Below are 55803 nucleotides of genomic sequence, written 5' to 3'. Positions count from 1 at the left end.
ATTAAGATCGGTTCTGTCGAGTGGTTCAGGACACAGGCCCCCTCACAAAGCTCTTCTGTCGGACAAACACGTGCACATGTCGCCCCAACCGGGTTGGAGGACATGATGGTTGCCGCAGATCCTTTAAGGTTCCCGGAAGCAATCTTTTTAATGAATTTCGGAATATCGATACTTGTCGGGCAGGCCTTAATACAGGGTGCATCATAGCAGTACAGGCAGCGATTGGACTCCTCCATCGCCTCCTGGGCATTCAATCCATCATGGACCTCATTAAAATTCACCTGCAGGTTTTCCAGTGATATCCCCTTGCTTTTCAACTGAGTCACGCTGATCCCCCTCTTTCAGTAAGATACGGATTTATAAAAAAAGCCCTGCATAGATTCTTTTCAGCCCCCGGCCCTATGCAGAACTCTCTGTTCAAATCGTGATGTGTAGTTACGGGAGAAGCTCACCCATTTTTTCATACGTTTCCGGGCGGCGGTCACGGTAGAACTGCCATGTATCCCGGACTTCCCGGATGAATTTTTTGTCCATTTCCCCAAGGATGACCTCATCCTGATCCCGGCTGCCTTCTGCGACAAAGCTGCCACGCGGATCAACCAGGTAGGACTGGCCGTAAAACTCGCCCATATTCCATGGACCTTCATAGCCGACTCGGTTGATTGCCCCCAGGTAGTAACCGTTAGCAACGGCATGGGCCGGCTGCTCCAGCTTCCATAGATATTCTGAAAGCCCGGCTACGGTAGCCGATGGATTGAAGACGACTTCTGCACCGTTCAGGCCAAGGACACGGGCACCCTCAGGAAAATGACGGTCATAGCAGATGTAGACCCCTACTTTGGCATAGGCCGTATCAAAAACCGGATAGCCAAGGTTGCCTGGTTTGAAGTAGTACTTCTCCCAAAATCCATATCCTTTGTCCCCAACGCCCACCTGTGGGATGTGATGTTTCCTGTATTTGCCCAGGTAGGACCCATCAGCATCGATGACAGCGGCCGTGTTGTAATACGTAGCAATTCCTTCCCGCTCATAGATAGGCAGAACGATGACGACCGCCAGTTCTGCAGCCAGGTCCTGAAACAGTTTCGTCGTCGGACCGTTCGGAATTTCCTCTGCAGCGTCGTACCATTTCGGGTTCTGCTCGGAACAGAAATAAGGACCATAGAAAATTTCCTGCAGGCAGATGATCTGCGCTCCTTTTTGTGCCGCTTCACGCACCAGCAGCACATGCTTCTCGATGGACTGCTGCTTGTGGACCTCTACAGGTTCACTTCCATCCACATCATGTGATGCTTGAATTAAACCGATCTGTACTTTATCTGACATAGTGCTCCTCCTCATACCGCTTTAATTTTATAAAATTCATAATATTTAGTTATTTAATCTTACCATACAGGTTTTTGTCGGAAAATCCATTATACAAAGTGTCAAAACCTTGCCGTACCCTGCTGGATACATTGTTAATGGCGGAAACAAAGAAGGAAGAAGCGTCCTATCTGCTTCTTCCTTCCTCCTTCCTTAATACCAGCGTTGTGTCAGCATTTTACGCTTTGTATAAAAGTTCAAGCCGTCTTTCCCATTGGCATGCAGATCCCCATAAAACGACTTTTTATTTCCGGAGAACGGGAAAAAGGCCATCGGTGCAGGTACATTCACGTTCACTCCGAGCATTCCCGCATCCATTTCTTCCCGGAACTGCTGAACCGCTTTTCCGCTGGACGTATAAATGACGGCACCATTGGCAAATTCCGACTCGTTCGCCGTTGCAATCGCTTCATCAAGAGTATTCACCCGGACGATGCTTAAGACAGGAGCAAAAATTTCATCCTTCCATATTTTCATATCCTTGGATACATGATCGAAAATCGTTGCGCCAAGGAAGTATCCGGAATCATGCTCCCGAAGCTCTACCCTGCCGTCTCTGATCAAAGCCGCGTTCTCTTTTTCCCCGGCTTCAATGTAGCTCAGCACCCGCTCACGGTGAGCTTCACGGATTAATGGCCCCAGGGTTGTTTCATCATCGAGACCATTGCCAACATTCAACTGATCCGCTGCATCTTTGATTTTTGCCGCAAGACTGTCCGCTACATCACCCACGGCAACAACGACAGAGCAGGCCATGCACCGCTCGCCCGCACTTCCAAAAGCGGCATTGATGATACCTTCGACCGATTTATCCAGGTTACAGTCCGGCATAACTATGGAATGGTTTTTAGCGCCGGCCAGAGCCTGAACGCGCTTCCCATGTTGTGAAGCCGTTTTATACACATATTCCGCTACAGGCTGGGAACCTACAAAGGAGACAGCATCGACCTCTTCATGCTCAAGCAGGCCATTGACGACATCATGCGCCCCGTTAACAAGGTTAAGCACGCCTTTCGGCAGTCCCGCTTCATGGATGAGCTCTACCAGCATTTTTGCTAAAATCGGCGTCCGTTCCGATGGCTTAAGAACAAAGGTATTCCCACATACGAGCGCAAGCGGAAACATCCAGAGCGGAACCATCATCGGAAAGTTAAATGGTGTGATTCCACCAACGACCCCTACTGGATACCGATACATCCCTGAATCAATCCCTTCGGCGATATCCGGAAGCACGTCCCCCATCATGAGACTAGGTGCCCCTGCCGCAAATTCCACACATTCGATGCCGCGCTGCACTTCCCCTGCTGCATCCTTTTTCGTCTTTCCATTTTCCTGTGTCAACGCTTCAGCCAGCTGATCACGGTTTTCAATCAGAAGCTGCTGATATTTGAACATGATTCTCGCTCGTTTCGGTACTGGAGTCTTCTTCCAGGACTGAAAAGCCTCTCTCGCTGATCGGACCGCTTGATCCACATCTTCTTTAGTTGAAATAGGGACGCGTGCAATGGTTTGTCCAGTGGCCGGGTTTGGAACTTCTTCCACCTGACCTCCTTCAGAAGGAACCCACTCGCCATGGATAAAGTTTTCAATAACCACCTGATTCGACTTCGAGAAAGTTGTCTCCATCATGTCACCTCTGGTTTCATATATTTTTTCACTCAAGATAAGTATAAATTCTGAATTTTTACACATCAATGGACGAAACGTTAAATGAATGGCCGTTGGAATGAACAGAATGACACGTAAATCCTATATCCAACACCCTGAAAGAATGGGGGGATAAGAAGCTGGCCCCGAGGGCAAGCTAGCGGGAGCGGGTCTGCACCAATTTTAACCATTTGTACATAGGGGGTTACGTATCATGAAGAAAAAGAATGCCGTACAGCCGGAACAGCATCAAGAACGACAGCCTGGTTACGAGTATGAAATGAATCCGCTGCCGGAGTATGCAGATGAGACATATAGAGGAAGTGGAAAACTAGCCGGTAAAACCGCCGTCATTACCGGAGGAGACAGTGGGATCGGCAGAGCGGTCAGCCTGCTTTTTGCTAAGGAAGGGGCTGATGTAGCTGTCCTTTATCTGGATGAGCATGAAGATGCAGCAATCACGAAGAGCTTAATCGAGAAAGAAGGCAGACGCTGTGAGCTGTATCACGGGGATATCGGAGGACCGGAGTTCTGCGAAACCATCGCCGAACAGGTTGTAAAGACATTTAAAACCATAGATATTCTTGTCAACAATGCAGCCGTTCAATATCCGCAGACAAGTGTGCTCGACATTTCCAATGAACAGCTTCTGGAAACATTCCGCGTTAATTTCTTTTCCTACATTTATATGACGAAAGCCCTCCTGCCTCATATGAAGAAAGGATCCTGTATCATCAACTCTTCTTCGGTGACAGCTTATAAAGGGAACGATCAGCTCATTGATTATGCATCAACGAAAGGTGCCATCACCTCTTTCACCCGCTCCCTTGCCGGATCACTGATCGATCAAGGCATACGTGTCAACGGGGTGGCCCCCGGGCCGATCTGGACGCCGTTGATTCCAGCTAGTTTTGACAAGAAAAAAGTGTCTGAATTCGGTTCGGACAATCCCATGGGCCGTCCAGGACAGCCGAGGGAAGTGGCCCCTGCCTATGTCTATCTGGCCTCCAGTGATTCCAGCTATGTTACAGGTCAGATGCTGCATGTAAACGGAGGAATACCCGTCAACGGATAAGAAAGCTGCGGAAGCGGCTTTTTTTCGTTCACCGAACGCTGTTTAACCGACTAACGGAATGGTGGACGTGTTATAATTATCCATAATTGTATGGGAAGGATGGTGTCGCTTATGGCCCGAACCAGTTTCTGTCATTGTTTCAGCAATCAAGAAGACCTCGCTCAAGGTACAGCATCCAACCGGACATACCTTGCCTTCTGTGTAGTAACCGGCAGGGAAGGTGCCATTGAGTTCAGCTTTCAGACGACATATATCGATCAAAGCAAAGAACCTCCCTTTGCTACATTCTACGGGGTGTCCAGCGAATGGGAAGAGGATGCCTCACCAAAAAAGCTGCGGATCCACAGCCGTTCCCCGCTTACAGATGACGGTCAAACCCCGTGCGAAAAACCTTTTCTACGATCACAGGATCTCTTTTACTCGTATACCGTCAATTTGGATCTACATAAACTGAAAGCCTACCAAAAAAATCCCGATACTTATCTGACAACGGTTCATTCGAAGGTGTTGTATGAGGAGTTAAAGGCGGTGTATACCAGCATCTTTAAAACAGCGCCTGTCGATACGGAGCATGATCATTTTATGATTCTAGTGGATTGAAACAAAAAAAGGATGGGTCCGGTCACTTTAAACGCTGATTGATCCGGTCCAATCCTTCCACTTTCGCTTTTTCTACGTTCAATTCTCTTTTCAAAAGTACATTCTCTGCCGTCATCCCGGCCAGGATCGATATGCCGATCAAAGTCCGCAGCATGCCCGGCTCCGGTACAAGGTATGTGACAGCAAAAACCGCCGCTGCGGCGCCAATTAAAAAATCTGCTAAAAACCCGAGATAAATGCCTTTTGGACGTCTCCGCCTCCTCGGGAAAACCAAAACCTTTCCGTTTCTCATCAAATGAGCCACAACGCCTGTCATCCCTCCGATACAACCGGCAATCAGGAGCGTGTCCACATTATTGATCCCCCTAAACTTAAAAAGGCGGCCGCTGGAAGATATTTAGAAACATAAGAACTATGCACTAATCATCCACCAAAGCAGGCCGCCTCGATAAGTCTTTTATTGTATAAACGAAAAGTTACTATAATGAACATGCTACCTTCAGTGTACAATATTCCAACAAGAAAATAAATACTTCTTTTCAATTTTGTTCTTCAAATAACAATAAATGTAATCTTAAGTTTTTTTCACATCAAGCAAGTGCTGGATTTCTCCTTCATAGTAATCCACTTCTTTTTTGGAAGTGGCCTCCATCATTCCTTGCAGTAAGGGTTCATAGTCTTTCTTCTCCACTTTGTCTGTAGATTGAAATACGGCTCTGCTCTCCTCATAGTGATCCAGAAACAATTGAAGCTTCATGTAATAGTACCGGGTTTCCTCCAATGAAACGGCTTCTCTGAAAGCATCCAGCAAATCATCGAATTCTTCATCTTTTTTCTTTTTCCCCATATCCTGCCTGCCGCACCTCCTGAAGAGATTTATTAAATGGAGCTGAATTCTATTTATTACCCATTATACAAGAATATGTAACGAACCACGTTAGAGAATCCAAATTTCTTCTAATAAAAAAAGAAATGGTACAGCCTCTCATTGACGAGAAACTGTACCATTTCAGCACGTGGGTTTGTATGATTCCGATTGGGCTCGAACCAACGACCTCCACCCTGTCAAGGTGGCGCTCTCCCAGCTGAGCTACGGAATCAAAATAATAGTGGGTCTTTCCTGGTGACATGTAATAATATACTACGGAAAAATCGAAGTGTCAATATAGTGTGAAGAATTTTTTAACGGTTTGTAAATACGCGAAGGAAATGCCCCCTTCCCTTATTTTACTATGTGATGCGGACAACTGTTGAACGGTCTATGCCCTTTTCTTTTGCATACCTTCTCAAATCCCTGAAGGATTCTTAATACAGACACACGTGCAGGACCACAAACCATTAAAAAAATACCCATGTTGTGCTGACCACCACTCTTGGTTTTCACGAAGAGATATTCCGAAAATAATCAAAAACCTCTATGTTGTAGAACACGATATAGAGGTTTGCTGATGCATGGAACCTTCGTTCTTGTAGGTTTTAAAATTTCGTTCATAATAGAAAGAGAACGATTATACAGAAGGCAGGTTTTTCACATGAATAACAGCAAACGATGGATTGATTTGAGAGACAGTTTTCTTTTTCTTCCCGCCATTTACAGCGTGATTTCCATATTCAGCGTTGTGTTTTCCATACTTCTTGATGAGTGGATTGTATCCAATTGGAAGGACGCCCTTCCCGGTTTTCTCCTTACAGGAAGCTCAGTGGCTCAGACACTGTACGGATCGCTCGTCACTTCCATCTTAACGATGACAACCATCAGTTTTTCCACCATTATGGTTGTCCTTACAACCTATACCACTCAATTCTCTCCCAGGACACTGCAGGACTTTATGAAAAGCCGGATCACCCAGCACGTGTTGGGCGTTTTCTCCTTTGGCTTCATTTTTTCCCTGCTGCAGTTGTTCCTGCTTGGGAAGGATTCCGGATCCGGTTTAATCAGTCCGTTTCTAACTGTTTTCGTGTCTGTCGTCTGCCTTGCTTTCTTTATCATTTTCATCCACCACTCTTCCCGTTTCATTAAAGTGAACAATTTAATCGGAACCATTCGGAAGAGCACATCGGCATTGATCACCCGGACTTTTTCACAGAAAAATTATGACAGTTACACAGATTGGAACAAGGAAGATATTGAAAAACGAAAAAGCACAGACAAAGGAATCATTGCTACAGGGAAATCCGGATACGTACAAAGTGTCCACTACGCTTCCTTGATTCAATGGGCAGAGAACAATGAACTCTTAATGGAAACCGCTTTTTCCATGGGGGAGTATATACAGAAGGGTATGCCTTTGTTTTATTACTGGAGCACCTCGGATCAAGAGGATTCAAACTATGAAGAAGCCAGAAACTTTGTGGCCATCGGTAACGAGCGGGTCGACATACAGGATATCGAATTTTCCCTTCAAAAGCTTGTGGAAATAGCCGTCCGCGCCATTTCTCCGAGCCTTAATGACCCTCACACCGCTACCAACTGCATCAACCGGATCGGCTCCCTGCTGATTGAGCTCGCTGATGTGTATGAGCCGATCCGGTATTACCCGGACGAAGAAGGAAGTCTGCGTCTTATCGCAGAGCCCGTACCCTTCCGTGAATATTTGTATAAATGCTTCTATCAAATTCGGATTTACGGCAATCATGATGTGTCGGTCATGAACTCGGTGATGGAAGTACTGTACAAACTGGCATTTATACAAAAAGAGAAGGTGCAGGACGATGTGTGGCAGTTCGGCTGTTATATCATCAAGGCCGTCGATGTAGAGAATATGGACGAGCTTGATTTTGAGCGGTTTAACCATCAGGCACAGAAGCTGGCCGATGCGTGTGGTACAGCCATTTCCTTAAAAAGCAATGACGCTTCATAACCAGTGTGCCAAATAACAAAGAACCGTCCACATACCGGACGGTTCTTTGTTGTATTAATCGCTGCCGGATATAATCATATCGTCTTCCATCTCGGCAAGAAGGGTTGCAGGTGACACTTTATCACCTTTTTTAATATAAAGCTTTTTCAGGCTGCCGCTGATGCCCACCGCTACCTCTGACTCTGTCCCGTCCCGTTTAATAACAAAAAGGGGTTCCCATTCATACACATACTCCCCGTTCTGGACGAGGATTTCGGTCACTTCTCCATAACACGGGGAAATGATTTTTTCCGGCCGCATGGTTCATTCCTCCTGTTCTTACCACGCCCGGTCCTGCCCAGGGCGTTTGAAACAGCATATGTGGGAGAAGAGGACAAGATGACCGGAAAATAAAAAGAAGTGACGCAGCCTCTCCCTGGATGAGAAACTACGCCACTCCGGCACTTTGTATGATGATTCCGATTGGGCTCGAACCAACGACCTCCACCCTGTCAAGGTGGCGCTCTCCCAGCTGAGCTACGGAATCTTATGTAGAAATTTGTCGTTTTTTGCTGACAAAGATTAATATACTATGAATGACAATCGAAGTCAACATGATTCGACAAACTTTTTCAACAAACCAACTTCCCCTCCATGATTTGGGTTCTTGATCTGTTCCACTTTTTCAACAATTCTATGATAAAATAAGAAGTGCAACGTTTACATCGAATTTTAAGCGGGAATTTTTCATATACTTCCGTGCTGTAAGGAGGTGGTCTATTTATGGGTAGAGACGGATCCATGACCGAGTACACGATAAACAGTCAGTACTTAGACGAAGAAATGACCCTTCGTGTGTATACGCCGAACAACTTCTCTCCTCTATACAAGTACCATTTCTGTATCATGCAGGATGGAAACGATTATTACTCCATGGGGCGTGCCGCCACTCTGAGCGATAAGCTCCACAGGGAGGAACGTATGGAACGGACGATTTTCATTGGTATACATTACAAGGATAAATACGACCGCAGGGAGAAATACCATCCTGACGGCCCGAGACAGGGAGACTACGTCAGCTTCCTCATCCGGGAGGTCGTCCCATTTCTTGATGAACAGCTTCCCGGGTATAATATGGGAAGAGGCCGCACACTGGCCGGAGATTCCCTTGCCGGAACCCTTGCCTTAATGACAGCTGTTAAATTTCCGAATATTTTCGGAAATGTCATCATGCAGAGTCCTTATGTCGATGATCACGTCCTGGAAGTCGTCAACACGGGCCGGCAGCTTTCTTCATTAACCATCGATCACACCATCGGTCTGGAGGAAACGGACGTGGAGACGACAACTGGTGAGCGGATGGACTTTCTTGAACCAAACCGAAAGCTTAGGGATCTTCTACAGGAAAAACCGGTCTCCTATACGTACCATGAGCTGGATGGCGGTCATACTTGGGGATCCTGGCAGAAGGATTTTGAACGGGCTTTATTGAACATATTTAGTGGTGAATAAACGTTTTAAAATGGGACAATCAGGAGGTTAGTTCAATGAAATACGGAATAGCAGTGTTTCCATCAAAAAAAGTACAAGATGTAGCGAATTCTTACCGCAAGCGATATGACCCTCATTACGCGCTGATTCCTCCTCACATTACGATGAAAGAGGCGTTTGAAGCGGAGGAAGATCAGATTGAAAGTGAAATCATCCCGCAGCTGAGGGAAATTGCCAAGAACACAGATCCATTCTCCTACGGGGTGTACAAGGTAAGCTCCTTCTCGCCCGTAACCAACACCATCTATCTGAAGATTGAACCATCCGATGAAATTTTTGATTTGAATGATAAACTTTACACTGGTGTACTGCCGGAAGAAAAAGATTTCGCCTTCGTTCCGCACATCACGATTGCTCAGAAGCTTTCAGACGAGGAATTTTCCGATGTATACGGCAGCCTTACCATGCTTAAATTCGATCTGCAGGATCAGGTCGATCGTTTCCAGCTTCTTTACCAACTTGAAAACGGCGCATGGAGTGTCTACGAGACATTCCGCCTTGGCAGAGGGTGAAGACTGTGGATATCCGTCAGGTCAGAAACAAACAACAGCTGGACGATGCCTACTCGGTGAGAAAAATCGTCTTTGTACAAGAACAGCAGGTACCTGAAGAACTTGAAATCGATGAGCATGATGAAGCGTCCCTTCACTTCACCGGTTATGAGAACGATGAACCGGTAGCCGCAGCCCGTCTCCGGTTTGTCCACGGATACGGGAAGCTCGAGCGCATCTGTGTCCTGAAGGAGAAACGAGGCCACTCCTACGGCAGACAGATGATTGAAAAGCTGGAAGCAGCCGTGCGTGACTATGGGTATGATAAAGCGAAACTCAATGCTCAAACACAAGCCGAAACCTTTTATGAGGCCCTCGGTTATGTCACGATTTCAGACAAATTCATGGATGCCGGCATCCCGCATGTCACGATGATCAAAGAATTGAATAAATAACCGGCTCCCGCCTATGGAAAGGCGGGAGTTTTTTCGTTTATATTCCACCCCTTTTGTCTACAATGAAGCATAGAAGATCGAAAAAAAAGGATCGTGACGCTTCAATGGAATATATACAAATTACGGTGGAAACTCTTTTCGGGTTTGCCGCGCTGTTTGTGATGACTAAGGTACTGGGAAAATCCCAGATTACTCAAATTACAGCTTTTGATTTCATCTCCGCACTTGTACTTGGAGAGCTTGTGGGAAATGCCCTTTACGATCCTGACGTCGGTATTCTCGACATCGGTTTTGCCATTATATTATGGAGCGTCCTCATTTACACAACAGAGATGATCACAGAAAAGTTTAAAGGATCCCGGCAGCTTCTTGAAGGAAGCCCATCCCTCGTGATTTATCAGGGAAAGATTGACCGCGAGCAGCTCAAAAAAAATAAGCTGGATATCAACCAGCTTCAACATCTCCTCCGCTCCAAGGACGTCTTCTCGATCAGGGATGTGCAGTATGCTGTTTTGGAAACGGATGGAACCATTTCTGTGTTGAAAAACTCCCATTCGCAAAATGTCAGCCGAAGCGATTTGAACCTCCCTCCCCTTCCCGTCCCGCTTCCCCGCACCATCATCAGCGACGGGGAAGTCATCTGGGATAACCTGAAGGAAGCCGGGCTTGATGAGAAATGGCTGCATCATCAGCTGAAAGCCCAGGATTACGAGACACCAGAGGAAGTATTGTATGCAGAGTTCCAGGATGGTGACCAAACATTGTTTGTCATCGGCTTATAGCGGAAAATACCCACTTATGATCAACCAGACGATCTTGAATCACTTCTGCTTTTTTCAAAGTTACGGCATAAGCAGTCACAGCCGTCCGATATAAGAGCCACTGCCCGAGCGCAGGCGCATGCACATCCCACTTCGTACACAGAATAGAAATCAACTCTTCGTGCGTCACCTCTCCTCCTGCTTCCACTGCCGACTGGACAGCATCGAGGATACGTTGATGGTAGACGATATTCTGACGGATCGTTTCAGAGGGATCCGTTTCAAATGACCCGTGGCCGGGCACTGTCCCGGCAGACGGTATAGCCAGAAGACGTTCCAGACTGTGGATGGCTTCTCCGGCATCCACCAGAAACGGGATCCGGTGCTTCTGGAGCGTCTCCAGACTGAAATAACTATCCGCGGCATACAGAATATCCCCGGCTTTCAATGCAAGCTGGTGATGACTATGGCCCGGGAGTAGAAAAAGTTCGGCTGTGATATGGCCGAAATCGACTTGTCCTTCATCGACAACCCTGTCAATCCGGACAGGAGGGCCTTCAAGAAACTTATTACGGAGTTCATTAAGCGGAGCCACCCCGTTGAACAGATAGACCGGCTCCAGCGATGGATTGGAAAGGACCGACTCTTCCAAAACGGGGGCAGATGTATGAACGTCATAGGCATTCTGTACATAGGAAGCTCCGCCATAATGATCCGCATGGGCATGAGTGATAAATAGGTGGGTGAGAGGAAGCTGCCGTTTTTCCAGTTCCTTCAGCACTTTTTTAACCGATGACCGGTCGATACCTGAATCAATCAGCAGCCCTGTACTGCCTTTATGAATGTAGCCGATATTTACGGAAGAATGATCATAGAAGCACCAATCATTGATTTGTTTGAACGTCATCGTTACAGCCCCTTCAAGCGTTTCTATACAGTTTCGCTGAAGTAGCTGCCTTTTCCTGTTACAGCAGCATAGGTTTTCCCGTCGATGTTCTGATGCGTGGGAGATGCCTGCCTATGATTTTCAGCCTCTGCCGCATGGAATCCAGGCGTCGTGATAAACGGGCTGTTTTTCTGATAGACAAGGCGGTCCTCTTCTCTCTGCTGCCGACCGGGTCGTTTCGTATCGAGGCTTGCCTTGAAAATTTTATCCACAGCAAAGGACTGCTGGTGCTGATTTACAACTCTTGTCTGGTAATCCTGATACTGGTAATGATTCACAGGCAGAATATATCCCATCTGGAACGCCTCCTTTACCTTCCATTACCCCAAAAACACCGAATTGAACCAGGCCTATCCTTCAAAGAATTTCTCCATCTTCCCTGCATATTTGTTTAGAAATTTTTCTACATCAGTCATCTGTTTGGTGAACCTTTTCTCCCAAGCTCCAAAATCCTTTTCCCACTGCTGGAATTTCTTGTCCGGCTGTTTGATAATGCCTTTATATTTCGACGTTTCCACATCAATTTCCTGCAGGACTTCAAGCAGGGTCTTTTCCTTCTTTTTTTCCTCTTTCCCTGTCACAGGCGGTCTGTCCATGCATACAAAACCGACTGCAGGCCTGCAAGAGCAAAGACAAAGACGAGCCACTCCCCGTATGGAACCGCCAGATAAAATACGACCATAATGATGGAGGACCAGACACCGACACACCACTGACAGCTCAAACCTTCACCGATAAAACCTTTAGGCTCGACCCACTCTTCTTCCACCCCTTGATCGTTCGTAACCAGCTTCACATTGAAAAACGGACGCCTCATCCACTCCATAATGTAATCACGCACAATCAGGCGGGTCAGACGGAAACTCGCCAGGGCAAGCAGCAAAAATTCTGCGATGGATAACATTTGATATCCCATCCTTTCTAAAGAAGAAAAAAGCCACTACATACATCGTAGTGGCTGCTTGCTCAGTTTAGAACCAGCGGAATCCTCCACGACGGTCGGAAGATTCATCATCATGGCGTTTTCTAGAACTTGAACTGCTTTCGTCCGCCCCGGCTTCCCTGCGTTTCCTTCCGAAAAACGGATCCACACGATCACTGCTTTCATCACGGTCATAACGTCCGCGGTGCTGCGGCTCAATAATGACATTATCGGCTTTAATAACCAGGTCTTTCACATGAATGACCTTTTTCTTCTCAGACATTCCCCTCACTCCTTAATCGAATTCATTGTTACTCTATGGTTTTCAGCTTGGCCGGGTATAGTCGTCCGCCCATACCACACGAAAAACTTTGGGAATGCCTGAATACGGACAAATGCCCACACCGACAGCGATGACAGACATATTCTAGTAAAGACAATACGTCAATGCGTATGGAAAGGGGAAAAAACAATGAGCTGTGGTAAAAAATACGATTCAGGCTCCTGTGTTATTGATATCTTAAAAGACATCGTGGATGCTCAGAATGACGTCCTGCACGATTGCACAACGAGCTGTGAACAATCAATCGCAGACCTTCTGGGTGACAGTAACGGAGGATCAGGTTTCGATACAGTACCTGTTATTCTTTACTGTAAAGACGGATGCAAGCCTTTTAAAGGTTACGGTTCAAAACGCAGCGGAGACCGCTGTAATGTCAAAGGGAGCTTTTTCTTCCGCGTCAAGTCCGTAGACGACGATGGATGTGCGATTCTTGAACTTCTATTCTCTGACCGCAACGGAGACGATGAGGATTCAAGAGACGACGATCCGAAATCACCTGCTGATCAAAGCTGCCGCGATCTTCGCGCTTCAGGAATCTGCATCACGGTGGACTTGAACTGCTTCTGCCACGTTACCTGCCTTCCGGCTGCCAGCACGCTGTAAGAAAACAGGAAAAAACCGCGCATACAGGCGCGGTTTTTTCTGTTTCAAAAGCCCAGTAGACGAATATCAATAATCGTATCAAAGTCAATCTCCCTCTGAAATGGCCGCTGAAACACCTTCATATGGACTTTCCCATCCTGATAATCCGTAATGTACCCCCTGAGCTGATCTTCCTTTGTCGTCACTTCACATTTCATCTTCGGAACATGGGGAGATAATTGGAAGAAGTAATCCACTTTCTCCTCAAGGGAGAGCTCGTGGAACCGCTGCCTGCGCTCCCGGCTGGATACTTGCTTTTCTTCGTTATCCTGATCGTTTTCCACCTCTGGCACGTCTGTATTCTCCGGAAGTAATTTCGTTACTTCCTCTGTATGGGCGGCATGGGTTCGGCGCATCCGTGCTTCTTTTTCATATCGTGGTGTTTCTTTTGCAGCGGGCTGTTCGGAACCGCGTGACCTTACTGAGCGTTCCGTATGGAACCTCGTCTGCATAGGAACAACGGCAGGCTTTAGATTTTTCGGCTGAACAATGTAAAGCATCGGCTGCTTGGCAAGACGTTTTTCATCGGCCATGTTAGATCTCTCCTTTTCCAGTCGGTCATCATCTTATGTATATGCCCTGTCTTTCTCCCATGTTCATTTTCGACGATCATCGTGGAAGTTTCCGTATTATTTACACATTCTTTCTCTTGATCATCATCCGGTGAGGAGTGACGCGGTTATGACAATGATTTACATGGATCATTGACGGTCTAACATGGAATCCCTTATTTTTATTGAACAAGAAAAAAGAGTGATGTTCTTTAATAAATCAAAGAACATCACTCTTTTTAGATGGGACACCGTTGATTCCACAATGAGCGTTCGATGGTGATGCCTGCGGGAACAGCGCGAGCCAGATCCACTTGGTCAAGTAATCTTCTTGACCAAGTTAGCTGAGGCCGTGCCCGCGGCAAGCATCCATCGACAAGCGATTCATGAGAATCAAAAACACCCTTTAACCACTTCTCTTGATAGGAAGCAGTATTTCAGCGGCCTCATCAAAATGGACGGATTTTTTCTTTAGTAAGCGACAGTACTGAATCCGGAGTCAACGTGGATGATTTCTCCTGTCACACCACGGGACAGGTCACTCATCAAGTAGTAGCCGGTGTCGCCGACTTCTTCCTGGGTCACAGGTCGACGCAGTGGAGCACGCTCTTCGATTACTTTCATAATTTCGTTGAAATCACCGACACCTTTGGCAGATAATGTCCGGATAGGTCCGGCAGAAATCGCGTTCACTCGGATGTTGTGCTTCCCTAAGTCATTAGCCAGGTATTTCACGCTGGCATCAAGGCTTGCTTTCGCTACACCCATAACGTTGTAGTTTTTCACAACCTGCTCTCCGCCCAGATACGTCAGCGTAACGATGCTTCCCCCGTCGGTCATCAATGGCTGGGCAGCGCGCGCAACAGCCGTCAGTGAGTAGGAGCTGATATTGTGGGCTGTCAAAAATCCATCACGGCTCGTGTTCAAAAACTCATCCTTAAGCTCTTCCCTGTTCGCAAATGCAATACAATGGGCAAGTCCGTGAATCGTTCCGACATCCCGGCTGATTTCTTCAAACGTCTGGATAATCGCTTCGTCGTTGGTCACATCGCACTCATACACCAGAGGTTCTTCCACTCCGTCCAGAGTCGCGGCCAAGTCCTGCACCGACTTTTTAAACCGTTCTGATGCCACGGTGAAAATCAACCGGGCGCCCGCTGCGTGCAGAGAACGTGCAATTCCCCACGCAATACTCCGCTTGTTGGCAACACCCATGACTACATACGTACGTCCTTCTAAAGAAAAGTTCACGCTGATTTCCCTCCTCAATCTTTCTCACAAATTAGTATTTGTTATTAGTACCTGCTCCTATTTTAAACCATCCACGTTTGAAAAACAAATTACGCTTTAGAAAACCTTTCACACCTTTTTTGAACCGTAAAAAAAAGGAAGGGGGATCTTCTACTTTATAGAAGATCCCCCTTCCCAACTCATCCATCAGTCCGGGCTGTGGAGTGTTCGGTGGTGACGCCTGCGGGAACAATACGAGCCGAAGATCCACTTGGTCAAGCGACCTTCTTGACCAAGTTAGCTGAGGCCGTGCCCGCGGGCAAGCATCCGCCAATAAGCGGAACGTGATCATCCACCTTAACCTGAGTCAGCTCCAAAAGTTGAAAAGCATGTTCCCACAATGGGAACTCCCACTCTAACAAAAGCGGTATTCCTTCATCAGCACCATTCGCAGTATTCCAGTTCCATTTTGAGTTCATCCACATACTCGTTGGAACCTGTCACGATTAAGCGGTCCCCGATTTTCAATTCCGTATCGCCGTGAGGAACGATGGAATCTTTGCCACGGAAGATCCGGACCATGATTACGTCTCCGGTAAAAGGGAACTCCCTGATATGGACGCCGTTATACATGGAATTGTTCATATTGATCTGATAAAGCGCACTGTCCTGCTTAGTCAAAATATCAAGCACGTTCGGTGCTTCGATCATCGCTTTCAAAAGAGCCTTCGAAGACAGGAAGACACTGAAGACACTGATGCCAAGCTCCTTCATCTCTGTAGAAAGTTCAGGAGATTCGACACGGACAATGATCCGCTCCACACCTTGTTCTTTTGCATAGCGGGCGATTTCTGCGTTTCTTTCTTCGTCCCCTGTAGAAGCGACGACAAGGTCCACATCAAAGACACCAAGCTCTTTCATATTCTCCACGTTGTAACCGTCCAGCTCTTTGATATCAAAGCAGTTCCGGCTGATCCGCTCATCGATTTTATCGACTTTCGTATGATACAAATGCGTTTCATACGCGTTGATATCCAGTTCGCGCACGACAGGAAGGGTCATCCGGTTGGATCCGATGAAGGAAACCACCGTTTTATGGTCCTCATCCTCAAAGCGTCCATAAACCTTTTTGAAGACGATCGGTGCGACAACGCAGGTCAGGACGGCTACGAGAATAAGCGCCCCTTCCATCTGATCGTCAATCATTCCTTCTCTTTTACCAATCGCAGCAGCGGCAATAACGAGAGATAAGGTGGAGGTCAGAATAAATCCGGATCCGAACACCGTCTTACGGTCATACCACTTCGAAAGGATTAAGGCCGGAACAATTTTGGAAATCAACAGGGCTGCAAACAGCAGCGGAATCAATAACAGGACACGTGTATCCGTAAACAAACTCCAAATATCAATTTCTACACCGACCATGACGAAGAAGATCGGGATTAAGAAGCCATATCCGAAACTGTCGAGCCTTTTGACCATTTCCGGGTTCGGTGAAAGCAGAGAAACAAGGGTACCCGCTAAAAAGGCGCCCAAAATGTTTTCCGCACCCACAGTTTCCGATAAAGCAACGAGAAGAAGGATCAATGTAAAGACGGCACGCGTATCGATCTGGATGGTACCTTTGGCCATCGTCTCCACAAAGGATTGGTGACGAAACTTTTTCCCGATGTAATAGAAAAGCACACCAGCAGCAAACAAAATGAGCAGAAGCCACGTATTGCCGCCGTTCTCTCCATATATGGAGACGAATACGGCCAATAGGATCATGGTAACGAGGTCGGCGATCACAGCGATCAGAAGGATGGTCTGACCGATCGTCGTTTTCATCATCTGCGCATCTTTCAAGGTTGGAACAACAACACCAAGGGAGATCGTTGAAATGATCAACGTCATGAGAAAGGCATTGTCTATGAATCCAGCCAGCACGAATATATAGGACAGCGCCAGGGAAATGATGAATATTCCAACAAATACGATGACCGCCACCCATACTGGATTCGGGGCGCCGGTTCCCTGGTTGACCGGTTTCGCACGTTTTTTCTTACTTGCAAAAATGGAGAAGTCTATTTCCAGACCACTCAGGAACATAAGAAAGATGAACCCCAGGGTCGATAGAATTTCAAGCCAGCTTCCCTGTTCAACAAGGTCAAATCCACTTTGACCTATAATCAAACCTACGATGATTTCTGCTACTACCACCGGAATCATATTCAGTTTAAACCGGTGGAGTAGGATGGGAGTAATAAATGCTGCAATTATGACAATAACCAGTGAAGTTACTGAAGCACCATGTTCCATACTCGCCCTCCTTCCTTCATATCAAAAAATTCATAAAGGCTGTTGCCATACCGAAGTAAATCAGAATGGAAATCAAGTCATTCACAGTTGTGATGAATGGTCCTGAGGCAACAGCGGGGTCAATGTTCAAACGATGCATGATAAGGGGGACGAGAGATCCTGCGAGCGTTGCAACAATCAGCGTTAATAAAATGGACAAACCTACTAATAATCCTAAGAAAAAGTTTCCCTGCCATATATAAACGATAAGGGTAATCAGCACACCACAGGAAACTCCGGTGATCACACCTGTTCCTGCTTCTCTCATCATCATTTTCCATTTTCCTTGTTTCTCAATTTCTCCTGTAGCAATTCCACGGACAGCAACAGCAAGCGCCTGTGTACCCGTGTTTCCACCCATACCGGCAATCAGCGGAATAAAGATGGCCAGAATGGCAACTTTATCCAATGTTTCCTCAAACCGCCCGATCAGGCTGGCTGTTAAACTCCCTAAGAATAACAGGATCACCAGCCAGGGAAGCCTCTTTTTCGCAGAGGCAAAAGCATTATCATCCGGACTGTCCACATCAGAAATCGCAGCAAGTTTCGAGTAATCATCGCTGGCCTCTTCTTCCATGACGTCCATAATATCATCCACGGTAATGATTCCAAGCAGATGATCTTGAAAATCGACAACAGGCAGCGCGAGAAAGTCATAATCCCTGACCATCCGGGCTACCTCTTCCTGATCTTCCCCTACTGATACCGATACCACTCGTTCATTCATGACATCGGAAATCAGCCAGTCTTCTTCAGAAATAATCAAATCCCTCAACGAAATAACACCAACCAGCCTTTTATCTTCATCTATGACATACGTATAGTAAATCGTTTCGGCATCAGGGGCTTCTGTTCTCAAATGGACCATGGCTTCCTTGATCGTCATACCGGCCCTTACAACAACAAACTCCGTCGTCATGATAGACCCTGCGGTTTTCTCCTCATAATGGAGCAGGTCCTTGATTTCGTCCGCAGCTTCATCATCCATGATCGTCAAGAAGCTGGCTACTTTATCTTTATCTAACTCGTTGAATATATCAACGGCATCATCGGCAGACATTTCGGCGAACACCTGGGCGGCAAATCTTGGATCCATTTCTGAAAAGAAGGGTTCAATTTCCTCATAATCGATATGCTCCATCACATCTGCCACTTCTTCCGGTGACAAATAGGTATAGATCTGCATTCTTACATCCGCATCCAGATCCTCAAAAATCCGCGCCTGATCATAGGGATGCATCTCCAAAAATTCAGCACGGAACTGATCGATATGTTCATTGAACAGGGCATCTTTAATATTTGCCCAGACTTCTTTCCGCTCGTGGTCATCTAAGTGTTCCATAAGCAGCCCTCCCCCGTGTCTATTTCGTTTTTGACCGTTTAATCTTAATTGTGATTCATAGGTTTGTCAACGAATGTCACGCAACTTTTAAATTCAGCTTCCGTACCGTCTTTACGCCTATCCGTAGTGTAACAGAAAGGTCCTTCCGGGATGGAATAACAGGCGGCCATGTTTATTATTCATCCCCGTGGGAAAAATATCATTCAGATTCCTTCACGCGGCTGCAATTTCTGCCCTTTTAAAACTCCTGCAGCCCCTCATTCCAATTACAAAAGGAGCGTTATTATGACCTATGATGTGATCGGAGATGTCCACGGCTGTCTCCCAGAGCTTGTTCAACTGTTCGAGGAACTCGGTTACAACTGGAGCGACGGACTTCCCCTCCACCCGGATGGCCGTGTACCGGTATTTGTCGGAGATATCACGGACAGAGGGCCGGACTCTCTCGGGTGCATCCGGCTTGTGTACAGACTTGTCTATGAACAAAACGCCCTTTATGTCCCGGGAAATCACTGTAACAAATTGTACCGATTCTTTCTTGGAAACCCGGTCCAGGAAAAACACGGATTGGAAACGACCGCGGCGGAATACAGAAACCTGCCCGGGAAGGAGCAGCAAGTAGTGAAAAAGCAGTTTCTTCAGCTTTACGAAGAAGCTCCGCTGCATCTGATTCTGCAAGATACAGGAGCTGTCGTGGCTCATGCCGGTATTAAAGAGGAAGATATCGGAAGACAAAGCAGACGGATCGAAACATTCATTTTATATGGAGATATTACCGGGGAAAAACTCCCCGACGGACGCCCTGTAAGGAGAGACTGGGCTCAGGACTACAAGGGAAGCCGATGGATTGTTTATGGTCATACCCCTGTAAAAACGCCACGTTTTGTCAATAAGACCGTCAATATTGATACAGGATGTGTCTTTGGAGGAAAACTGACGGCTTTCAGGCTTCCGGAAGAAGAGGTGGTCAGTGTCTCCTCCTCGATGCCTTATATAGAAGAGAAATTTCGATACGATTGATGATATCCATCATAAGGTAAAAAAAGCTTGAGAACCCTAGGTCCTCAATCGAATAGATCCCACTCTCCAGGTGTTTCCGATACGAATGTCATCCTTTTCTTACTCCAGGGATGACGGAAGTTCAATTGGTAACAGTGCAGCGCCTGTCCCGGGATCCACGGGCAGGCGTTTCCACCATAGAGGGTATCCCCGGCAAGCGGATAACCCAGGTGTTCCAAGTGCACCCTGATTTGATGCGTCCGTCCTGTCATGAGCTGGAGGCGGAGCCATGTATACGCCCCGGTTCTTTTCTCCACTTCATAACGCGTCTCAGCCGGCCGTCCTTCCGGTGATGTTGTACGGCGGATAATCGACCCCTCCGCTCGTGCAATGGGCTGATTCACGATGCCTTGATCCGCTTGTACTCTTCCCTCCGCTACAGCTTTATACCGGCGGTCGATTTTCTTCATGCTCTGTGTGAGCAGACGATGGCTGTACGCGTGTTTAGCGGCCAGCATTAATCCGCTCGTGTCCTTGTCCAGCCGTGTGACGATGTGAACCGTGCACGGATAGTTTTCCTGGATGTATCGGTAAAGCAGGTAAGCCGCTACAGACGGTTCGTTTTTATCAAAAGCGGGGACCGAAAAAAGGCCGGCCGGTTTATTGATCACGAGTACATCCTCGTCTTCATACACAATGGAAAGCGGACCTTCCATCGGCTCAATGTGCCCGCGCTCCTCCTTTGGAAATTCCACTTCAAGGAGATCGCCGCTTCTCAGCGGCTGCCACATCTCCACCCGTTCACCATTGACAAAAACGCTGCCGCTGATCCGCACCTTTTTGATCAGCTGCCGGGAGAATTCTCCCGCTCCAAACAGGAAATCACGGCTTGAACAACCGGAATAAGCGGCGGTGATGGTCCACCGCTTTATCACTTTAGACGGAGTATTCATCCGCAACGAAGGAGTCATGCACGCGTTTCCAGAATGGGAATGGACGGAAGCGTGCGAACCGTACTTTTTCTTCAGCCACCCGGCACTGAATCGACTTCACGTCTTTATACGTTCTTGAAATGTGATCGATGGTGAACAGGAAGCTGCGGTCATGAAGCGGCTTGAACATACATGTATGATGGCTCGGCAGGATCAGGGGCGACCCGATCGTACGAAAAACCCGGTTGTTGATGGAGGCCATTTCGGCAATCTGGAAGGCCTCCAGTGATGGGTGCAGAATCGCTCCCCCGAGCGCCTTGTTGTAAGCCGTGCTTCCTGAGGGTGTGGATACACATAAGCCATCTCCACGGAAGGTTTCGAAATGATCGCCCTTAATTTCAATATCCATCACGACAGAACCTTCGGATGTTTTGATCGTGCATTCATTCAACGCAAGGTAACGGTCTTCTTCACTGCCATCTTTCGGGCGGATCGTCACCTCAAGGAGCGGATATTCCACTACTTGAAAAGGCGTTTTCGCTATTTCAATGATCAGTTTTTCAAGTTCTTCCGGCATCCAGTCAGCATAGAAACCAAGATGCCCGGTATGAATACCGATAAATGCGGTTTTATCCAAACGGTGGACATACGTATGGAAAGCTTCCAGAAGGGTCCCGTCCCCGCCTACGGATATGGCCAGTTCAGGCTCATCCTCATCATATTCCAGCTGGAATTCAGTTAAGTAATTCTTAATTTTTGAACGGATTTCGTTGGATTTCTGATCTCCCTTAGATAAGATCGAAAACTTCATCGTCGGCCACTCCTCTACATTTTTTTCGGGTTTTTCTTCTGTTCTTCTTTTCTTAAGAAAGCACGCTGGGCTTCCTGCACCTCATTTTTAATCTTGGACATTTCTTCATCTAATTGAAAGGCAGCTTCGCCTGCGCGCTTCAGACGGGATTTGATCTCTGCAGGTATCTTACCCGAATATTTGTAGTTTAACGAATGTTCATTGGTCGCCCAGAAATTCATCGCCAGGGTCCGGATCTGAACTTCAGCGAGCAGCCGCTTTTCCCCGTGAATGGTTTCAACAGGGTACTCGATAATCACGTGGAAGGAACGGTACCCGCTGTCTTTTTTTCTGGACACATAGTCCTTTTCCTCAACAATCCTAAAATCATGCCTGTTTCGCAGCATATTTACAACGGCGTAAATATCGTCTACAAACTGACAGACGACGCGCACACCAGCGATGTCCTGGATTTCCTCTTCAATGTTTTCAGGATTGATTCCTTTTCGTCTCGCTTTTTCCAATATACTTGTTTTCGGCTTAACGCGTCCGGTTACAAACTCTATCGGAGATTGTTCCTCCTCATATTCAAACTGCCGCCTCATGCCTTTCAGCTTTATTTTCAGCTCCTCAACTACCTGAGCATATGGGGCTATAAATATATCCCAATTCATTAAGCGTCCACCTTTATGTAACCAATCTTTATAGTAATTATGTGCGTTTTATCTTTCATTCATTGTATCATAAAGTTAGCCTGCTGAAGAAGCAGAGTGACCGAAGGAACTACAATACAGGAGGGGTTCTCATGACCCAGGAAATCGAAATTGAATTCAAGAACCTGCTGAAGGAAGAAGAATACAACCGGGTTTATCATTTTTTACCATTCAAATCAGTTGAACTTATCGAACAAACCAATTATTATTTTGAAACAGAAGATCTAAAACTGAAGCAGCACGGAGCGGCTTTGAGAATCCGCAAAAAAGCCGATCAGTGGACACTGACCTTGAAGCAGCCGCACCCGGAAGGTCTGCTTGAAACGCATGATTCCCTCACAGAGGAAGAAGCCAATTTATGGATACAGAACAAACGAGTGGAAAAAAGCCGGGTGTTCAAACAGCTGCGTGATCTCGGTATTGATCCGGACCATCTGCACTATTTAGGTTCGCTGACGACAAGGCGGAAAGAAGTGGAGTATAACGGCGCCCTTGTTGTCCTTGACCACAGCCTCTATTATGACAAGGAGGATTACGAGCTTGAGGTAGAAGCAGAAAGCAGAACGTCGGGAAAAGCCGTAATACAGGAAATTCTTGAGTCCTGCAATATTCCTGAGCGGGAAACAGATAATAAGATCAAACGTTTCTACAACGCCAAGCTCGAATCAGAATAGTTGCTGTCAGACAACCCTCATTGCTAAAATGTTGAACAGACAAGGATGGGATGCTATGCAGCGAAATCAATCGTTTTACGATGCCGTCGGAAAAGAAAAAATCGACGAACTGGTGGAAGCCTTCTACAAGAGAGTCCAGCAGCACCCGGATTTGATTCCGATATTCCCGGATGATTTTACAGAAACCATCCGAAAACAGAAACAATTTTTAACACAGTTTTTCGGAGGCCCTCCCCTCTATGTGGAAGAGCACGGCCATCCGATGCTGCGGGCCAGGCACCTTCCCTTTGAAATCACTCCTGCCCGGAGAGATGCATGGTTGTCCTGCATGTCCGGAGCTATGACAGAAGTGGATTTGGAGGAGCCTTACCGCTCTGCCATGTTCGACCGGCTCGTGAAAACGGCCAACCATATGATGAATACACCTGAGGATGAGAAAGGAGAATAGTTGTGGGTTGGAAAAGTTTAGATCGTGATCTACAGACAAACGGAACATCAAGCGGCTTTTTTAATTTATTGAAACGCCCTATAGAGATATACGTCTTCATCGACCCGCTTTGTCCAGAATGCTGGTCACTTGAACCCTTTCTTAAAAAGCTCACGATCGAATATGGACGCTTCTTTACCATCCGCCCGGTCATAAGCGGGAATCTTACTTCCTTACAGGAGAGTTACGGCAGAAAAGCCGAAAATCTGAAAAAAGAATGGGACCACACCGGTTCCAGAACAGGCATGTGCTGTGATGGGGATGTATGGCTTGAAAATCCTGTTGCCTCCCCGCTTGCGACTTCATTGGCTGTTAAAGCCGCTGAACTGCAGGGAAAAAAAGCAGGCATGCGCTTCCTTCGTAAGATCCAGGAATACGTATTTCTGGAAAAGAAGGACATTTCCAATGAAGAAGTCCTTATTGAATGCGCAGAAAACAGCCGTCTGGATGTTGCTGAGTTCAAACGGGATCTTCATTCTGATGCAGCCCGCCGCGCTCTTCAGTGCGACATGAAGCTTGCTGGTGAGATGGAAGTGGATTCTACTCCGACCATCGTCATTTTCAATGAATCAGAAGAAGACGCCGGATTAAAAGTGACCGGCCTGTATTCGTACGATGTTTATGTGAAAGTGTTGAAAGAAATGCTGCAGAAGGATCCTAAGCCGGGGGTCAAACCCGATTTAGAGGATTTCTTACAGCACTATCGCTTTGTAGCCAATAAGGAAATTGCCGTCGTTTATGACTGGACGGAACAAGAAGCTAAACACGAAATGAAGAAGCTCGTCCTAAAACAGAAAGTACGCGAAGTCCCTGTGAAACACGGGGCTTTCTGGAAATATATCGGTTCATAAAAAAGGCTCCCGGAGAGGGAGCTTTTTTTATGGCCTGATCATGACGAATTCGCCTTGATCATACATTTTTATAAAGGGGGACTGGTCATGAAAATATGGTTGACGCTGTCTGCGCTGGCTGTCCTGTTCATGCTCTTACTTTTCCACTTGTTTGCTCTGATGCATCTCTACCCTCTCTACATCACTTCCCCTCTCTTGTTTACAGCCATTTTCCTCATTGTGTCGGCAGCCTCCTACAAAAAAACATTCAAAGGCTTTCATTAACCCTGTTTCACGCTTCACACTCGTACGGTCGGCAGGTTAAAAAATTTTTCCCCTTACCGCAAGGGCATGAGCATTCCGAAAAAAAAAAGCTTGTAGAAAAACACAAAGTTTCTCTACAAGCTTTTTCCTTATTTTTTGAGAAGCTGCTCCATTTCATTGAGTTTTTCCTCAAAGACATCCAGGGCAGACGAAATCGGATCTTTCGATGTCATATCAACACCGGCCTGCTTCAGCACTTCAATCGGGTAATCACTGCTTCCAGCTTTCAGGAAATTCTTATAACGTTCGACAGCAGGGCTGCCTTCTTCAAGAATCTGTCCAGCCAGAGCCTGTGCGGCTGCATAGCCCGTCGCATATTGATAGACGTAATAGCCCATATAGAAGTGTGGGATTCTCGCCCACTCCAGACCGATTTTTTCATCAATGACAATGTTTTCTCCGAAGTATTTTTTGTTCAGATCATAGTAGATTTCGGTCAGCTTCTCAGCTGTCAGCGCTTCCCCATTCTGGGCCTGCATATGAATCGTGTGCTCAAATTCTGCAAACATCGTCTGACGGAAAACTGTGCCCCGGAAACCTTCCAGGAAATTGTTCAACAGATACAGCTTTTCTTTATCACTGTTCGTATGCTTAGTCATGTACTCATTCAGAAGAGCCTCATTGCACGTAGACGCAACTTCAGCCACGAAGATGGAATAGTTTCCATAACGGTACGGCTGATTCTCGTGCGTATAATAGCTGTGCAGGGAATGTCCGAGTTCATGGGCAAGTGTAAACAAATTGTTTACGTTATCCTGCCAGTTCATTAAAATATACGGATTTGTGCCATAATGGCCGGAAGAGTAAGCACCACTGCGCTTCCCTTTGTTTTCGACGACATCGATCCAGCGGTTTTCAAACCCTTCCTTCACAGTGTTTACGTATTCCTCTCCAAGAGGCTCCAGACCTTTCAAAACAAGATCTTTGGCTTCCTCATATGGAATATCCATCTCCGCTTCTTTGACCAGCGGCGTGTAAAGGTCGTACATATGGACTTCATCAAGATTCAATACTTCTTTTCTCAGTTCGACATAGCGGTGAAGCAGCGGTAGACGGTCCGTGACTGCTTCAATCAGGTTATCGTAGACGGATTCCGGAATATTGTTGTTATCCAGCTTCGCCTGTCTTGCACGGTCATATTTCCTGACCTGGGCATTGAAATTGTTCTTTTTCACATGCCCGCTCAGCGTGGAGGCGAATGTATTTTTAAATGCTCCGAACGTATCATACATCGCATCAAAGGCCGCTTTCCGCACATCCCTGTCATCCGATTTCAGGAAGTTGATATAACGGCCGTGGGTGAGATCCACCTCTTCCCCTTGTTCATTCTTAATGGATGGGAAAGTAAGATCCGCATTATTCAACGCCCCGAAGGTCTGGGATGGACTTGCTCCAATTTCAGAAAAGCCTGCAAGGAGTTTCTCTTCCTTCTCACTTAAAACATGGGCACGCTGACGGGTAATCTCATCCAGCGTATGCTCATACAGCTTCAGAGGCTCGTGCTCATTAAGAAAGGCCTGCACCTTTCCTTCCGGCAGGGCTAGAATCTCCGGCACGATAAAGCTCATTGCGGAAGCGATTTTCGTATAGAGATTTTCCGCTTTCGCATTCATTTCCTGATAATAGGCGTTCGTTGTATCCTGATCGTTGCGCATATGCGCATACGTGAACAACAGCCCGATTTTATTGGATATTTTATCCTGGAAAGATAAAAGCTCATATAATTGTTCAGCAGATTCACCGATGCGGCCCTGATATTTCTCCATTTCAGGAAGCATGGCTTTCGTTTCTTCAAGATCTTTATACCAGTCTTCATCTGCAGCATACATGGCTTCAAGGTTCCATGTTTTTTCTACAGGGACTTCTTCTCGTTTTGGCAGTTGTTTAGTAGATGACATCTGCATCCTCCTTTATTTCATTCCTCATCCTCATTCACTTCTCGATAAAAGAAAAAATACCTCCCCGCTGCTACATGATCTTTAAATTTTTCAGCTTGGCCAGCGTGGTCCGGTCATCCAGAAAGGCTTCCTCCATAGTAGCCGGGAAAGCAACCTCCCTGGTTTTCACCCACTTATTGTTCCCTGTTTTTTTCAGGATATTTAAGAGGCTGAGCAGCTCCGCATACTCCGATACAGGATCAGGCATGTATTGATTAATTGTAACCGGAACTTCCATTTTCGGGAATTCCACCACTGAACCGATGGGGACCGGCGTAAAATGGTCTAATAAAAGCCTTGTCTGCCATATGTAAGGCTTTACACTCAACTGCACCTGACTCTCTACGGGAAGGTAACACACGCTTGGAATGAGGGAAAAGTGATACCCCTTCAAGTATAGATACTGCCGGAACTGCTTCTCCTTACTGCCCGGCTCCCGGCGGTATGTTGACCGGTTATTATGCCAGGATTTTTTCCAGTGATGGAAAATGGATGGGAGTACGGCTTTCCGGCCGTGGGAGAAAATTTGAGGAAACGTGCTTTGCGGTAAGAAAAAGGGGTGAAACGAACCGGTAACAGAGGCTGGGGACAACCAGCGGAGACCGGATGCTGTCGTCATCGTCTTTTTGCGTGGGTGAAGGAAGAAGAGTTGATAACAAGAGGACCATTGGTATAAGAAGGATTGAAGAAAGGAATTAAATTGGAGAATATGAGGGCCTTTCTTTTTCCAGTGCCTCGGTCCAAGGATCCATAAAGGAAAGATCCCATGGTCCACGTACCCTTTTGTACGCTTCCATATGTCTGTAACTGGTATCGTAGAGCACTGATACTCTACGGCGACCTGCCGCTTAGAACCGTAAATGTAGACATCTGGCTGCTGTTGAATACCGGGAAGGTAACTTTCCAGTTCTACCTGATAACCCTGGGCTCTGAACCATTGGTATATCAGCCACTTTCCAGCTTCATGCTCCTCTGATTCCCCGCCTTTTATCGAGGGACAGCGACTGTCCGGGAGATGAGCAAAGTGCGGGATCACTTTGGGTCCCGACCGGATCCGGACAGGCTCCCGGCAGGATGGACAATAATAAGCGCGCTCTTTCAATCGGGAAATATCGGAGAAGGATTTTTGATAGATGGACTGAAGCTGCTCTTGATCATTAAGAGCATACAGCATAAAGCATCACCTCTCCCCAATATTCGACATCCGGTCATTATCTCCTGCCTGCAAAAAAAATAAGCACACGATGGTGTGTGCTTGTTTATATTAATCAAGTGGGAAGTATTGTCTGATCTGCTGCAGGGCCTGCTCTTCAAAGATGACTTTCCCATACTCCTCAAGACGATAAACTGTCAAGGATGATTCGTGAGCATATTCCATCAGCTGGCTCAGCGTATTTTCCTGTTCGTCATCATTCATACGTTCATCATCGAACTGAATATACAGATAGTAACGGTCTTCGAAGTGGAATAAGCGCTGTTCCATTGATTCAGGAATAGATAGATAATGGCTGAGCTGGATAATATCTTCAAACTCATTGAATTTCAAGGTGAAAGTCAAGGAACCTTCCGACTCTTCTTCTCCATCTTCCTCAGACTGCTTATAATCTCCAGATGTCTGGTATTTATCATCCAGGAGGGATTCAAGTTTTTCATCCAGTGGAACATCGACACCCTTACCTTCATCATTCGGCAGTTCAAGCTTTTGACCATCCTGGGATACTTGAGCTTTTGTAACAATCACTTCCAGACCTTTGTCCATAGCCTGGACTTGGATCCAAAGCGGTCCGTCCGCCTGAAAGTTCTCCTTATCGTTCACTTCATCCATCATTTCCCAGAAAAGCTGTTCACTTCTTTCCCGGTTATACCAGATTTCTTCTCGATCAAAACCTCTTTGCTCTACATCCTGATATGTTACGTAAAATTTTACGGTATTCTCATTAATGCGTTCGATTTCCATACGTTTCTCTCCCTTCTAAACATGTTTTAAGGGGGAAGGGAATACTCACCCTTTGTGCTTCTTCCTAGACCCTTACCCTTCAGGCCTGAACTTCAACCGTAATAATGTGCCATGTAAGGGTTGATGTGATTCTATTGTATGACAGCTGAAGCAAAATGAAAAACAAATTGCTCGAATTCAGCATAGAGCTGTCCGCGTTCTGAATAGATTAGAACAGAGCCTGTAGTGAAGCGGGTTGATTTTTCATTTTAGCTTATTACCATTGGTTTGTCACTACGTAGCAGGAGGATTTTTCTCATGAACTGGGACCTACTTGAACCACTCTTCATCATTATCAGCATCGACATTATTCTCGGCGGTGATAATGCGGTTGTCATCGCTCTGGCCAGCCGGAACCTGCCTCCGGAACAAAGGAATAAAGCAATCTTCTTCGGAACAGGGCTTGCTATTGCTGCAAGGGTCCTGTTAACGGTGGTTGCTCTTTATCTTCTCCAAATTCCCTTTCTTCAATTAATCGGAGGGCTGCTTCTTTTTTACATTGCCTTCAAACTGCTGACGGATACCGAGGAAACCGACCACATCAAGGCGGGTGACAGTCTTGCGGCGGCGGTAAAAACGATTGTGTTTGCTGATATCGTCATGGGCTTTGATAATGTCCTGGCCATTGCAGGCGCTTCCCACAATAATATTCTGCTGGTTATTATCGGGCTGCTCGTTTCCGTTCCTATCATTGTGTGGGGAAGCCGGATCATTCTTCATATGATGGACAAGTTTCCCCTGCTCATTTATTTCGGGGCCGGAATTTTAGCTTATACAGCTGCAGAAATGGTGAAAGAGGATCGATACATGATGCAGTATATGGAAGAGTTTCCATATATCCATCAATGGTTTGCTGTAATTATGGTCATTATCATTATTACTTTAGGGTATTGGATAAATAAACGAAAAGGAACGGCGATTTGACAATATTCAAGCCTAAAATAAAAACTGCGGCAGCTTAGGCTGTCGCAGTTTTTATTTTGTATTAATTAACGAGACGTTGAGCTTCTTTCAACTGGAATGTACGCACACTGCGCGGAAGGAAACGACGGATTTCGTCCTCGTTATAACCGACCTGCAGACGCTTATCATCAATGATGATCGGGCGGCGCAGTAATCCCGGGTTTTCCTGGATCAAATCAAACAGATCCTGCATTGGGAGCTGATCGAAATCAACTTTCAACTTCTGGAAAACTTTAGAGCGCGTAGAGATGATTTCTTCCGTTCCATCCTCAGTCATACGGAGGATTTCCTTGATTTCATCCAATGTAAGCGGCTCAGAAAAGATATTTCGTTCCGTATAAGGGATGTTATGCTCTTCCAACCAAGCTTTCGCCTTTCGACATGATGTACAACTTGGTGAGGTATAAAGTGTAACCATACAGAAACTTCACTCCTCAAATATTTTATGGTAGAGATTCAATTGCTTCTTTTTTTATAATCAGTACAATCTGTACTATGGTTCTACTATAACACAGTTGTCAAGTTTTTTCTATATCTATACGAACATATGTTATGAAAAAGCAATCATTTTCTGGTTCTTATACCCTTATACCACTTGTACATAGAGGTTAAACATCATTTCGGCATTTTTTCTTTCCGTCTAGTTTATCAACTACTATGCAGTCATTGAAAATACCCGCCGGTAATCCAGCGGGTATTTCCCTTATGTCTGACGGGTTTTCCCGAGTTCGTCCAAAATATCCTCGGTGTCCCTTTTCTCGTCGTGGGTCAGCACTTCCTCTACCGGCTGATACGACTTTCCATAAAATTGTTCATCCTTATACGTATGGATTTCTGTGTACATTTTCTTCATCTGCTCGAAAATCTGCTCTTCCGATGCATCATCCGGTGACCAGTATAAAATCTCCATACTGTTCATTTCATTCGTTACAACAGAACGGCGGGTATATCCAATGGATTGGGCATGTGTAAAACCTTCCCTTTGATAAAAGCGGAGACGCGCCTCCGTATCAGAGTCTTCATAATCCACAGGTTCTACTTCAAGGATGATGGGTTTACCTTTGGCCTTCATCTTTTCAATGAGCTTATGACCGAGTCCCTGCCCCCGCGCAGCGGTGGAAACGTATACATAATCGATGAAAAGAAAGCTGTCGAATTCAGCATACATCAGGACATGGTATTCCCCCTCATCTTTATAGTAGACATCGCTTTTTTCCTTTAATAAAGCTTCCATGTGTTCTTTTGACTTCATTTCCTCAACCGGGAAATATTCGTTCAGCTTTTCATACCAATTCATTGATCTACTCCCTTATCATTAGTCCCTTTCATTATAGCGAAAATTCCCAACCTTGTTAAATGCCCCGCTGTACAACCATTGGTGCACTTAGGCTTTACTTTCATTACTTACGTTATTCCCGGCGTTCACGGCCACTAACCTTGAAAATGCAGGCCGCCTTCTGCTGCTTAAATAAAAAAGACTGGGGAGACCCCGGTCTTTTTTATTCATTCATCGGTGTGTAGTCGACACCTTTCGTATAGTTATTCCCCGCATTCCATAGAAGGAACTCATCAATGCCGTTTTCATTCAAGGCTCTGATCTGTGCCTCTACTTCAGCTTTGCCATACTGTTTCGTCGGTCCGGAATACAACCAAGGGGCTTCAAAATCCTGAAGCCATGGACGGGAGGTCGGAGCTGGATCCAGCTTACCGAGAACTTCATTCTCCACTTTGGCGTATTCATTAATCAACTTATACGGTTCAGCATCCGGTTTGGATATACCAAAGTACGGACCCCAGTGACTTGGGTAGATCATCGATGAAATAACATCGACGTTGGAAGATATTTTTGAGAAGTTCTGTCCGATGTTTGGAGCTTCTTCGATGGTGGCTGAATATCCAAATATATCCACAGACACATCGACACCGTAATATTCCAGCTCTCCACGGGCGAATTCTACAAAGTCGGTGACAGCCTGAACACGCTTCTGCACGTTATCCAGATCCATATCCGCATATTTCCCCTGCCCGTAATCCAGCTGGTCATCCCGGCTTCCAAAACCTTCAGGGAAACGGACGTAATCATATTGGATCTCTTCAAAGCCCATCTCTGCTGCTTTTTTAGCCAGCTCTACGTTATATTCCCATACTTCTTCCATAAATGGGTTCACAAACGCTTCTCCTTTGCCGTTTTTCCACACCTGACCATTTTGTGTAAAGGACAGATCAGGACGTTTCTCCGCCAGCATACTGTCTTTGAACACAACGACACGGGCAATCGGATAAATGCCTTTTTCCTCAAGTTCCTTCAGCATCTGCACAGGATCATCAATAAAAGATTCAGCCACATCAGCGTATGGCGAGCCTTCTTCAGGCTGGAACGTGATGTTTCCATTATCCTCTTTGATATCGATGACCATTGCATTCAGTTCCGTGTCTTCCACCAGCTGCGTCAACTCTGCCATCTTAGCACCGCCCGCGGAAGGACCCGTAACGTAAATGCCACGAACCGCATCCGGATATTCAAAGCTTAAACCGGAGTTGTATGTAAACCTTGCGGCCGGACTTGGAACAGCCAGCTCCTTTAAGCCAATCTGCTTTTTCGTAAGCGTACCGGCATCTTTTCCATCTGCTGCTTCTGCATTATGTACTGGAATCATCATGCCCACAAGAAGTATACCTGTGAAAATCATGGTCCAGAGACTTCTTTTCCCCATTTCATCCTACTCCTATCCTATTATGTCTCTTATTCATTATAAAAGAGGAAGCTTCATTATAACAATAATGATATGAACTTTCCTGAAAAATTTGGAAGATTGCTCCCTTTTTCCTATATGCGTAAACACGCATGAAAAAGACTCTGCCTATGGAGACAGAGTCTTCTTTCTCTTTCTTATCTACCCGTACCATGCTCTCTTTGGTACTGCTCAAATTCCTTCGTTGTACAAAGGACAAAATGTCCCGGACGTACTTCACGGAATTCCGGTTCCTCACTTGTATCATGCTGACTCGGATCATATGTGAAACGTTCACGGGAACGTTCATAATCCGGATCAGGAAGCGGGATGGCGGAAAGAAGAGACTGTGTATACGGATGGATCGGGTGCTTATACAGTTCTTCTGCATCTGCAAGTTCCACCATCTTACCAAAGTACATCACACCGATACGATCACTGATGTATTTCACCATGGACAGGTCGTGGGCGATGAATAAATACGTCAGTCCGTTCTCATTCTGCAGTTTCTTCAAAAGGTTGACCACCTGGGCCTGAATGGAAACGTCCAGGGCGGAAATCGGCTCGTCCGCAATGATAAAGGAAGGATCCACAGCCAGCGCCCGGGCAATCCCGATACGCTGGCGCTGTCCGCCACTGAATTCGTGAGGATAACGGTTGGCGTGTTCCTTATTTAAACCGACCGTTTCAAGCAGCTCATGAACCCTCTCTTTTCTTGCATTCGAATCTTTTGAAAGACCGTGGATGTCCATGCCCTCTGCGATAATATCCTCGACCTTCATACGTGGGTTCAAGGATGCATAAGGATCCTGGAAAATCATCTGCATTTCCCTGTTGAATTTCTTCAACTGGTCACGGGATTTTTTCCCATGCACGTTTTCGCCGTTGTAGAGAACCTCACCATCGGTAGCATCGTACAAACGGATGATAGTCCGGCCGGTTGTAGATTTCCCACAGCCCGACTCTCCTACAAGGCCGAAGGTTTCACCCTTGTAAATATCGAAATTCAAGCCGTCCACAGCTTTTACAACACTGTGTCTTCCAGTTTTAAAGTGCTGCTTCAAATTTTTAATTTCTACTAATTTTTCCTTACTCATCGTTGTTCACCTTCCGAACCGCCGGATGTTTTCGCCATGCCTTCCATGCGTTTCTTCACTGCAGCTGGAGGGTCGATATCCGGAGCATTTTCATGAAGCAGCCACGTGGCAGCGTAGTGCGTATCGCTTACCTTAAACATTGGCGGCTCCTGTTCCAAATCAATTTTCATCGCATATTCATTCCGGGCTGCGAATGCGTCCCCTTTCGGAGGATTCAACAAGTCCGGTGGAGAACCTGGAATGGCATAAAGCTCTTCATCTTCACTATCGAGAGACGGCATAGACCCTAGAAGCCCCCATGTATAAGGGTGTTTCGGGTTATAAAAAATATCATCCACCGTTCCGACTTCTACAATTTTACCAGCGTACATAACCGCCACACGGTCCGCTACGTTGGCTACAACACCGAGATCGTGGGTAATGAAAATGGTAGCTGAATCCGTCTTCTTCTGAATATCCTTCATCAATTCAAGAATCTGCGCCTGGATCGTTACATCAAGAGCTGTGGTCGGCTCATCGGCAATCAATAATTTAGGATTACACGCAAGAGCGATCGCTACAACCACACGCTGCCTCATTCCACCTGAGAACTGGTGAGGATACTGCTTCATCCGGTTTTCTGCGTCTGCAATTCCAACAAGTTCAAGAAGCTCAACGACACGTTTACGTGCCTGCGGCTTGCTCATTTTCTGGTGTTTGATCAATCCTTCCATGATCTGGTTTCCAACCTTCATGGTAGGGTTCAGGGAAGTCATCGGATCCTGAAAGATCATGGAGATTTCCTTCCCGCGGATTTTCTGCATCTGCTTATCCGACATTTTAGCAAGGTCGCGTCCTTCAAAAAGGATTTCCCCCTGCTTAATGCGCCCTGGAGGCATTGGAATCAGCTGCATCAGCGCTTTGGTCGTAACGGATTTTCCAGAACCCGATTCTCCCACAATCGCCAAGGTTTCCCCTTTATTCAAATCGAAATTAACCCCACGTACAGCTTTTACTTCACCGCCGTAGGTGTCAAAGGATACATGCAAATCTTTTACTTCTAATAATTTTTCCATTGGTTACACCTACCTCCTATTCACGCATCTTCGGATCAAACGCATCACGCAGACCGTCCGCTAAGACGTTAAAGGCAATCATAATTAAGGAAATGACAACTGCCGGGAACAACAAGATGTGCGGATAAATCTGCAGCGACTGGAAACCGGCATTGATTAACGTACCCAATGAAGCCATCGGTGTCGGCAGTCCTAAGCCGATGAAGCTTAAGAAGGCTTCAAAGAAAATCGCTGACGGGATCGAGAACATCGTGTTAATGATGATCAACCCTAGGACGTTTGGAATCAAGTGCCTTTGAAGAATCCGGCTGTCTTTAGCACCGAGTGTGCGTGAAGCAAGCACGAATTCCTGGTTTTTCAATTTCAATATTTGTCCACGGACAATCCGGGCCATCGATATCCATCCGGCTATCGCAAGGGCAATCGTAATCGATAGGATCCCCGGTTCTAAAATCAAGATCATCAGGATAACAAGAACAAGGTTTGGAATACCTACGAGAATTTCAATAATCCGCTGCATGACGTTATCCACACGGCCGCCGTAATAAGCTGAAATACCACCGTAGGCAACACCAATCAGCATATCAATCGCTGCAGCAAGGAAAGCAATGTACAAGGATACACGCGTTCCCATCCACGTACGTGTCCACTGGTCACGACCGAGACCGTCTGTCCCAAACCAGTAGTTTTCCTGAATGTCTTTCGCTGCATAAACATCATACGTCGCCCTTACCTGTGCGGGCTCACCGTTGCTTCCGTCGTTAACAACTTCTGTTTCAATGAAATCTTCCTGGTTGTTAAAGCGCATCAACGCTTTGGATTCTGCCTGCTCAAGCGTAGCGGCTGATTGGACGTCGGACAGCGTACCATCCATCCCCAGCCATCCAAGCCCCTCTACCTTCGGAGGCATTTTAGAACGGGAAAGGTCCTGTTCGTATACACCGTAATCATTCAAGTACGGTCCGAAAATTGCAAGCAGGGCTAAAATAACCAGCACAGCAAGGCCAATCATCGCTCCCACGTTTTTACGAAGGCGGATAAAGGAATCCTGCCAGAACGACAGGCTCGGCCGGGTAATCTTTTCACTTTCAGTATCTGTGGTATCCACAGGAACAAATAAATCTTTATTTGGTTTATGGTTTTCCATAAATGACTACTCTCCTTCTGCCAGTCGGATTCTAGGATCAATGACTCCATAAAGCAGGTCGATGACCAGGATGATGATGATGAACATGAAAGATAGCAGCAATGTTGTACCCATAATGATTGGGTAATCATTCACATTAATCGCTTTTACAAACTGTTCACCGATTCCAGGTACGGCGAAGATGTTCTCAATAACCAAAGAACCTGTCATCAAGCTGATCGCCAAAGGGCCTAAAACCGTAATCAACGGGATCAAAGCGTTACGAAGACCGTGCTTGAAAACGACACCGACTTTATTGACCCCTTTGGCACGGGCAGTCACGATATAATCGGAACCCATTACCTCAAGCATTTCTGTTCTCATAAAGCGGGCGGCAATTGCAATTGGGAAGATGGCCAACGAAGCTGTTGGTAGAACGGTATACTCCCAGCCTTCCCACAAGGCAACTGGAAACCAGCCGAACTTAACGCCAATATAAAATTGTAGAAGTCCTGCGAATACAAAGGACGGAATGGACTGACCCAGCACAGCTAAAAAGGTGGAAGTGTAATCCATAAATCCGTTATGGTAGATTGCAGAAACCAAACCTAAAAGCATTCCCAGAATGACTCCAATTACCATCGCCTGCACACCAAGCTGCATCGACGGGCCGATTCTTTCCATAATGATCGTTGAAACTTCACGGTTATCGAACTGGAAGGAAATACCCAGATCTCCCTGTACAAGATTAACCATATAATTAAAATACTGAATTGGCACTGGATCATCCAGGCCATACTTTTCCAAAACTACCTGTTGTTGTTCTTCTGATAATTTATCTGCAGCACTTAGGGGAGTACCTGGTAAAAACTTCATCAGGAAGAACGTTAAGGTAGCAATTAAGATCATCGTTATAACCAAGTAAATAAGCCGTTGAATAATATAACGAGTCATATTGAACACCTCCATTAGATAAACCACAGTCTATTCTCATTGCCAGAATTAACTGAAAGTTGTTTATAATCAGAATAATAGGTTGACAGGGAAAAAGAGAGCATACGCCAACTCGTTGGACATATACTCTCTTCCCTATTAAGCAAGCCTATATGTGGTTGGAATTCCTCAATTATTTACCTTCAATATAAGCATATTTGTACGTGTAGTCAGGACCCATTGGCTGAGCCATGACACCTTTAACATACGGCTTCCAAAGCTGAGCCTGTGCACGCTGATAAAGTGGAGCCAGTACAGCATCCTCTTGAATCAACAGTTTTTCTGCTTCTAGGAAAGTTTCGAAGCGCTCAACTGGTTCTTGTGCAAGTTCGTTATTCGCTTTTTCAATCATGCCGTCGTAAGCTTCACTGGAGTAGCCAGTATGGTTGTTACCACCATCTGTCACCCACATGTTCAGGAATGTGTTCGGGTCAATGTAGTCCGGACCCCATCCAGCATTCTGGAAGTCATATTCCATGTTCTTGTCGCGCTCGATACGCTCTTTAAATGGTACAGACGTTACTTTAACTGTCAGTCCTTCAAGCTGTTCAAGCTGATCTTTCAGGTATGCGTCCATTTCAAGGGCCGTTTCTGTGTCACCGCCAAGGTATTCAAGCTCTACAGAATCCATACCTTCTTCTTCTTTCGCTTCGTTCCAAAGTTTCTTCGCTTCTTCAACGTTCGTTTCTACAAGCTCACCGTTGATTTCACGGAAATCTTCTTCTGTTTCAGGGTGTTTCGCGAAGTTTCCAGGAACATCGCCGCCTGCTGGAACAGAACCGTTATTCAAGATAACGTCAATCATGCTTTGACGGTCGATGACCATCTGAACCGCTTGACGTGCTTTAACGTTGCTCAGCATATCGCTTTCCTGATTCATCTTCAGGTAGAAAAGAGTAGGCTCTTCCTTCACACTGAATTCATCAGAAGTACGGTATTGATCAACAAATTCAGAAGTCAAGTTAACGCGGTCAACTTCACCTGTATCATACAAGTTTACCCCTGTAGCTGTTTCTTTAACAACTTTTACATTGATTTCTTCAAGCTGCACATTTTCTGCATCCCAGTAGTCTTCATTCTTTTCAAGCTTCCAGCCTTCCCCGTGACTCCATTCCGTCATTACAAATGGTCCGTTGGAAAGAAGGTTTTCGGATTCAAGCGCGTACTGTTCGCCTTTGTCCTCAACGAACTTCTCGTTCATTGGAAGGAACGTGCCGAACGTCGTCATTGACTCAAAGTATGGAATCGGCTTTTCAAGTGTAACTTCAAATGTGTAGTCATCTACAGCTTTAACGCCTAGCTCTTCCGGAGGAACTTCTCCGTCAGCTACAGCTGTTGCATTAGCAATTACTCCACCCATCATATATGGACCGTATTCAGATCCTGTATCAGGGTTTACAGCACGCTGCCACGCGTACACGAAATCGTTGGCAGTTACAGGATCGCCGTTTGACCAAACAGCGTCTTCACGAAGAGTGAATGTCCAAGTCAAACCGTCTTCACTTACTTCGTGTTCTTTTGCAATACCCGGCTCGGGTTGACCATTCTCGCCCAGGCGGTAAAGACCGTCTGTCGTAGATCCCAGCCATTGGAACGCAACAGCGTCTGTTGCAAGCGATGCATCCATTGTTGGAATATCCGCTGTATCCATCAAGCTAAGTACTTGTTCCCCTGAAGCTTCAGAAGAACCTTCTGTGTCTGATGAGTCCCCGCTGTCTGCAGAATCAGACGACTCGTCCGATCCGCCGGAACATGCTGCGAGGAACATGCTTAGTGCCAGTGCCAGGACCAGCAGCAGCCAATTTGTCTTTTTCATCTTTGAAAATGACCTCCCCTAAAAATTTTCAAGAAATTATTTGTGGTATTTTGTCCACATATCGAATTATACAAGTTTTCTAACTATTTTGCATTACCTTTTTTTAATGAAAATTCCCAAATTCCCATCATTATTACGTTTCATTAACACAAAATAAGACTAAATACCTAGTTTATTTTACAAAGAGTTTGGAATAAACTCTAGTAAATATTAGCCTTTCTGTATAAAAAAAGGGGCTCTTTGATAAGCATGTGTTGTTTAGCGCAGTCCTACGCTAAAGCATATGTATGTTTTATACATTATTTTATGTTTATTAAATATTCTGTTTAATTAACAACTTTACTCTGCCTTCATACTTGCTCTCCATGCTATAATGATGGGTGAGTTTGTCAGAAAGGTGGAGACCTTGTGAGCATCATGAGAAATAAATGGATGATGACCGGTATTAATCTGGCGGTCGCTACTTTATTATTCATCATCCTCGCCCCTGTATACGATCTTAATCATTACATTAACCAGCTCTTTTACCTGTCCTTCTTCTATTTAGGGATCGGGTTGATGGCGTGGGTGACCCGCGGAGGTTTTTTTGATGGAATTACCTACGGGTTCCGGCGCTTCACCAATAGAATGAGTAAAAACGGGGATTATATGGACGACTGGCAGGATAAGCCCCTTCCTTCTAAGACAATCAGCGGCTCCTGGCCGCGCTTCTTCTTATTCCATGGTTTCGTCTTAATGATGGGTTTACTGATTTTACTTCTCATTTACTATCTTCTATAGATACTTGCGGAAATACCCGTGGTACGCTATAATACAAAATTACTTCAAACTATAAGATGAAAAGCTGGGAAGAAGATTAAGTACGGTTCATCTCCCCTCTCCAGAGAGGCTGTGGCTGCTGTGAACAGCTGAGGGCATGAACGGGAATTGGGTCTTCGGAGCTTCTGATAGACGTAGCATCGGCGTTAACGATTCGAGAGACTTTCGTTTGTTTAAATGAAAGTAATAAGGGTGGCACCACGGTCATTCGTCCCTTCCATATGGAAGGGATGAATGGCTTTTTTATATCCCTGCTTTTCTTACTTATAAACTAAACCAGAGGTGAAAAAAATGACAAAAACGATTTTTTCCGGTATTCAGCCGAGTGGAACATTGACGCTCGGTAACTATATCGGGGCTATGAAACACTTTACAGAGCTTCAGGATGAGAACAACTGCTATTTCTGTATAGTAGATATGCATTCAATTACCGTTCCTCAGGATCGTTTGGAGCTTAGAAAGAACATCCGTTCTCTCGCTGCTTTGTATCTGGCTTCAGGCATTGATCCGAACAAAGCAACCTTGTTCATCCAGTCTGAAGTCCCTGCACACACTCAGCTGGGGTGGATGCTCCAGAGCATCAGTTATATCGGAGAACTCGAAAGAATGACGCAGTTTAAGGATAAGTCCGCTTCCGGTGGTAAGGACGGCGTTTCTGCCGGTCTCTTGACGTACCCTCCATTGATGGCTGCTGACATCCTTCTTTATAAAACGGATGTAGTGCCCGTTGGCGATGACCAGAAACAGCACTTGGAGCTGACACGAAACCTGGCCCAGCGCTTCAACAACAAATTCAATGACATTTTCACGATTCCGGAAGTGCGCATTCCTAAAGCAGGAGCCCGGATTATGTCCCTGCAGGACCCAACGAAAAAAATGAGTAAATCCGATGAGAACCAGAAGGGCTTCATTTCAATGCTGGATGACGAGAAAAAAATCTTGAAGAAAGTGAAAAGCGCAGTGACCGATTCGGACGGAATTGTGAAATACGATAAGGAAAACAAACCAGGGGTTTCCAACCTGCTTACCATTGAATCTGCCTGCAGTGGTGTTTCCATCAGCGATTTGGAAAAGAAATATGAAGGAAAAGGATACGGCGACTTCAAGCAGGGAGTGGCGGAAGCAGTCATTGCCGTTCTCAAACCGATTCAAGACCGCTATGAAAGCCTGATTGATTCGGAAGAGCTGGATGATATTCTTGATCAAGGTGCTGAAAAAGCCTCTTATGAAGCCGGGAAGATGATCCGGAAAGCGAAAAAAGCCATGGGCCTTGGAAGAGTGAAAAAGAAATAAATCAAAAACAGCCGGAATTGAGTCTTCTCAATTCCGGCTGTTCATATGTTGGGAAACGCGTTCATTCTCTCCCTGCCAGATGGTTTCAAAGAATGGTTGTCCTTTAACCATCTTCTTACATAATTCTTCATGAACCATTGACCACCCGCTGCATGTCCCTTTATACAAACGGTCCCAGGCTTCCTGTACACTGAACTGCTTGATGGACGCATATTGACCCGGATCCCATTCTGTGAGCCAGTAGCGTACTTCCTCAGGATGGTCCGAATTCTTCAGCTGATCAAGTGCCATCATAAGCAGCTGCTTTAACTGCCGTTCCCTGCGGGTTAAGCCGGCCATTTTCCGGGGATCAAGGGATAAAATATGATGCTCTTTCAAAATGTTTTTATCCATATAATAGGATTCCGGCGTTTTCCCTTGAACCATTTCAAAAACAAGACGTTCCTGCCTTGGAATCAGACGGCTCTTCTTGACCGGGAGGGTATAGCCGATGGTGTCAAAAACGACAACATCCTTACCATTCGTCACAACCGCAGCATACTCCACGGTCTGCCGCTCCTGGTTCTTTTTCATATACGTCTTCCCATGGATATCCTGAAGCAGTGCCGGCGGCAGATCCTGAAGGTCGTTTTCAATAAAATGAAACAGCTCATCATTCACAAACAAAAGTGGAATCTGATCGATCAATTCGATGCCGTCTTCTTTCCTCCACTCATGGAAACGGCACACGTTGTACCCGTTCTCTTCACCTTCAAACCAGTTCACCCATAGATCATGCATGTATAACATTACGGACCCTCACTTTCAATCAGTGATCTCTTTTGGTTACATTATGACCATTACTGGCTTTTTTATTCTTTCAATCCATATTTTAGAAAATTAATCATCCATTAAAATCAGGGCCGTTGTTATGAGTAGAATCCCAAGAGGAAACAAGTAACATTCCAGGCGGGCCCGGATCAGCAGGAAAAATTCAATCCAGCTGAGACCTGCGGGAACAAAGTTCAAATAGGTGATTGTGATCGTCCCTCCAGCCACAGCAAATCCGAAACCGGTTAACAGCAATAACCAATACCACACAGGCAGCCTCCTCCCGGCTCGTCCTCCTACAGCTATCTTATGAAGAAAATCTTCTGGAAATGCGCGGAAATACTGAGAAATCCCAGTCTTTACAACTCTTCCATTAACAGGTACATTATTTATCAGGTACGTTTCTACTTTGAAAGGATGATGAGGTTTGAGTAATTCCCGTTCCTTGCGGAAAAGACGGAATAAACGCCGCAGACGCAAGGGGATAATCGCCCTGTTCGCTTTTATATTGCTGGCCTTCAGCAGTTATACCGCTTACGAATTTTTAGCCGGCAAGCACCGTTCTCTCAATAACCAGACCGCATCGGCCGAGAATGCCTTCTCAGAAACGACGGAAAGCCTCTATAAGGATGAATTTAAAGGAGTCGATAATGGGGATGACCAAATGATGGTCCTCCTTCTCGGTATTGACCAGAGAGGTTCAGAAGTGTCCCGAACGGATACGATGATGCTGGCTCAGTATGATAAAAAGACGCAGAGTACGAAGATCGTTTCATTAATGAGAGATATGTATGTGGACATTCCAGGTCACGGCAAAAACAAATTGAATGCAGCTTTTGCCATCGGCGGACCTGAACTCCTCCGTGAAACGATCGCTGAAAACTTCGGTGTTGAAGCTGAGTACTATTCGATCATAGACTTTAACGGTTTTACCGAAATTGTGGACACCCTCTCCCCTGACGGAGTAGAAATCGACGTAGAGAAAGATATGCAGTATACGTCCGGGGACGGCTCAACCAATATTGACCTCAAGCAGGGAAACCAGACTCTATCCGGAGATGAACTGCTTGGTTATGTCCGCTTCCGTAGTGATGCTTCGGGAGACTTTGGCAGAGTGGACCGCCAGCAGAAGGTGATTCAAATTTTGAAGGACGAACTGCTGTCTGTGCAGGGTGTTTTGAAAGCTCCCCGCCTCGTCGGCTCCATTCAGCCCTACATCGACACCAATCTAAGTGGTACAAGCATTCTTAATGCCGGGAAGGATATTCTTTTCCAATCTTCCGGGAGCATCGACATGATGAGTGTTCCGACTAATGATAACGTTTGGAATGAACGGAAGGACTATCCGGTCGGCCTCGTGCTGAATCATGATTTTGTAGAGACCGCTCAGACGTTGGAACAATTTTTCGAAGAAGAAAAAGAGTCCGATGTGTCATAACGACACACCGGACTCTTTTCTATTAATCCTGATATTTTTGGAAGATCAGACTGACGTTGTGTCCACCGAAACCGAGGGAATTACTCATCACTGTGTTCACGTCCTGGTGACGGGCTTCGTTCGGTACATAATCCAGATCACATTCCGGATCCGGTGTTTCATAATTAATCGTTGGAGGCAGTATGCCATCATTGATCGCTTTCAATGAAATAACCGCCTCAACCGCACCGGCAGCTCCCAGCAGGTGACCAGTCATCGATTTTGTAGAAGAAATCGCCAGTTTTCCGGCATAATCCTGGAATACAGTCTTCGCCGCATGGGTTTCAAATTTATCATTCAGCTCTGTAGATGTTCCATGAGCGTTCAAATAATCGATATTCTCTGGTTTCAGGCCGGCATCATCGATGGCTTGAAGCATAGCTCTTGATGCTCCTTCGCCTTCCGGGGCTGGAGAAGTAATGTGATACGCATCTCCTGTCGATCCGTAACCTGTGATTTCACCGTAGATTTTCGCTCCGCGTTTTTTCGCAGATTCGAGCGTCTCAAGAATGAGAATCCCTGCACCTTCACCCATAACAAAACCATCACGGTTCTGGTCAAACGGACGGCTCGCAGTCTTTGGATCTTCATTCAAGGAAAGCGCACGGGCGGATGCGAACCCTGCGAAGGACATTTTGTTCATCGGTGCTTCCGTACCACCCGCAATCATAATGTCCGCGTCTCCACGCTGGATAACCTTGTAGGCATCTCCAATCGAGTTGGCACCTGAAGAACAGGCCGTTACTGTACAGGAGTTGATTCCTTTCGCACCGAGAGAAATCGACACCTGTCCTGCAGCCATATCCGGAATCATCATCGGGATGAAGAATGGGCTGACACGACGGTATCCTTTCTCCTGGAAGGTCTCAAACTGGGACTCATACGTTCCCATGCCTCCGATTCCTGATCCGATCCATACTCCGGTACGCGGCGCAATATCTTCTGTAATTTCAAGGCCGGCATCTTCAACGGCCATATGAGAAGCAGCCATGGCGTATTGGACAAATGGATCCATACGGCGTGCATCTTTACGATCCACCCACTTGGAAGGGTCGAAATCCTTCAATTCCGCAGCGACATGCACCGGGTAATCGTCTTTATTCACTTTTGTGATTTCTCCGATACCGGACACGCCGTTTTTAATACTGTTCCACATTTCTTCCACTGTATTACCGACAGGAGTTACGGCTCCCATTCCAGTAATGACGACACGTTGTTTATCCATGAAAATTCCTCCTTGGTTACTTACCCCATCGAAGAGCTACGGCACCCCATGTGAGACCGCCGCCGAATCCGACAAGAACTACTAGATCATTATCTTTAATTTTACCTGCCTTCACGTCCTCTGACAAAGCGATTGGAATAGAAGCAGAAGAGGTATTTCCGTACCGTTTAACGGCTGTAGACATTTTCTCTTCCGGAATTCCAAGACGCTGGCGGGCCGCTTCCATAATACGAATGTTGGCTTGGTGAGGCACCAGGTAATCGACATCCTGCTCACTTAAGCCGATCTTTTTAACTACGTTCACGGATGATTCCGGCATTTGACGGACCGCGAACTTGAATACTTCACGACCATTCATTTGCAGCTTTTCCTCAGGTTTCTGGTATAGGTGCTTACCGCCTGATCCGTCAGATCCAAGTTCGAAGGAAAGGATACCTTTGTCATCACTGACAGGACCGATAACAGCTGCACCCGCGCCATCTCCGAAGAGAACACACGTATTACGATCGCTCCAGTCCGTAATTTTAGACAGTTTCTCAACACCGACAACGAGTACATTCTGATAGGCGTTTGACTCAATAAATTGTTTCGCTGTTATCACCCCGTACATGAATCCTGCACAGGCGGCACTCAAGTCCATAGCGGCCACTTTTCTTGCTCCCAGCTTTTCCTGAAGTACGGTTGCGACCGAAGGGAAAGGCGTATCCGGAGTGACAGTCGCTACAAGAATCATATCGATGTCCTGAATGTCCAGACCGGCATCCTTCAAAGCTTCCTGAGAGGCGCGGACAGCAAGGTCAGAAGTGTCCATATCATCGGAGGCGATCCGGCGCTCTTCAATTCCTGTCCGCGTCCGGATCCATTCATCACTTGTATCTACTATTTTCTCCATATCTTTGTTGGTCAATACTTTTTCAGGCGTGTAGTGTCCTATTCCTAAGAATCCTGCCTTCATATGTTCATCCCCTTAAAGGTAATATCTAATATCAATTCTTATGACTTGGTACTAATTCTAATTCATACAGAACATTTCTGCAAGCACGCCGCCATCTCCTCCCCGTTCAAAAAAATGCGGTGCCTTCCATTTCTATAAAAAAGCCGCCCACATGGCCGGGGCTTTTGTTCATATTGTAGAAATAAGGAGGTGTATCATTGATGGCCAAGCGCAATTCCTCCCCCTTTGATGATTTCTGGGGGTTCAAAAAAGACGATGACCGTGAAGAGCAGGAAAAAGAAAAGGAATCTTCCCTCCGGTTCCCCGACTTATTTCAGGAAGCTTCGAAAACATGGAAATCCATTTCTCCGATGATGAAGCCGTTTATGGATAAATTTAAGAAATGAACAAAAAAAGACTTTGAAGGCAGAAGCCTCAAAGTCTTTTTTCACTGCGGAAGCGTGCCCGTTTCCTTATAGTTTTCCACTTCCGCTTCCAGATTCTCCTGGAATTCTTCCGGAACGACAGGACTGAATTCCCCCATCGTAATCGCTCCTTCGCTGAAATCAAAGGTCAGTGCTTCTCCAGGAAGGTCTCCATTGATATAACGTTCCATAGCCAATTTGTATACTTCATCAACGTTTTGAACCGTGCTCGTCAGAACCGTTTGAGCAGCGATGGAGGACTGGTCTTCCAAGTAACCGACTGCAAGATGCCCATCTTCCCTCGCCTGTTCGATAATGGGCACCGCAAACAAATCACCCGCCGGGTAAAAAACGTCAGCACCCTTGTCCTTCATTCTTTCATACTGCATAAGAGCAAGTTCTGTGTTTTCCCAGCTGTTCAAAAGAGCCACATCGACGTCTGCCTCTGGATTCTGATACTTCACACCCTCATAAAACCCTTCCACCTCGGGCTGCCATTCAAAGGCACCAATCAAACCAACCTGATCCGCCTTCGTCATTTCACCGGCGACCATGCCCCCGAAAAAACCCATTGCCCGCGCCTCAAAGTTCAGGCTTGTTACATTTTCAGCGGCAAACTGACCGTTAAAGTATATGAAATCAATATCAGGATACGCTTGATGCAGCTCACGGAAGTAATTTCCATAGATATTGCTGTGTCCGAAAATCACCTCGGCTCCCTGCTGAACAAGCTCTTCCACGGCTTCCGCCGATTGCTGGTAGCTGCGGATTTCTTCTTTATAATAGATATCCACCCCATACTCTTCCTGAATCGCCTTCAGCCCCTGGTACCCCTGCTGTCCCCAGGATTGATCGTCAATCGAAGTTTCCACGAGAAGGCCGACATCGGCGTCCTTTTCATATCCAGGGAACCATTGGCAGCCAGCTAGAAAAAGAATCAGAAGCAGAATCATGATGACTTGATTTTTCAACGGTATGCACTCCTAAACCCCTGCGGCTAGTCTATCCCTTTATTCTACATCTTTTTCAAAGAGAACGCTATGCTGGGAGGGAAGGGGGTCAACAAAGGAGCTGCTGGCTGTGGAAGACGGCTTCGATCCGCTGTTCCATTAATTCCTCATCTTCGACATGGCTGGAAAGCTGAAAAGACTGATTGTGTAAAAGGCTCTTAAGTAAGTCGTTCAGAAAGTCTCCGATATACACCGCTTCTTTTTTCTTAATCCATGATTTCAGCTGGTCCTTATCTTGAATACCAAACCGCTGAAGGTCCATCCATTCACCGTACAGGGCGGGAAGTTTCACCCAGAGCGTTTCCCCGTTTTTCCGGACAAGGAGGTGATGATCGACATATTCCACAGAGGCTTCCCTCTCTGTCCCCTGCACGTGGTTTTCCTTATCTTCCTTTTGGAAAAAGTGTTGAAAATTACTGTTGCGGCCGACATACATATATAAGAAATCACTCTGATTCGTTTCAATAGGATCGACCCCGATCACTTCCACGCCTTCCTGAAGAAGATAGGATGTGATATGAAATCCAATCCAGTGAAAACACGGCTGGACGGTTACAAGCATAGAAAATCACTCCTTCTTTATCTTCCTACATCCTATTCCACCTGATGTCTTTTCATGAAGCGATTTCATATTTCTTTTTTTTCGACATTCTGCTACTATAGAAATAGATTGCGTAAATGAGGTGAGTAACGATGCGGATGATATGGACAATTCTATGGGCTTTTGTATTAAGTTTTATGTCAGCGTATGTGATCAGCAACATGGCCGGAGGCAGTTTCGCTTTCAGTCAGGTGATTGTGATGACCATTCTTTTCACATTAGCCGCTGTTGTACTTGGGGACGGTCTGATCAAGGACGAAGCTTGAGCCAAAACGCTGCTATCTTCGGATGGCAGCGTTTTTATGTGTCTGAATAGCTGAAGATATGAATAAATAGACCGATTGTACATAAAAATCAATCAACGATATAGTGGATAAAGCTATGGTTGATCTAGGTGTAGGAGGAGAAAAACATGGAAGAAATATGGCTGATTATTAAATACTTATTTCTCGGGATATTCCAGGGGTTTACCGAACCCATCCCGATTTCATCAAGCGGACACCTCGTTATCGTACAGGAGCTGCTCGGCTTAAACCTGAAGGGGCTCACCTTTGAGGTGCTCGTAAACTTCGGCTCTCTTGTCGCCGTCCTGATCATATACAGAGAAGATCTGATCCGTTTGATCAGAAACGGCATCGGCTATATCATGACGAGGGACAGCAGGCAGAAAGATGATTTTGATTTCATCCTGTACTTGTTTATCGGAACAATTCCTGCAGGTGTTCTCGGCGTTTTACTCGGGGATGCGATTGAAACCTTATCCAGTGTTCAGACCGTTGGAATCACACTGATCATTACAGGAATCGCCTTATGGCTGATCCGTAACATGAAGGGCAGAAAAGGTGACGGGCAGATGACGTGGAAGGATGCGCTCATCGTTGGTATCGGACAGGCGGTTGCCTTGATCCCAGGCATCAGCCGATCAGGAGCGACCATTGTTGCGGCTATGTTCCTTGGCATGAAGCAGGAAACCGCGCTGCGCTTTTCTTTTCTTCTGTTCATCCCTGTCAGTCTAGGGACGATGCTGCTTTCGGTAGAGGATGTCATTGCGGATGCCGGCGGTTCTACAGGTACGTGGATTGCCTATGTTCTCGCCTTTGCCGGCTCGGTAGTCGCTTCCTATTACTCTCTTCGCTGGTTCATGAACATTATGGAGCGGGGAAACTTAAAATACTTCGCTTTCTACTGCTTCATCGTCGGCGGACTTGTCGTTTTATTCTTATAAGTGTAAAAGAGGCGTTTCACACAGGTGTGAAACGCCTCTTTATTTTGCAGAAAAATCCGGTGGCTGTTCAAGAGCCCGCTCTTTCCACTCACCTCAATATGGAAGGGCGGGAATCCCTTCTTATTTCAGCCGCCGCTTACCGGAGGAAGAAAGGCAATCGTGTCGCCTTCTTCAATTTTATGTTCCTGACCGGCAAACTCTTCATTGACCGCGACCATACTTGTTTGAAGCTGTTCACTTGGGTAGACTTCAAAGACCTTCTTTTTCACTTCCTCCACCGTCAATCCGGCAAGATCCATGTTAACGTTTTCCGTACCGGCAGCTTCTTTCAATCCGGCAAAAAACAACAGCTGATTCATCGGCTTTCCTCCTTCGTCGGCACTCCAGGTTTTGTTTCCTTCTGATTCCCGATCCACTCTTCGCCATCTTCCCAGTGTTCTTTCTTCCAAATCGGGACAATTTCCTTAATCCGTTCGATGGCATACCGGCTTGCCGCATAGGACGCGTCCCTGTGCGGGGTGGAAACAGCAATCACAACAGCGATATCCGTAATATCAAGGCGGCCGGTACGGTGGGCCATCACCGTTGTTGTGCCCGGCCACTGCTTCTCTATCTCGTCTGCAATCTGTTGAAGCTTCTTTTCTGCCATGGCTGGGTAAGCCTCATAGTGTAAATAGAGTGTTTTTTTTCCTTTTGTAAACTCACGTACCGTACCAATGAACGTGTTGATTGCCCCTGCATCCCTACGCGTCACCCTGGAAATAATCTCGCCGGGAGACAAAGGTTCTTCGGTCACCCATACTTGTTTACCGTTCACGGCTCTCCTCCCCTTTCGCCAGACGATAGACCTTCGACAGACGCTTTCTCCAGTCTTTCAGTGCAACCACTGGAAAAGGAACGCCCGCGGTCATCGCTTCATTCCATGTAATGACCAGCTGGATATTGTGCAGTTGATCGAGCAGTTCCAGATCTTCTTCCCTTTTGATGATGACAGCTTTCGGGTAGGCTTCGTTCTTATACCCTTCTACAGCAATTAAATCGGGATCAAACTGGCGGTATAAAAAAATAAGCTTGTCGAGCGTATAGTCCTCTTGATGGGACAGCTCAAGCTGAAAACGGCCGGGACTGTCGACCCCTGTCATAAAGGAACCCGCCTCATGAAGGCGGTAGCTGTCTGTTTCATGATGCATCACCTTCAATGGTTCTTCATGGGTATGACGTTTGATTGCGGCTACTTTTTCTTCCCGCTCTGCTCCAAAAGCAATCAAGTCGGAGAGCAGGGATGTTTTTCCGCTGTTTTTATACCCGACGATTTGGAAAACCGGCGCTTCTTTCATATCGTTCCCTCCCTCTCGTATTCACGAGCAGGCACTGCAAGCTTCCTTATCCCAATCCAAATGCTTTACTTATGTAAAAACCCCTGCCGCATTTCATACGGCAGGGGGCTCACCTTTCATCAATCCGGAATTCCAAGAGCGATTTTCGCATAACGGCTCATGCGGTCCTTCGTCCAAGGTGGATTCCAAACAATGTTTACGGTAATCTCATTCAATTCAGGCAGATCAGCAAGTGCGCGCTTAACGTCCTGCTCAATGTGTCCTGCGAGCGGGCAGCCCATGGCGGTCAAGGTCATTGTCACCTTTGTGTCTCCGTTGTCTTCTATATCAACACCATAGACAAGACCGAGGTTGACAATATCAATGCCGAGTTCCGGGTCAATGACATTCTCAAGGGCGCCCATTGCGTTTTCTTCCAATGCAGTTGTACTCAATTTACTTCCCCCTTCACAGTATTTCAAACTCTATTATAAACAAAATATTGGAGATAATAAAATAATCCCGCTGTTACAGCACAAGTTCCAGCCAATTTACCATTTCAACCATTCCGAACCGGCTTACTTTATGGTCCCGTCCCACTTCCCTCAAGAAACGGATGTTTTCTGGATTTTTATACTGTTTGATCGCTTCGTTATAGAAGTCGTACGAATGCTCAAACGGTACGACTGGATCGGCATCTCCGTGCCAGAAGAACAAGGGCCGTCCAAACAGTTTGTCCATCTGTCTGGAGAGGTCGATGCCTGCCAGGGAATCATACATCTCATCCAGATCCTCCTGACTGAGCGGCACATGAAGACCTGCCTTTTCAGCTCCTTTGATGGTGCGCTCTGCAAAGTCCACAATTTTCGGCGACCCCATCATGACCGCTGACGCCTGGATCCATGGATACATCGTCAAAGCTGCACTTGTCGTGATTCCACCCATGGATGTGCCTCCTACGCCGATACGACGGTCAAGGATCAGATCAAGGCGGTCAAGTTCATCCTTTAGATCCTGCAGATCTTTCAGGTTTTGATAAACGATGTCCCAGAACTTCATATCGAGTTCCTTTTTTGAAAGATCCTCTTCCCTCTCTCCGTGAAAGGCGCTGTCCGGCAGAACTACACGGTAGCCCTTCTGCGCGAGCATATAAGCCTGTGGAAGATTGTGCTCCTTCGCACTTGTAAAGCCGTGAAAATAAATGAATACAGGGAGCGGCTGGTCCTGTTTTTCTGTATCTACAATGGTAAGTGCTGGTACGTTTTTGTATGAATTACGGTATATCCCTATCATTGCGGCTGGTTCCTTTCTGATAATCTTTACTTGGCCTTAAGGCATGTTTAATAAAAACGGTCTATAATTTATCGTAACACTGCGGTTCTTGATTGGAAAGTGTTAGGTCATCAAGGAGGATATTCTTTACAATCCATGACCTGACCGATAAACTATACATACAAAATGAGGTGAATAGTATGGAACAGCATTTAATTGCATTGGATTTAGACGGTACCCTATTGACTGATGAGAAAAAAATCAGTGAAAAAACGAAGGGGATCGTCCAAAAGGCTATGGATCAGGGACACATCGTTGTCATCGCTACAGGCCGTCCACACAGAGCAAGCATTGATTATTATCATGAGCTTGGACTGGAAACACCGATGGTCAATTTCAACGGGGCACTGATTCATCATCCTTCCGATCACCGCTGGGATGCGATCCACTCTCCTTTAGGGATCCGCACCGCGCATAAAATCATTCATACCTGCCAGGAACTGGGCGTCAAAAACATCCTGGCAGAAGTAAAGGATCAAGTATACCTTGACCAATATGACGAGGACATCATGAGTATTTTCCAGACGAAAAATGATCCGATTACGGTCGGGCGTCTGCAGGCCAACTTAAAAGATGATCCGACTTCCATTCTCATTCATCCTGAGGAGGAAAAAATTAAAGCGATCCGCGCGCAACTGGATGAACACGCTGCCCTGATCGACCACCGCAAATGGGGCGCTCCCTATCACGTAATCGAAATTGTAAGGGCAGGGCTGAACAAGGCGGTCGGCCTGGATAAGATCTCCCGTTATTTCCACATCCCCCAGGACCGGATTATCGCTTTTGGTGATGAGGATAATGATCTTGAAATGATCGACTATGCCGGAGTAGGCGTTGCTATGGGAAATGCGATCAACGAATTGAAGGACGTCGCCAATCACATCACCGGCACGAACGAAGAAGACGGCATCGGGGCTTTTCTTGATCAGTATTTGAGCCTTAATAAACGTGCGATCTAAAGGAAATGGTTTCCTCGGTTAAAGCCACTGCTCTCAGCCATACTAAGCTTGAACGTGAAAGCGTTCAGGCTTTTTTTATGACAGGAGGGTCTTGTCATGGAGCAGCGTAAGCAGGACAGCCGCAAAGACAACAGCCGGGTGGAAGTGGAGACATTTGACGAAAGCATCATGGAGCCGCAAAGGCTGACAGATGCAGATCGTAAACAAATGGAAACCGACCGGCATACAGTAGGAGGGTTTTAACCATGGAGAAAAACCTTTTTGAAAATGCGCGCGATGCAGTCAACCGTTTCACCCAGCGTGGCGGAAGACATGATGCTACGAGCCAGCAGGATATGGAGGCGGCCAGACAAGCGATCCAATCTGCCTATAGCCAATGTTCACAACAGGAGAAACAACAGCTACAGCAGTTGGAGCAGCAGATGGAAGCCCATCATAACAACCTGCAGTAAATTTTTTATTCAGATCGGATTGATTTCCGTCTGTCCGGGGTATATCAGAAGTGCCCCCCTAATGATTTAATAAAAAAGAAAAACACCCGTCCTGCGGGTGTTTTTCTCAGCTTGTAGAGAAATCTCTGTTTCTTTATAAGCTTTTTTCTTTCTTACCCCCAGGAGCGAAAGCCCCTTCTCTTTCCGCGGACGAGTGGACGAGCGCCCGAGTTTCCTCGCAAAACCCACGCTCGGCGATCTCGGACCACTCGTTCTTACGCAGGAGTGGAAGGGGCACCGCTCCTTGGGCGTTTTTTAACATCGAAAAAGACTCTCCTTCACCCCGCTCACCCTTGCTTGATGGAGGACAATCTTTTTCATTTTCCGGCAGGCAGCCGCTATCAGCGCCTGTTCTTTCCCTTTTTGTTTTCCACAAAAGCGGTAATAGCGCAGCCCATGCGTTTTCTTGAATCTGCGAACCTGCTTAGTGCACAATCTCTCTCCTCTATATTCTAACGTCGGCACGAGGAGCGTTCGGTGGTGACGCCTGCGGGAACAGCGCGAGCCGAAGATCCACTTGGTCCAATGGTTTTCTTGACCAAGTTAGTTGAGGCCGTGCCCGCGGCAAGCATCCACCGATAAGCGGAACGTGTCCCCTCAACACGACATGCGGCGAACTCTGACTGGATAACACAGGCTTTTTCTTCGGACTGCCGGATTGAATTCCGGCAGTCCTTTTTAGTGGGTTCCAAAAACTTCTGCGCTTTTCCTGAAACCCCCCCTCCCCCACCTGTATACAATAGCTGTAAGGAGGCGGAGAGAAATGGAACAGGATCAGACTTTCGGTTTATGGGTGACCGCTGCAGGGACAATCGCCTCGGCTGTCAGCATAACCATTGATAATGACGACCTCGATCTCATCGGTAACGTTCTTCAAGCATCCGGAAACGGGCTTGCTGCCAATGAAGACGGAACCTTTACACTCCGTACAGCCGGAAGCTTGATCCAGGCCTCAGGAAATACAGCCATCGTCTACAGCCTGCTCGCGGATCTGCCGGAAAACGAGGAGCTGACCCTGGTCATCCAGGGAAATCTTTTACAGGCACTCGGCGGAACCATCGCCTTTTCCGAAACTTTGAAAGGCCCCGCCAGTCGTTTTTCCGTCTATACTTTGAACGGTCAGCTGATGGAAGTCATCGGGAATTCCATGCAGGCCGTCGGGTCAGGAAAAGAACGGCGCGGGGAGGAAGCCCCCTCCCTCAACCTGATCGGCAGCTGGATCCAGGCCGGAGGAGCCGTTTTGTCCGCCCTGGCCGCTGAGGCGGATCGCATTCACGAGAAAAAGACGGGGAAGACCCCGCCTTTTACGTAAAACGATCATAGGATTTTTTCAAGGTCACGGCATAAAGGACATGACCGATCAGCCAGAAGAGAACGGCGGATCCATCTGTCACCGGTGGTGTTTCCTTAAGAGCAAGGATGGTAAGCGGGACATAAGTTAAGGCGGCAGGCGCTGTCAAAAGAGCCGCTGCCCGCCAATGGTTCCGGGACGTATTTTTGACCCGGTACATAAACAGCCACACATACACCAGACCGATGATCCAGGATATGATCATATGAAAAAACCACTCCATAAGTACCGGCCAGTCAATACTTCCGAACCACGGAATAAAGTCTACGTTCATCAACAGCGTATACACTTTATCCCCCGTAATCTTCTCGACGAACCACATGTACAGGCCAAGGACAATCCCAGATGTCGTTCCGATAAACAGTCCCCATCGAATCATAGGCTTCCTCCAGGTTTAATAGGCTTCCTGCTTCCTAAGTTCCCTCAGAAGATTTTCTAAAACCTGTCGAAGCTCCCGGTAATCCCCTTCAAGCATACGGAAATACATCGCTCTCATAAAATGTTTGCTGTTGTTGATAATGATGTCTTCCTTAGGGTCCTGCCACCCGTCTCTTATATAAAGGAGGGTCTCCAGCCATTCCATCCGCTCCACATGGTCAATTTTGCGGAACATCATCAATACAGCGGTGACCATTCTTTCTTCTTCATCAAAAAGGTAAGGCTGGTCGATGAGAAACTGTTCCCGGATGACGGGAAGCATATGGAGAATTTCCTCACGGGTAATTTCCTCACAGGCGGCTGTACTGTAAATCGCATCCGCCGCATGAGCCATGGCGTGGGCCCATCCCTTCCCTTCCACATAACCTCTGTGGTCTTTTTCCTGCTGCATGTATTTCTTCAAATGCTCCCACACCCGGTGGACATCCTCTTCCTTCAGGAAAGGAGCTTCCCTGTGCTTCTGCATAATGGGCGGAATCAGTAAAACGGAAAAGCTCCGCTTAAATACGGCATCTTCCTCCTGCTTGGACGTACCGATTCTGTAAAACAAATAATTTTTATTTAAGACGGACTGAAGTATATTTTTCAACTGGTCATTCGAATAATGACCACGCTCAATAAACGTTGTAAAAATGGAGTGGATCAGGTTATCTCTCAACTCAGGATGTACCGTTCCGATTTTCTGAAGCATCATCGTCGTCAATTCCTGCAGGTTCTGCCCCTCTGGAAGAGCATAATCGTTTTCTTTAATCGGCTGCAGAACTTCAATTAGTTTCGTTTCCATCTTCCACACCTCCTCAAACATTGCTCTCATTGTACCACAGATATTCCCATCCCACGCCTGATAACGTTTAGGAGTTTTGATTACATGATTTTTTTGATAGAATAGGAGCAGATGGAACAGAGGAGGATAATCATATGGCTATACAAGTACAGGAAACACCCAATCCGAATGCACGCAAGTTCACGACGGAATCCATGATCTTTCAGGGAGACGGCAGTGTGTCCGTGATGCCGGGGCAGACAAGTGAGCACAAAATCATGAACGATCTAATGGAGCTGGACGGTGTCGATAACGTATTCGGCTTCCAAAACTTCATCACTGTGAACAAGCTTCCACAGGGAGACTGGGATGAACTTACACCGAAAGTGAAAAGCACACTGGAAGAATACGGATATTAAAAAACAGCCCTGCCGTTTAGAACTGAACTGTACCCCATAATATGGACAGTTTATAAAAAGAGCCTTAGGCAGCTAAGAGATGGCCTCGGTATTGTACCGGGGTCATCTTATTTAACTTCCACTGATATCTCTCGTTATTATATTTACTTATATAGTTGTTCACTTCTTCTTTTAGTTGGTTAAAGCTCTCACATGCTTTATGATCCACCATATCTTTCAAATGACCAAAGAATGATTCCATTGGGGCGTTATCCCAACAGTTTCCTCTGCGGGACATCGACTGGAGAAGGCCAGCTTTTTTCACTCTAGATTGAAAATGAGGGTGAGTGTAATGAAAGCCTTGATCTGAA

The 55803-nt window shown here is 46.3% G+C and carries 68 protein-coding genes, 2 tRNA genes and 1 other annotated feature (1 of these 71 only partly in view); of the genes, 25 read left to right on the top strand and 45 right to left on the bottom strand.

Features of this window, described 5'->3' with window-relative positions; translation table 11 throughout:
* From H615_RS0101905 to H615_RS0101895, 3 genes are all read right to left on the bottom strand, one after another.
* A protein-coding gene (locus H615_RS0101905) for an NAD(P)-dependent oxidoreductase (RefSeq protein WP_027953573.1) crosses the window boundary here: on the bottom strand, nt 1-326 show its start. The gene continues 1048 nt to the left of window position 1, outside the view; the window shows 326 of its 1374 coding nt (coding positions 1-326); the start codon lies at nt 324-326; the stop codon falls past the left edge of the window.
* Between the two features lie 109 nt (nt 327-435).
* A complete protein-coding gene (locus tag H615_RS0101900) occupies nt 436-1326 on the bottom strand; it encodes a nitrilase-related carbon-nitrogen hydrolase (RefSeq protein ID WP_027953572.1) in 891 nt (296 codons plus the stop codon).
* Nucleotides 1327-1518: 192 nt separating this feature from the next.
* Nucleotides 1519-2991, bottom strand: a complete 1473-nt coding sequence (locus H615_RS0101895) for a CoA-acylating methylmalonate-semialdehyde dehydrogenase (protein ID WP_027953571.1) — start codon at nt 2989-2991, stop codon at nt 1519-1521.
* Nucleotides 2992-3226: 235 nt separating this feature from the next.
* Here H615_RS0101895 and H615_RS0101890 point away from each other — a divergent pair, with 235 nt between their 5' ends.
* Both H615_RS0101890 and H615_RS0101885 read left to right on the top strand, forming a co-directional pair.
* The gene (locus tag H615_RS0101890; protein WP_027953570.1) at nt 3227-4087 is read left to right on the top strand and encodes an SDR family oxidoreductase; all 861 of its coding nucleotides are present in this window, start codon (nt 3227-3229) and stop codon (nt 4085-4087) included.
* Nucleotides 4088-4198: 111 nt separating this feature from the next.
* Nucleotides 4199-4687 (top strand): hypothetical protein, encoded by a 489-nt coding sequence (locus tag H615_RS0101885; RefSeq protein WP_027953569.1) that lies wholly within the window; start codon nt 4199-4201, stop codon nt 4685-4687.
* A 22-nt stretch (nt 4688-4709) separates the two neighbouring features.
* On the opposite strand, the gene H615_RS0101880 is transcribed toward H615_RS0101885, so the two are convergent.
* From H615_RS0101880 to H615_RS0101870, 3 genes are all read right to left on the bottom strand, one after another.
* Complete coding sequence (locus tag H615_RS0101880; protein ID WP_027953568.1) at nt 4710-5039, bottom strand: DUF4257 domain-containing protein; 330 nt, start codon at nt 5037-5039, stop codon at nt 4710-4712.
* A gap of 222 nt (nt 5040-5261) precedes the next feature.
* Nucleotides 5262-5534, bottom strand: a complete 273-nt coding sequence (locus H615_RS0101875) for a hypothetical protein (RefSeq protein WP_027953567.1) — start codon at nt 5532-5534, stop codon at nt 5262-5264.
* Between the two features lie 180 nt (nt 5535-5714).
* Nucleotides 5715-5787, bottom strand: a tRNA-Val gene (locus H615_RS0101870).
* Nucleotides 5788-6219: 432 nt separating this feature from the next.
* On the opposite strand from H615_RS0101870, the gene H615_RS0101865 reads away from it, so the two are divergent.
* Nucleotides 6220-7548 carry a DUF2254 domain-containing protein gene (locus H615_RS0101865; RefSeq protein ID WP_027953566.1) on the top strand — a complete coding sequence of 443 codons (1329 nt, stop codon included), beginning with the start codon at nt 6220-6222 and terminating at the stop codon, nt 7546-7548.
* A gap of 54 nt (nt 7549-7602) precedes the next feature.
* On the opposite strand, the gene H615_RS0101860 is transcribed toward H615_RS0101865, so the two are convergent.
* Both H615_RS0101860 and H615_RS0101855 read right to left on the bottom strand, forming a co-directional pair.
* Nucleotides 7603-7848 carry a biotin/lipoyl-containing protein gene (locus tag H615_RS0101860; protein ID WP_027953565.1) on the bottom strand — a complete coding sequence of 82 codons (246 nt, stop codon included), beginning with the start codon at nt 7846-7848 and terminating at the stop codon, nt 7603-7605.
* Nucleotides 7849-8001: 153 nt separating this feature from the next.
* Nucleotides 8002-8074: transfer RNA gene (locus H615_RS0101855), tRNA-Val, on the bottom strand.
* Between the two features lie 236 nt (nt 8075-8310).
* Here H615_RS0101855 and H615_RS0101850 point away from each other — a divergent pair.
* The 4 genes from H615_RS0101850 to H615_RS0101835 all read left to right on the top strand — a co-directional run bounded on the left by H615_RS0101850 (nt 8311) and on the right by H615_RS0101835 (nt 10806).
* A complete protein-coding gene (locus H615_RS0101850; protein ID WP_027953564.1) occupies nt 8311-9039 on the top strand; it encodes an alpha/beta hydrolase in 729 nt (242 codons plus the stop codon).
* A 35-nt stretch (nt 9040-9074) separates the two neighbouring features.
* Nucleotides 9075-9590 carry a YjcG family protein gene (locus H615_RS0101845; protein WP_027953563.1) on the top strand — a complete coding sequence of 172 codons (516 nt, stop codon included), beginning with the start codon at nt 9075-9077 and terminating at the stop codon, nt 9588-9590.
* A gap of 5 nt (nt 9591-9595) precedes the next feature.
* Entirely contained in the window at nt 9596-10024 is a 429-nt protein-coding gene (locus tag H615_RS0101840; protein ID WP_027953562.1) for a GNAT family N-acetyltransferase, read from the top strand.
* A gap of 104 nt (nt 10025-10128) precedes the next feature.
* The gene (locus H615_RS0101835) at nt 10129-10806 is read left to right on the top strand and encodes a DUF421 domain-containing protein (RefSeq protein ID WP_027953561.1); all 678 of its coding nucleotides are present in this window, start codon (nt 10129-10131) and stop codon (nt 10804-10806) included.
* Here the strand turns inward: H615_RS0101835 and H615_RS0101830 are convergent.
* From H615_RS0101830 to H615_RS0101810, 5 genes are all read right to left on the bottom strand, one after another.
* Complete coding sequence (locus H615_RS0101830; protein WP_027953560.1) at nt 10793-11692, bottom strand: MBL fold metallo-hydrolase; 900 nt, start codon at nt 11690-11692, stop codon at nt 10793-10795. The two genes, H615_RS0101835 and H615_RS0101830, sit on opposite strands and share 14 nt — an antisense overlap.
* 23 nt (nt 11693-11715) lie before the next feature.
* On the bottom strand, nt 11716-12027 hold the full coding sequence (locus H615_RS0101825) for a hypothetical protein (RefSeq protein WP_027953559.1): 312 nt from the start codon (nt 12025-12027) through the stop codon (nt 11716-11718).
* A 54-nt stretch (nt 12028-12081) separates the two neighbouring features.
* Complete coding sequence (locus tag H615_RS0101820; protein WP_244877712.1) at nt 12082-12312, bottom strand: hypothetical protein; 231 nt, start codon at nt 12310-12312, stop codon at nt 12082-12084.
* Entirely contained in the window at nt 12309-12635 is a 327-nt protein-coding gene (locus H615_RS0101815; protein WP_027953557.1) for a DUF1360 domain-containing protein, read from the bottom strand. Before H615_RS0101815 ends, H615_RS0101820 begins: the two co-directional genes overlap by 4 nt.
* Before the next feature lie 67 nt (nt 12636-12702).
* Nucleotides 12703-12936 carry a hypothetical protein gene (locus H615_RS0101810; protein WP_027953556.1) on the bottom strand — a complete coding sequence of 78 codons (234 nt, stop codon included), beginning with the start codon at nt 12934-12936 and terminating at the stop codon, nt 12703-12705.
* Between the two features lie 189 nt (nt 12937-13125).
* On the opposite strand from H615_RS0101810, the gene H615_RS0101805 reads away from it, so the two are divergent.
* Entirely contained in the window at nt 13126-13599 is a 474-nt protein-coding gene (locus tag H615_RS0101805) for a CotY/CotZ family spore coat protein (RefSeq protein WP_027953555.1), read from the top strand.
* Nucleotides 13600-13643: 44 nt separating this feature from the next.
* Here H615_RS0101805 and H615_RS0101800 read toward each other — a convergent pair whose 3' ends face one another.
* From H615_RS0101800 to mgtE, 4 genes are all read right to left on the bottom strand, one after another.
* Nucleotides 13644-14171, bottom strand: a complete 528-nt coding sequence (locus H615_RS0101800; RefSeq protein ID WP_027953554.1) for a CotO family spore coat protein — start codon at nt 14169-14171, stop codon at nt 13644-13646.
* Between the two features lie 489 nt (nt 14172-14660).
* Complete coding sequence (fabI, locus tag H615_RS0101795) at nt 14661-15440, bottom strand: enoyl-ACP reductase FabI (protein WP_027953553.1); 780 nt, start codon at nt 15438-15440, stop codon at nt 14661-14663.
* A 417-nt stretch (nt 15441-15857) separates the two neighbouring features.
* Nucleotides 15858-17720, bottom strand: a complete 1863-nt coding sequence (locus tag H615_RS0101780) for a monovalent cation:proton antiporter family protein (RefSeq protein WP_027953551.1) — start codon at nt 17718-17720, stop codon at nt 15858-15860.
* Nucleotides 17721-17736: 16 nt separating this feature from the next.
* Entirely contained in the window at nt 17737-19101 is a 1365-nt protein-coding gene (gene mgtE, locus H615_RS0101775) for a magnesium transporter (protein WP_027953550.1), read from the bottom strand.
* Between the two features lie 285 nt (nt 19102-19386).
* On the opposite strand from mgtE, the gene prpE reads away from it, so the two are divergent.
* Nucleotides 19387-20121 (top strand): bis(5'-nucleosyl)-tetraphosphatase PrpE, encoded by a 735-nt coding sequence (gene prpE, locus H615_RS0101770; protein ID WP_027953549.1) that lies wholly within the window; start codon nt 19387-19389, stop codon nt 20119-20121.
* Nucleotides 20122-20165: 44 nt separating this feature from the next.
* Here prpE and H615_RS0101765 read toward each other — a convergent pair whose 3' ends face one another.
* Genes H615_RS0101765 through yjbM form a run of 3 tightly spaced genes read right to left on the bottom strand, consistent with a single transcriptional unit; the run spans nt 20166 to nt 22496 of the window.
* Complete coding sequence (locus tag H615_RS0101765) at nt 20166-21071, bottom strand: RluA family pseudouridine synthase (RefSeq protein WP_244877711.1); 906 nt, start codon at nt 21069-21071, stop codon at nt 20166-20168.
* Nucleotides 21037-21843, bottom strand: a complete 807-nt coding sequence (locus H615_RS0101760) for an NAD kinase (protein WP_027953547.1) — start codon at nt 21841-21843, stop codon at nt 21037-21039. The genes H615_RS0101765 and H615_RS0101760 overlap by 35 nt, the downstream gene beginning before the upstream one ends.
* Nucleotides 21844-21857: 14 nt before the next feature.
* Nucleotides 21858-22496: a GTP diphosphokinase gene (yjbM, locus tag H615_RS0101755; RefSeq protein ID WP_027953546.1), complete on the bottom strand. Its 639-nt coding sequence runs from the start codon at nt 22494-22496 to the stop codon at nt 21858-21860.
* 131 nt (nt 22497-22627) lie between these two features.
* Here yjbM and H615_RS0101750 point away from each other — a divergent pair, with 131 nt between their 5' ends.
* The 4 genes from H615_RS0101750 (at nt 22628) to H615_RS22225 (ending at nt 24811) form a co-directional block, all read left to right on the top strand.
* A complete protein-coding gene (locus H615_RS0101750) occupies nt 22628-23209 on the top strand; it encodes a CYTH domain-containing protein (protein WP_027953545.1) in 582 nt (193 codons plus the stop codon).
* Between the two features lie 55 nt (nt 23210-23264).
* Nucleotides 23265-23657 carry a globin domain-containing protein gene (locus H615_RS0101745; RefSeq protein ID WP_027953544.1) on the top strand — a complete coding sequence of 131 codons (393 nt, stop codon included), beginning with the start codon at nt 23265-23267 and terminating at the stop codon, nt 23655-23657.
* 2 nt (nt 23658-23659) lie between these two features.
* Nucleotides 23660-24547: a ClpXP adapter SpxH family protein gene (locus H615_RS0101740; RefSeq protein ID WP_027953543.1), complete on the top strand. Its 888-nt coding sequence runs from the start codon at nt 23660-23662 to the stop codon at nt 24545-24547.
* An 87-nt stretch (nt 24548-24634) separates the two neighbouring features.
* Nucleotides 24635-24811, top strand: a complete 177-nt coding sequence (locus H615_RS22225; RefSeq protein WP_035531133.1) for a hypothetical protein — start codon at nt 24635-24637, stop codon at nt 24809-24811.
* A 128-nt stretch (nt 24812-24939) separates the two neighbouring features.
* On the opposite strand, the gene pepF is transcribed toward H615_RS22225, so the two are convergent.
* From pepF to mecA, 3 genes are all read right to left on the bottom strand, one after another.
* A complete protein-coding gene (gene pepF, locus H615_RS0101730; RefSeq protein WP_027953542.1) occupies nt 24940-26748 on the bottom strand; it encodes an oligoendopeptidase F in 1809 nt (602 codons plus the stop codon).
* A 70-nt stretch (nt 26749-26818) separates the two neighbouring features.
* The gene (locus tag H615_RS0101725; protein ID WP_027953541.1) at nt 26819-27961 is read right to left on the bottom strand and encodes a competence protein CoiA; all 1143 of its coding nucleotides are present in this window, start codon (nt 27959-27961) and stop codon (nt 26819-26821) included.
* 90 nt (nt 27962-28051) lie between these two features.
* On the bottom strand, nt 28052-28744 hold the full coding sequence (gene mecA / locus H615_RS0101720) for an adaptor protein MecA (RefSeq protein WP_027953540.1): 693 nt from the start codon (nt 28742-28744) through the stop codon (nt 28052-28054).
* 297 nt (nt 28745-29041) lie between these two features.
* Between mecA and H615_RS0101715 the strand changes: the two genes are divergently transcribed.
* Nucleotides 29042-29707 carry a TerC family protein gene (locus H615_RS0101715; protein WP_027953539.1) on the top strand — a complete coding sequence of 222 codons (666 nt, stop codon included), beginning with the start codon at nt 29042-29044 and terminating at the stop codon, nt 29705-29707.
* A 61-nt stretch (nt 29708-29768) separates the two neighbouring features.
* Here the strand turns inward: H615_RS0101715 and spxA are convergent, their stop codons facing one another.
* The 8 genes from spxA to H615_RS0101675 form a co-directional block, all read right to left on the bottom strand.
* Nucleotides 29769-30164, bottom strand: coding sequence for a transcriptional regulator SpxA (spxA, locus tag H615_RS0101710; protein WP_027953538.1), 396 nt, complete (start codon nt 30162-30164; stop codon nt 29769-29771).
* Between the two features lie 285 nt (nt 30165-30449).
* Nucleotides 30450-31043: a GNAT family N-acetyltransferase gene (locus H615_RS0101705; protein WP_027953537.1), complete on the bottom strand. Its 594-nt coding sequence runs from the start codon at nt 31041-31043 to the stop codon at nt 30450-30452.
* A 202-nt stretch (nt 31044-31245) separates the two neighbouring features.
* Nucleotides 31246-32460: a putative glycoside hydrolase gene (locus H615_RS0101700; protein WP_027953536.1), complete on the bottom strand. Its 1215-nt coding sequence runs from the start codon at nt 32458-32460 to the stop codon at nt 31246-31248.
* A 176-nt stretch (nt 32461-32636) separates the two neighbouring features.
* Nucleotides 32637-33575, bottom strand: coding sequence for an ABC transporter ATP-binding protein (locus H615_RS0101695; RefSeq protein WP_027953535.1), 939 nt, complete (start codon nt 33573-33575; stop codon nt 32637-32639).
* Nucleotides 33572-34630 carry an ABC transporter ATP-binding protein gene (locus H615_RS0101690; RefSeq protein ID WP_027953534.1) on the bottom strand — a complete coding sequence of 353 codons (1059 nt, stop codon included), beginning with the start codon at nt 34628-34630 and terminating at the stop codon, nt 33572-33574. Before H615_RS0101690 ends, H615_RS0101695 begins: the two co-directional genes overlap by 4 nt.
* 16 nt (nt 34631-34646) lie before the next feature.
* Nucleotides 34647-35777: an oligopeptide ABC transporter permease gene (gene opp3C, locus H615_RS0101685; RefSeq protein WP_027953533.1), complete on the bottom strand. Its 1131-nt coding sequence runs from the start codon at nt 35775-35777 to the stop codon at nt 34647-34649.
* A gap of 6 nt (nt 35778-35783) precedes the next feature.
* Nucleotides 35784-36710: an oligopeptide ABC transporter permease gene (gene opp3b / locus H615_RS0101680; RefSeq protein WP_027953532.1), complete on the bottom strand. Its 927-nt coding sequence runs from the start codon at nt 36708-36710 to the stop codon at nt 35784-35786.
* Between the two features lie 172 nt (nt 36711-36882).
* The gene (locus tag H615_RS0101675) at nt 36883-38565 is read right to left on the bottom strand and encodes a peptide ABC transporter substrate-binding protein (protein WP_027953531.1); all 1683 of its coding nucleotides are present in this window, start codon (nt 38563-38565) and stop codon (nt 36883-36885) included.
* 417 nt (nt 38566-38982) lie between these two features.
* Between H615_RS0101675 and H615_RS0101670 the strand changes: the two genes are divergently transcribed.
* Together H615_RS0101670 and trpS are read left to right on the top strand one after the other, a co-directional pair.
* The gene (locus H615_RS0101670; protein ID WP_244877721.1) at nt 38983-39345 is read left to right on the top strand and encodes a DUF3899 domain-containing protein; all 363 of its coding nucleotides are present in this window, start codon (nt 38983-38985) and stop codon (nt 39343-39345) included.
* 57 nt (nt 39346-39402) lie between these two features.
* Nucleotides 39403-39603: a binding site (T-box leader), on the top strand.
* Between the two features lie 72 nt (nt 39604-39675).
* Entirely contained in the window at nt 39676-40677 is a 1002-nt protein-coding gene (trpS, locus tag H615_RS0101665) for a tryptophan--tRNA ligase (protein ID WP_035531126.1), read from the top strand.
* A 27-nt stretch (nt 40678-40704) separates the two neighbouring features.
* Here the strand turns inward: trpS and H615_RS0101660 are convergent, their stop codons facing one another.
* Nucleotides 40705-41466: a YjbA family protein gene (locus H615_RS0101660; protein ID WP_027953528.1), complete on the bottom strand. Its 762-nt coding sequence runs from the start codon at nt 41464-41466 to the stop codon at nt 40705-40707.
* Between the two features lie 90 nt (nt 41467-41556).
* The gene (locus tag H615_RS0101655) at nt 41557-41757 is read right to left on the bottom strand and encodes a YuzI family membrane protein (RefSeq protein WP_027953527.1); all 201 of its coding nucleotides are present in this window, start codon (nt 41755-41757) and stop codon (nt 41557-41559) included.
* A gap of 157 nt (nt 41758-41914) precedes the next feature.
* Between H615_RS0101655 and H615_RS0101650 the strand changes: the two genes are divergently transcribed.
* Complete coding sequence (locus tag H615_RS0101650; RefSeq protein WP_027953526.1) at nt 41915-42925, top strand: LCP family protein; 1011 nt, start codon at nt 41915-41917, stop codon at nt 42923-42925.
* A gap of 22 nt (nt 42926-42947) precedes the next feature.
* Here H615_RS0101650 and fabF read toward each other — a convergent pair whose 3' ends face one another.
* Together fabF and H615_RS0101640 are read right to left on the bottom strand one after the other, a co-directional pair.
* Nucleotides 42948-44189, bottom strand: coding sequence for a beta-ketoacyl-ACP synthase II (gene fabF, locus H615_RS0101645; protein WP_027953525.1), 1242 nt, complete (start codon nt 44187-44189; stop codon nt 42948-42950).
* A 16-nt stretch (nt 44190-44205) separates the two neighbouring features.
* A complete protein-coding gene (locus H615_RS0101640) occupies nt 44206-45144 on the bottom strand; it encodes a beta-ketoacyl-ACP synthase III (RefSeq protein ID WP_027953524.1) in 939 nt (312 codons plus the stop codon).
* A 200-nt stretch (nt 45145-45344) separates the two neighbouring features.
* On the opposite strand from H615_RS0101640, the gene H615_RS0101630 reads away from it, so the two are divergent.
* On the top strand, nt 45345-45530 hold the full coding sequence (locus H615_RS0101630) for a hypothetical protein (protein WP_027953523.1): 186 nt from the start codon (nt 45345-45347) through the stop codon (nt 45528-45530).
* A gap of 41 nt (nt 45531-45571) precedes the next feature.
* Here the strand turns inward: H615_RS0101630 and H615_RS0101625 are convergent, their stop codons facing one another.
* The gene (locus tag H615_RS0101625; RefSeq protein ID WP_027953522.1) at nt 45572-46519 is read right to left on the bottom strand and encodes a BMP family ABC transporter substrate-binding protein; all 948 of its coding nucleotides are present in this window, start codon (nt 46517-46519) and stop codon (nt 45572-45574) included.
* Between the two features lie 88 nt (nt 46520-46607).
* Nucleotides 46608-47120, bottom strand: coding sequence for a hypothetical protein (locus H615_RS0101620; RefSeq protein ID WP_027953521.1), 513 nt, complete (start codon nt 47118-47120; stop codon nt 46608-46610).
* A gap of 131 nt (nt 47121-47251) precedes the next feature.
* Here H615_RS0101620 and H615_RS21930 point away from each other — a divergent pair, with 131 nt between their 5' ends.
* Nucleotides 47252-47425 (top strand): DUF2929 family protein, encoded by a 174-nt coding sequence (locus H615_RS21930; RefSeq protein WP_084162939.1) that lies wholly within the window; start codon nt 47252-47254, stop codon nt 47423-47425.
* A 146-nt stretch (nt 47426-47571) separates the two neighbouring features.
* Complete coding sequence (locus tag H615_RS0101610; protein ID WP_027953520.1) at nt 47572-48384, top strand: undecaprenyl-diphosphate phosphatase; 813 nt, start codon at nt 47572-47574, stop codon at nt 48382-48384.
* Between the two features lie 125 nt (nt 48385-48509).
* On the opposite strand, the gene moaD is transcribed toward H615_RS0101610, so the two are convergent.
* The 5 genes from moaD to H615_RS0101585 all read right to left on the bottom strand — a co-directional run bounded on the left by moaD (nt 48510) and on the right by H615_RS0101585 (nt 50993).
* Nucleotides 48510-48743 (bottom strand): molybdopterin converting factor subunit 1, encoded by a 234-nt coding sequence (gene moaD, locus H615_RS0101605; protein WP_027953519.1) that lies wholly within the window; start codon nt 48741-48743, stop codon nt 48510-48512.
* Nucleotides 48740-49201, bottom strand: coding sequence for a molybdenum cofactor biosynthesis protein MoaE (locus tag H615_RS0101600; RefSeq protein ID WP_027953518.1), 462 nt, complete (start codon nt 49199-49201; stop codon nt 48740-48742). Before H615_RS0101600 ends, moaD begins: the two co-directional genes overlap by 4 nt.
* Nucleotides 49191-49721 (bottom strand): molybdopterin-guanine dinucleotide biosynthesis protein B, encoded by a 531-nt coding sequence (gene mobB, locus H615_RS0101595; RefSeq protein ID WP_027953517.1) that lies wholly within the window; start codon nt 49719-49721, stop codon nt 49191-49193. The genes H615_RS0101600 and mobB overlap by 11 nt, the downstream gene beginning before the upstream one ends.
* Nucleotides 49722-49840: 119 nt before the next feature.
* On the bottom strand, nt 49841-50125 hold the full coding sequence (locus tag H615_RS0101590; RefSeq protein ID WP_035531397.1) for a metal-sulfur cluster assembly factor: 285 nt from the start codon (nt 50123-50125) through the stop codon (nt 49841-49843).
* A 103-nt stretch (nt 50126-50228) separates the two neighbouring features.
* Nucleotides 50229-50993 carry an alpha/beta fold hydrolase gene (locus H615_RS0101585; RefSeq protein WP_027953515.1) on the bottom strand — a complete coding sequence of 255 codons (765 nt, stop codon included), beginning with the start codon at nt 50991-50993 and terminating at the stop codon, nt 50229-50231.
* Nucleotides 50994-51172: 179 nt separating this feature from the next.
* On the opposite strand from H615_RS0101585, the gene H615_RS0101580 reads away from it, so the two are divergent.
* From H615_RS0101580 to H615_RS20685, 4 genes are all read left to right on the top strand, one after another.
* Complete coding sequence (locus H615_RS0101580; protein WP_027953514.1) at nt 51173-51991, top strand: Cof-type HAD-IIB family hydrolase; 819 nt, start codon at nt 51173-51175, stop codon at nt 51989-51991.
* Nucleotides 51992-52087: 96 nt separating this feature from the next.
* Nucleotides 52088-52234, top strand: coding sequence for a hypothetical protein (locus H615_RS22500; RefSeq protein WP_169516175.1), 147 nt, complete (start codon nt 52088-52090; stop codon nt 52232-52234).
* 2 nt (nt 52235-52236) lie between these two features.
* The gene (locus tag H615_RS0101570) at nt 52237-52443 is read left to right on the top strand and encodes a DUF3813 family protein (protein WP_027953513.1); all 207 of its coding nucleotides are present in this window, start codon (nt 52237-52239) and stop codon (nt 52441-52443) included.
* A gap of 802 nt (nt 52444-53245) precedes the next feature.
* Nucleotides 53246-53794, top strand: a complete 549-nt coding sequence (locus H615_RS20685; RefSeq protein WP_051254552.1) for a DUF6944 family repetitive protein — start codon at nt 53246-53248, stop codon at nt 53792-53794.
* Here the strand turns inward: H615_RS20685 and H615_RS0101550 are convergent.
* Nucleotides 53787-54212 (bottom strand): hypothetical protein, encoded by a 426-nt coding sequence (locus H615_RS0101550; RefSeq protein ID WP_027953511.1) that lies wholly within the window; start codon nt 54210-54212, stop codon nt 53787-53789. The two genes, H615_RS20685 and H615_RS0101550, sit on opposite strands and share 8 nt — an antisense overlap.
* Before the next feature lie 15 nt (nt 54213-54227).
* Nucleotides 54228-55055 (bottom strand): DUF2785 domain-containing protein, encoded by an 828-nt coding sequence (locus H615_RS0101545; RefSeq protein WP_027953510.1) that lies wholly within the window; start codon nt 55053-55055, stop codon nt 54228-54230.
* A 134-nt stretch (nt 55056-55189) separates the two neighbouring features.
* Here H615_RS0101545 and H615_RS0101540 point away from each other — a divergent pair, with 134 nt between their 5' ends.
* A complete protein-coding gene (locus H615_RS0101540) occupies nt 55190-55453 on the top strand; it encodes a NifU N-terminal domain-containing protein (RefSeq protein ID WP_027953509.1) in 264 nt (87 codons plus the stop codon).
* 64 nt (nt 55454-55517) lie between these two features.
* On the opposite strand, the gene H615_RS0101535 is transcribed toward H615_RS0101540, so the two are convergent.
* Nucleotides 55518-55803 (bottom strand): IS3 family transposase (locus H615_RS0101535; protein WP_027953508.1); only part of this gene is annotated, 286 nt, incomplete at its 5' end.

This window comes from Halobacillus kuroshimensis DSM 18393, from assembly GCF_000425705.1.
Classification (GTDB): domain Bacteria; phylum Bacillota; class Bacilli; order Bacillales; family Halobacillaceae; genus Halobacillus; species Halobacillus kuroshimensis.
The sequence above is the reverse complement of the archived record's forward strand: the minus strand, read 5'-3'. Positions and strand labels throughout refer to the sequence as shown.

Coding starts and splice junctions, on each gene's coding strand:
- H615_RS0101900 (WP_027953572.1), bottom strand. CDS start 1,326: ATGTCAGATAAAGTACAGATCGGTTTAATTCAAGCATCACATGATGTG.
- H615_RS0101895 (WP_027953571.1), bottom strand. CDS start 2,991: ATGGAGACAACTTTCTCGAAGTCGAATCAGGTGGTTATTGAAAACTTT.
- H615_RS0101890 (WP_027953570.1), top strand. CDS start 3,227: ATGAAGAAAAAGAATGCCGTACAGCCGGAACAGCATCAAGAACGACAG.
- H615_RS0101885 (WP_027953569.1), top strand. CDS start 4,199: ATGGCCCGAACCAGTTTCTGTCATTGTTTCAGCAATCAAGAAGACCTC.
- H615_RS0101875 (WP_027953567.1), bottom strand. CDS start 5,534: ATGGGGAAAAAGAAAAAAGATGAAGAATTCGATGATTTGCTGGATGCT.
- H615_RS0101865 (WP_027953566.1), top strand. CDS start 6,220: ATGAATAACAGCAAACGATGGATTGATTTGAGAGACAGTTTTCTTTTT.
- H615_RS0101860 (WP_027953565.1), bottom strand. CDS start 7,848: ATGCGGCCGGAAAAAATCATTTCCCCGTGTTATGGAGAAGTGACCGAA.
- H615_RS0101850 (WP_027953564.1), top strand. CDS start 8,311: ATGGGTAGAGACGGATCCATGACCGAGTACACGATAAACAGTCAGTAC.
- H615_RS0101845 (WP_027953563.1), top strand. CDS start 9,075: ATGAAATACGGAATAGCAGTGTTTCCATCAAAAAAAGTACAAGATGTA.
- H615_RS0101835 (WP_027953561.1), top strand. CDS start 10,129: ATGGAATATATACAAATTACGGTGGAAACTCTTTTCGGGTTTGCCGCG.
- H615_RS0101830 (WP_027953560.1), bottom strand. CDS start 11,692: ATGACGTTCAAACAAATCAATGATTGGTGCTTCTATGATCATTCTTCC.
- H615_RS0101825 (WP_027953559.1), bottom strand. CDS start 12,027: ATGGGATATATTCTGCCTGTGAATCATTACCAGTATCAGGATTACCAG.
- H615_RS0101815 (WP_027953557.1), bottom strand. CDS start 12,635: ATGTTATCCATCGCAGAATTTTTGCTGCTTGCCCTGGCGAGTTTCCGT.
- H615_RS0101810 (WP_027953556.1), bottom strand. CDS start 12,936: ATGTCTGAGAAGAAAAAGGTCATTCATGTGAAAGACCTGGTTATTAAA.
- H615_RS0101805 (WP_027953555.1), top strand. CDS start 13,126: ATGAGCTGTGGTAAAAAATACGATTCAGGCTCCTGTGTTATTGATATC.
- H615_RS0101800 (WP_027953554.1), bottom strand. CDS start 14,171: ATGGCCGATGAAAAACGTCTTGCCAAGCAGCCGATGCTTTACATTGTT.
- H615_RS0101780 (WP_027953551.1), bottom strand. CDS start 17,720: ATGGAACATGGTGCTTCAGTAACTTCACTGGTTATTGTCATAATTGCA.
- mgtE (WP_027953550.1), bottom strand. CDS start 19,101: ATGGAACACTTAGATGACCACGAGCGGAAAGAAGTCTGGGCAAATATT.
- prpE (WP_027953549.1), top strand. CDS start 19,387: ATGACCTATGATGTGATCGGAGATGTCCACGGCTGTCTCCCAGAGCTT.
- H615_RS0101765 (WP_244877711.1), bottom strand. CDS start 21,071: ATGACTCCTTCGTTGCGGATGAATACTCCGTCTAAAGTGATAAAGCGG.
- H615_RS0101760 (WP_027953547.1), bottom strand. CDS start 21,843: ATGAAGTTTTCGATCTTATCTAAGGGAGATCAGAAATCCAACGAAATC.
- yjbM (WP_027953546.1), bottom strand. CDS start 22,496: ATGAATTGGGATATATTTATAGCCCCATATGCTCAGGTAGTTGAGGAG.
- H615_RS0101750 (WP_027953545.1), top strand. CDS start 22,628: ATGACCCAGGAAATCGAAATTGAATTCAAGAACCTGCTGAAGGAAGAA.
- H615_RS0101745 (WP_027953544.1), top strand. CDS start 23,265: ATGCAGCGAAATCAATCGTTTTACGATGCCGTCGGAAAAGAAAAAATC.
- H615_RS22225 (WP_035531133.1), top strand. CDS start 24,635: ATGAAAATATGGTTGACGCTGTCTGCGCTGGCTGTCCTGTTCATGCTC.
- pepF (WP_027953542.1), bottom strand. CDS start 26,748: ATGTCATCTACTAAACAACTGCCAAAACGAGAAGAAGTCCCTGTAGAA.
- H615_RS0101725 (WP_027953541.1), bottom strand. CDS start 27,961: ATGCTGTATGCTCTTAATGATCAAGAGCAGCTTCAGTCCATCTATCAA.
- mecA (WP_027953540.1), bottom strand. CDS start 28,744: ATGGAAATCGAACGCATTAATGAGAATACCGTAAAATTTTACGTAACA.
- H615_RS0101715 (WP_027953539.1), top strand. CDS start 29,042: ATGAACTGGGACCTACTTGAACCACTCTTCATCATTATCAGCATCGAC.
- spxA (WP_027953538.1), bottom strand. CDS start 30,164: ATGGTTACACTTTATACCTCACCAAGTTGTACATCATGTCGAAAGGCG.
- H615_RS0101705 (WP_027953537.1), bottom strand. CDS start 31,043: ATGAATTGGTATGAAAAGCTGAACGAATATTTCCCGGTTGAGGAAATG.
- H615_RS0101700 (WP_027953536.1), bottom strand. CDS start 32,460: ATGGGGAAAAGAAGTCTCTGGACCATGATTTTCACAGGTATACTTCTT.
- H615_RS0101695 (WP_027953535.1), bottom strand. CDS start 33,575: ATGAGTAAGGAAAAATTAGTAGAAATTAAAAATTTGAAGCAGCACTTT.
- H615_RS0101690 (WP_027953534.1), bottom strand. CDS start 34,630: ATGGAAAAATTATTAGAAGTAAAAGATTTGCATGTATCCTTTGACACC.
- opp3C (WP_027953533.1), bottom strand. CDS start 35,777: ATGGAAAACCATAAACCAAATAAAGATTTATTTGTTCCTGTGGATACC.
- opp3b (WP_027953532.1), bottom strand. CDS start 36,710: ATGACTCGTTATATTATTCAACGGCTTATTTACTTGGTTATAACGATG.
- H615_RS0101675 (WP_027953531.1), bottom strand. CDS start 38,565: ATGAAAAAGACAAATTGGCTGCTGCTGGTCCTGGCACTGGCACTAAGC.
- H615_RS0101670 (WP_244877721.1), top strand. CDS start 38,983: ATGAGAAATAAATGGATGATGACCGGTATTAATCTGGCGGTCGCTACT.
- trpS (WP_035531126.1), top strand. CDS start 39,676: ATGACAAAAACGATTTTTTCCGGTATTCAGCCGAGTGGAACATTGACG.
- H615_RS0101660 (WP_027953528.1), bottom strand. CDS start 41,466: ATGTTATACATGCATGATCTATGGGTGAACTGGTTTGAAGGTGAAGAG.
- fabF (WP_027953525.1), bottom strand. CDS start 44,189: ATGGATAAACAACGTGTCGTCATTACTGGAATGGGAGCCGTAACTCCT.
- H615_RS0101640 (WP_027953524.1), bottom strand. CDS start 45,144: ATGAAGGCAGGATTCTTAGGAATAGGACACTACACGCCTGAAAAAGTA.
- H615_RS0101630 (WP_027953523.1), top strand. CDS start 45,345: ATGGCCAAGCGCAATTCCTCCCCCTTTGATGATTTCTGGGGGTTCAAA.
- H615_RS0101620 (WP_027953521.1), bottom strand. CDS start 47,120: ATGCTTGTAACCGTCCAGCCGTGTTTTCACTGGATTGGATTTCATATC.
- H615_RS21930 (WP_084162939.1), top strand. CDS start 47,252: ATGCGGATGATATGGACAATTCTATGGGCTTTTGTATTAAGTTTTATG.
- H615_RS0101610 (WP_027953520.1), top strand. CDS start 47,572: ATGGAAGAAATATGGCTGATTATTAAATACTTATTTCTCGGGATATTC.
- moaD (WP_027953519.1), bottom strand. CDS start 48,743: ATGAATCAGCTGTTGTTTTTTGCCGGATTGAAAGAAGCTGCCGGTACG.
- mobB (WP_027953517.1), bottom strand. CDS start 49,721: ATGAAAGAAGCGCCGGTTTTCCAAATCGTCGGGTATAAAAACAGCGGA.
- H615_RS0101590 (WP_035531397.1), bottom strand. CDS start 50,125: ATGGGCGCCCTTGAGAATGTCATTGACCCGGAACTCGGCATTGATATT.
- H615_RS0101585 (WP_027953515.1), bottom strand. CDS start 50,993: ATGATAGGGATATACCGTAATTCATACAAAAACGTACCAGCACTTACC.
- H615_RS0101580 (WP_027953514.1), top strand. CDS start 51,173: ATGGAACAGCATTTAATTGCATTGGATTTAGACGGTACCCTATTGACT.
- H615_RS22500 (WP_169516175.1), top strand. CDS start 52,088: ATGGAGCAGCGTAAGCAGGACAGCCGCAAAGACAACAGCCGGGTGGAA.
- H615_RS0101570 (WP_027953513.1), top strand. CDS start 52,237: ATGGAGAAAAACCTTTTTGAAAATGCGCGCGATGCAGTCAACCGTTTC.
- H615_RS20685 (WP_051254552.1), top strand. CDS start 53,246: ATGGAACAGGATCAGACTTTCGGTTTATGGGTGACCGCTGCAGGGACA.
- H615_RS0101550 (WP_027953511.1), bottom strand. CDS start 54,212: ATGATTCGATGGGGACTGTTTATCGGAACGACATCTGGGATTGTCCTT.
- H615_RS0101545 (WP_027953510.1), bottom strand. CDS start 55,055: ATGGAAACGAAACTAATTGAAGTTCTGCAGCCGATTAAAGAAAACGAT.
- H615_RS0101540 (WP_027953509.1), top strand. CDS start 55,190: ATGGCTATACAAGTACAGGAAACACCCAATCCGAATGCACGCAAGTTC.